This window comes from Arthrobacter sp. GMC3 (genome assembly GCF_002929305.1).
Classification (GTDB): domain Bacteria; phylum Actinomycetota; class Actinomycetes; order Actinomycetales; family Micrococcaceae; genus Specibacter.
Genome location: NZ_PJIO01000012.1, coordinates 484 through 58,154, shown reverse-complemented (window position 1 = coordinate 58,154; position 57,671 = coordinate 484). Strand labels below are relative to the sequence as shown.

Sequence of the window (57,671 nt, the reverse complement as noted above, 5' to 3'; positions counted from 1 at the left end):
CGTTGATCTCACTGCGTGGACTCCAAGCAGCCGGCGCTTCATAGATAGCGCCTGTAATAGGCTGTATGGTCAGATTCTGACGGAAGTCATTCGGGTCCCACGCCACGCTTCCGGATGGGCGCCGCTGGGATCGGTTCATCGATGGCCTGATGCTTCTGGGAGCGTTATTACTCTTGATGAAATTTGCAAAGTCAATGGAGCTGATTTTATTGATCCCAAGCAAGTGAGCCCGTCGAGAATGGACAGGCTTGCCAAACTTGGGGTGGATTTGATGCCACAGCAGGATATGCTCGGTCGCTGGGTAGAGGGATTGGCATCGAATCTAGCTATTGCCAAAGCATCGACTTCGATATGGAGTTCGTTTTACGATGACTTGCCCCGGTACTTCTCCTCCGGTGCCCCTCTTGCCGGACGGAAGATCCTTCTGGCCGGCAATGGGAAGTTGGTCCCCTGTGCTCAAAAGACGGATATCGGAAATGACGGGGGAAGACATCGGATAGATCGTGCAGTCTTCTTTTCCCCGAAGACTTTGGGGACAGACGACGACGATGCTGTCGAAGGTGACGTTGACTTTTCGCCTCCGAAGTCACTTAACCGGAGACTTATCTTCTTGCATGCAGACCTGGACTGGTACAGCGGGAGTCAAAGAACGCCTGGGCGAGCGTTCCTTCAAGATCATGGACTGGCCAAACAATTTAGGACTGCTGGATTGCTGCAGCATCTCGGCCATGTGATGTCTGGGCCGACGACGGCTCGCGAAAAGCAGGATGCGCTTGAGTTTGCCTTCCGCCTATTTTCCAGTAACCCAACAAAACACTCGAAAGAATTGATGTCAGTACGGTTGGAAGTTCCTACGGCGAGTGGGGTCTGGACTAAGGCCGATCGGGCTGTATTCTCGGCCGGCTGGGGAGTGGATGGTGCCGACCATTTCTCAACGTTGGCGGCCCTTCCTGCTGAGAGTTTCCCGGAGCTCTCCCAGCTGGAAGACGTATTACTGGCGAAACCAGAAAGGATTGATTTCACTGGAAAAAGGCTCGATCGGTGGCGGGAGTTCCTCCGCGCGATCGGAGTGGATGTAGCCCTTCCGATTATGGGCCGTCCGGATAGGCGCTCAATTGATGGCGACCGATTAACTCGCCAATGGATTGCACGACCTTCAAAGGATGTCCAGATTCCACCGGAAGTTGTGGCGCAATGGGCGGAGTCAATTGGAGACGTTGGCAGTCAAGTTTCCCCAAAGACGCCTTTTCGAACGAGTGATGACACCTATTGGTTCATGGGGCAGGCAGAAATATCCTCCGCGCCGGGGAGGGCTAGATTTGCATACGCACAGTTATTGGCAAGGACTTTACCGAAACTGCGGGCAGTCCATCACCAATCGACATGGCGTAGATACAATAATTCCAATATTTGGTTCATGATTCCAACTCCCTTGAGCGCTTTCCTGGCGCATGGCGCATGGATTCCAGTAACTGGGCCTGACTCCGCTGAAAGGGAGTTCCTATCAGCGTCTGAAGTTTGGTTCATTTACCCAGAAGACCACATGGCTGTCACATATTCCCCTGTCATGGATACTTCCATTCGAGCCATACTGCGAGAAATGCCCAGGTTTGCTACGGAACGGGTAAGAATGGGATTGAGAGTCTGGGGCGATTCATCCGATTCCTGTCTTTTGATCGATCATTTGTCCCAGTTGCTCGATAGCGGTGAGGTGCCTGATACATCTATCCAGCATTTCAGATCAACACTGGCTTCATCCTGGGCTCAAATCGGTAACCCGAAATTCGAATTTAAGCCGGACTTCACCCACGGAATAGCAGCAGATCAGTCAGGACAACTGATCTTATTGCCGATCAATGCGAGCGACCCGGGACCGTTGTTCGTTGCTGGCCTCAACGATAAGGCGACAACAACTCGCCTAATCCGGGAGCTTGCTTGGCCAGTAATTGACGTGGAAACCGACGAAATCCTTGTCTTGAACGAGATTGCGAGCGTACTTGAGGGAGTCTGGTCAGGAGAGGTTCAGGTGGCCAGCGGACTAAAGCTAGACGTCTTGGCCGATGGGTCTCCGTGGGATCAATCGGGCGATCAAACACGGCTCGTCGACGAAATACCTTGGCTGCCTCTTCTCCTAGCTTGCACAATGCGATATCCAAAAAATCCATCGCTACGAGCTGGCAAGCAGATACCCAAAACTCTTGACGAGCTATCCCGTATTCGACTGTCGTTCTGCCGTTCGATTTCATTTTCTACACCAACAGGCAGGCAGTCTCTCCCGTCTCGTCTGCGTGGAGTTCTCCCCGTGTCTGGTGCGACCCCAACTCTGCTGACCGAGAGCCGAGGTCTACCGCCAACTTGGGCCGAGCTTGAGATACTGGCAGAGGGCGCACTCGAGCTGCTTGGCCAGTCGAAGTATAGTGCGGAGCTATCGCTAAATATCAGAAAACTAGTGCGTGAGTCGATATTGACGTCGGAGAGCCCATCGCTCGATGACGTTTCTGATGCCCTTGGCGTCCCGCTTCAAAGCGTTCTTGAAACTGAAGCCCTTGTCATCGGTTCAGTAACAGGAATTGTGCTCCGGTTGAGTCAAGTTGCGGCATTTCTTTGGGATGAAAAGACCGCTTCGACAATTCGTACGGATAACCCCACCTTATTTACCATGGACGGCGTTCATAGCGCCGTAGTCACAGCCTATTCTGGAGACGATGCCGCAACCGAAAGGCTGCTGCGGTTCGCCCGTGAATCGGCGACGTCTAACGAACTACGACAGAAGCTGGGAATTGGGCTGCGGGAATTCAACCAAAACCTAATTGAGCACTTCCCCGGGAGCCCTGTTACGGACCATTCTGTGAGGTTCGAGCTTGAGTTCAGCCACCGGACGCGCACGAGGCGTCAGGAACTAGTCAACATGGCGCGACACGCGCGTCTGGAATCGTTCCAGAATTTTCTGGTCCAGGATGATTGGCATTCAATCCGTGACCTGGTTTTCTTAACTCCCAGCCCAGACTGGGGACTGACGATAGACGAGCTAACGGAGGATCTCGCAGATCAGCGCATAAATGCACTCATGTCAGAAACTCTTGGGGATGCGATTTGCTCCGTGAGTCTGCCTGATTGGGAACAGATTCGCGAGATGAACGGCAAGCCGTTGCAAGAAAAACTGTGTGCCACCAGCAAAACTATCAAGGCATGGTGCGACCTGAACCATGCAGTGCCTGATCTTGTCTGGGTCGAAGGCGGTGTCGATACGAATGTACGCGAGCATCTGGATCTAGTGGGGGCCCTCGACTTCGAGGAACTAAACGACGCGAAGCTGACGCATTGGCTCCACAAACTTAACCTCTGGCCGCAAGGCATGCCGCTTAGCCTCGAACTCCAACAACTAGGGTTGAAGGCTGAAGATCTGACTGGCCAAGAATCTGCCGCAGCTGCAGAACGACAAGAAGGATTTCGTCGACAACGACAAATCAGCTTGGGGGGCCGGACCATCGAACTTGACGAAACTATGAGCGAGTTGGTTGCTGGAGTGGACAAGCTTTTGGTTGGTAACCCGAAGAGCCTCCAGACATCGTTCACCCGATCCGCACTTGAAGATACAACGGAGACAAAGGAAGGTAAGGGCGCACGATCCGGAACAAGTTTCGGTGGGGGAACGGCGGGCAGAATGTCCGACATTCAACGCAATGCGGTCGGCCTTGCCGGTGAAATGATCGCCTTTCACTGGTTAAAGAACCATGATCGGGGGCCCGTGGATGATTTGTGCTGGGTGTCATCAAACAGGAATTTTGTACTTGGAGGTAGTCGTGGCGATGATGGCCTGGGATACGACTTCATAGTCCCCCGCAAGGACAAACCTGTCATGTATGAAGTTAAGGCAACACAGGGTGAGGCAGGCATGATCGAACTTGGCGAAACTGAAGTTCGCTGCGCTCAAGAACATGCTCGTGGCGACCTCTGGCGGCTTTTGATAGTCGAGGAGGCCCTTTCCGACAGTCCCCGGATTTATAGGCTTCCCAACCCATTCAGCCCAGACAGTCGTTCCAAATTTCGGCTTGTGGGCAATAGTGTACGTTTGCGGTTCAAACTGGACAGGTAAGCGGTGCTCGGATCGTGGACTGCTTTCGATGTAGCGCTATTTTTTTGAGGTCAAATGGGAAGATTAACTCGCGCATCAGGGTTGGGCAGTCCAGTACGTACATTTCCAAATTCAGAGCGACAACACAACTGCCACATCTCCTGGGGGCGACGCGAGCCATTGCCCCTCGTGCGATTGACGTGTAGTTTGCTGGGCTATCCCGTTGAGACATCATCCGGGTCTTCTAAGACCCTACGAACAAGCGAGACACAGAATCCACAAGGGAGAATTCGCTATGCCTGAAACTCCGAATGACGTTCAAAATGACGCCGTGACTGAAGCTGATCAGAAGATTGTAGAGAATGAGCGAGCCGAACTGAGGAAGTTCGTTAAGGGACTGAGCCCGGACGACATCAAGTCTGGCGGGTGGTTCACGAAGCTCAGCGCTCACGCGCTGGGCTCGTACACGGACAAGGTCACTTGGCAATATTTCCAGGAGCGATATGAGGGGGTGCCCGCCGATGGCATCGTCGACCAGCGAATTAAGATGGCTGCGAGGTACGCCGCGCTCGAAGGAGGGCTCTCTGCCGCCGCCTATTCGGCAGCTATCATTACCACAATGGGGAGCCTTGGGGGTGCTTCGCCGGCAACTGTCCCGGCAGCCGTCGCCACCGTAATGGTTGACGTCGCATTCATCACCCAGCTCCAGCTCCGTCTTGCCTACGACATCGCGGTCCTGTATCGAGTCCCACTCGATCTCTATGACCCCGAAGACATGTGGAAGCTGATCAGGGTCGCCTTCACGATCAAAGGTGGGGAAGTCGTGCGCGAGGGCATGATCAAGGTGGGTCCAGCCATGATGCGGCCGTTGATCAAGCGCTTCTATTCCGGGCCGATACTGGCCGCAGCGAAGGGGCTTCCTTTTGTAGGAAAGTACCTGCTGCAACGCAGTGTCATCAAGATCGGCATCCCACTAGTCGGTGTTCCGCTCGGCGTATTGATGAACCGATATACAACGCTTATCGCGGGGCGACACGCACAAGCCGTATTTCGCAATGAAGCACGGGTGATCGAAGTTGCGGAGAGTCTGAGCGAGCGGAGTCAGTATCCTCAGCTAATGTTATGGGTCGCTTGGCTCGTCATCATGGCGGACCTGAAGATTGCTGACGACGAGGCTCTGTTGATGCGTCACCTAGTGAGGTTGGTTCGTGACCAACATCAGGTGGCAGATGAGCGGCTCGCTCGTCTCGTCGATATCGACCCCGCCGAGGTGTGGCGGCGACTAGACACAGAACAGGGGGACCTGGGCGAAATCGTTGATATGGCCAACCGGATTGCTGCCATTGATGGTGCCGTCAATGCGCTCGAGAAGGCCGTCATCGCCGAACTATCAGATCGATCCGCTCGACGCTGACAATAGCATGTGTGGACAAGTCAGTTGGATCAGTCGTCGCGACAAGCCGGATCTTGGTGCTAGGTGGCATTTGAGTTCTTGATTTAGGTATACAAGGGCTTCGTTGCGCTGCTGGTGTGAGTTCGTCTAAGCGTTCAGGCTGGGACAGGGCCGCGAACCTTGAGCGAGCTCGTAGACTTGGCGGTGGAGGCAGCCTCTTTCAGCCCAGAGTTGGAAGAGCGATTATGACCGACTCGCCATAAACTCTCCAGAATCAACGCAAACTGGAGAGTGTTTAGTAGCTGTCATTGTCCCAACGAAGCCTCTGGAACAGAGGCCAATACGGGGTAGTGGCAAGGGGTGGCAACCCGATACTTGTAAAGCGGGGCTAATGAACGTTGATAACTAATGAGGGGTTTTGAGTACTCAACATGCTCTGATCTGCGTCGATAGTATTCGTTGGTATTTACATGAGGTTGAAATTCCCGCCCTCAATCGCCGGCTGTTTCGGTTCGAATGTCCTAGGGCCTATGTCGGTTGGAATTCTTCCAAAGTGATGCACGCTGGTCCTAGTGTTTGGTTCGGAACCTACGACCATTGCCATCCAGCACCGGGGGCTCGGTGCCATTGGTTCCCCTTGGGTCTGCTTGGATTGGGGAAGGCGCCCCGGGTGCGTTGGTGATGCTTCCACGTCCTGGAGCCCGGACTGCGATTCCTCTCGGTTGTTGGAGGCCATGAAAAATAGCCCAAAGACGGCCTCGCAACCTTGTATTCAAGGGTTCATCGCACTCCTCCGGGATTGGGGTGTTGCGATGATCCCTTGAATCTAAGCCGACGAGGGCAAGCTCTATCTGTGCACGATCAAGGACGTCCACTCCAACCGGATCGTCGGCTACTCGATCGACTCACGCATGAAGGCGTCACTGGCCGTGGTCGCCCTGCGCAACGCGGTGTCGCTCAGGTCCCCACTGGCAACCGTGGTGCATTCGCACCGCGGCTCTCAATTTCGCTCCAACGCCTTCGTCAGGACATTGAAGGCCAACGGGCTGACAGGATCGATAGGCCAGGTGGGCGCGTGCGCCGATAATGCCGCAATGGAGTCATTTTTTGCGCTACTGCAAAAGAATGTGCTCGACCGACAACGCTGGGCACACGCCAAGAACTACGGCTGGCAATCGTGACCTGGATCGAGAAAACCTACCACCGCAAACGTCGACAACGACGACTTGGCCGGCTAACCCCGATCGAGTTTGGGACAATGAATACCGACCTCAGAGCGGCCTAGAAACACTAGACCCTGAGAGTCAACGAAACCCGGGGCAGTCCCATTCCCCATCTAATGATTTGCTGTCTGGTAATTCTAGAACGTCACGTACCCATGAATATGCTTGAAGCGGGTTTATGAACCTGTCCAAATTCTGTACTTTAGACGTGGCGGCCCCCAGATCCCTGGCTGAGTCCAGACGTCGCCTTACAGAGGGCAGGCATCTGGTTTCTCTACACATTCACGAGTGGAAATCCTCGACCGAGAGTGAGCTCAGGCGCTCTGCGCTGAATATTGCTTCAAGAGCCAGCGTGAGGGCACCGGCCGCTCCTGACCAGTCTCCATGCACTGCGGTACTGACCGTTAGCCGGCTGGTAGCGATAGGTAGAGCTCGTTCGTAGATAGCACCGCGAAGGCCTGACAAGATTCCGGGGTTCCAATGTGTCACTGTGCCGCTGAGAACAATCCGGCTCGGATTGGTGAAATTAACTAATCCTGCGAGTACCTCTCCAAGTCCCCTGACGGCTTCACGAAGTATTCGTGTGGCTGCCGGATCTCCGGCTCCGACTAGTCGCTCAAAATCGCCTAGGTCGAGATTCTCGTCGCGTAGTTCAGAAAGCTGTGAGACGAGGGCATCTGTGGAAGCGATAGTCTGCAGGCAGCCTGTGTTGCCACACGCGCACAGCTTGTCTCCCGCTGCACGACTGGCAATGTGCCCGACATCTCCAGCGAATCCCTCAACTCCTCGGTACAAGTCGCCATTGGCCAAGACAATGCCCGCCTCTATGGCTGAAGCCACCTTGACGAGAATCAGAGGAAGGTCGGTGGGCACCGATGTGCGGGCTTCACCTAACGCGCGCAGGTTGACGTCTTTGTCGACAATGACGGGGCATCCTAGGGCAGCCACGAATGCGTTCTCGAGGGAGTAGGTGCCCCAGCCTTTCAGTAACGGTGGACGATTGACGCCGCTGCGGCGGGCATCTACTGGACCTGGAACTGCAATCATGCAGATTTCGACCGTTCCATAAGTCTCGTCGAGCGATGAGATGAGCGACTGAAGATGTTCCAACAAGGCGGGCACGGCGATCTCAGGCCCCCGGGCGAGGTCCACGAAGACCAGGCGACTCCCCAAGCAGGTCTGATCAGGTGTAAACAAACTCACGGTCGATGAGGTGACTCCCAAATCAGCCACAGCGATCAGGCCGATCGGTGCCGCGAAATGGAGGCGATCGGATGGTCGCCCTCGCCCATCTGGTGTGTGGGTGGTTGAACGTTCCAGCAAGCCGCGTTCGGTAAGGAAGTCCACACCAGTGGCGACCGTAGTCCGCGACAAGTTGCTGGCGCGGGCAAGGTCCGCGCGATTGTCGATGCCGTTTGCGATATGTAAAGCCAGGCAGGAAGCGATCGCTGCCGGGGTGAGGCGAGCGGTTAGAGGGTACGTCGGGACGGTAAGTGGCTGAAGAACCATGGAGGCGGGCTTGCTGGGTGCTAAGGGCATGTCGCACAACCTTCTATATATGCATTCAAAGAACATTATTTAGCTCTTGTAAATCGATATTGGAGACTCTAGCATTGAGGATAGTGAACGAATAGTACATATTAATGTACTATTACGACACTAATCAATGTAAATGGAACAGTATGGCATTTCGCCGAGTAGAGGGACATCTAATGAGCAGCGAATTTCTCCAAACCGCACGAACCTGGGCTGTGTGCTGGACGCCGATGAACGCAGACCTGTCAATCGACTGGAATGGTGTTGATCGGATGACCGATTGGTACATCGACCGGGGCATCACCGGACTTTTTACCTGCTCAAGATCAAGTGAGGTTGAATTTCTTACACCTTCGGAGCGTCTCGCATTGACTGAAAGAGTGGCAACACGTGCTGCTGGTCGTGCCAGTGTCATTGCCACTGCCACCTTTGGCCAGGGCGCTTCGGCTGCTCAGGAAGCGGCATCGATCAAGGCAACCCGAGACGCCGGGGCAGACGCCGCCATCATTATCACCAACCACCTCGGAGAGCGCGGTCTGAATGAAAGTGAGTGGTTCGATCACCTTAAGGAAATTGTCGACCTGACGGACGACATTCCCCTTGGCTTCTACGAGTGCCCGACGCCGTGGATTCGCTTGGTCCCTTCGGAGATCCTCGGTTGGGCTGCCAAGACAGGTAGGTTTGTCTACCACAAGGACGTTAGCCACGATCTCAACGAATACGCAAAGAAGATCAAGGCTTGCGAAGGAACACCTCTGCGTTTCTACAACGCACAGATTAGCAGCATGATTGAGTCACGTCAGATGGGTGGCGACGGATTCTCTGGATGCTGTGCTGGGATGTTCGCCGAACTGACAGTGTGGCTGGTGGAGAACGGTGACAGGGATACTCCCGAGACGCGTGAGGCTCAGCGACTGCTTACTATTGCTGAAGCTGTCGGCGGAACTAAGTTCCCCTCGGCCGCGAAGCAGTTGCTTGGGTACACCAGCCCTGGACTCGATATCGCCCCTTGGAGCAGAATGAACGGCGCTGGCCCCCTGAGCGAACATGAGATGCGTCCCCTTCGAGCCCTCAGCGATCAAATCAAGGCACTCGATCTTCTCGCACTCCGTTAACCGATTTATCACACCGAAGAGACAAAGGAGCCCCTTCATGAAAGTTATTCTGAGCCGTAGGACGCTCGTCGGACTAATACCGGTAATGGCTATTGGAGGTGGGATCGGGCTGTCGGGATGCGGCAGCCCGGCCCCGGGGCCCGGCAAGTCCTCAACATTGACTTTAGCTTCTGAGAACGACACCACCTCATTCGATCCTGCTGCTCTAGAAAACGGACACCGGGTGAGCTATTGGACGCCGTTGTATGACACGCTTTTGATTCTGAAACCGGATGCAACGATTGTTCCCGGCATGGCCGAGTCATTTGCCTACAACGATGAAAAAACTGAGTTGACGTTGGCTCTCCGAGATGACCTGCGGTTCTCCGACGGCTCACCTGTGACTTCGGCTGACGTCGTTGCCAACATGGAACACCACAAGCAAGGAACCGGACAGAATAACTTTATGCTTCGTGGGGCCACCGCAAGTGCGCCTGACGCTCACACGGTGATACTTCGCGTGGCTGAGCCGGATCCGGCCATCCTCACCTACCTGACGATGGTTGCTGGCGTGGTAGCCAAACCTGAAGGACTCGGCACGGCCAAAGGCAGGGACGCGCCTATCACGGCAGGTCCGTATCAGCTTGACTCGAGCCGAACGGCTCGCGGGTCGCACTACACATATGTTCGAAATCCGCACTATTGGGATGCTCAGTCTTTCCCGTTTGATGAAGTCATTGTTAAGCCAATCCCGGAAGTAACGGCCCGCCTCAACGCATTGCGCTCGGGCCAAGTGCTAGGGATGGCAGGATCGCCCCAGACAACTGCAGAAGCGCAGTCAGCTGGCATGACTATCAAGAGCAAACCCGGTGATCGAGTGGGGCTGCACCTGGCTGACCGCAATGGAACGCTCGTTCCAGAGCTGTCTGACAAGCGCGTTCGCCAGGCAATCAACTACGCCATCGATTCTGCTGGACTACTGAAAGCTGTTCAGCTTGGTAAGGGTGTTCACTCCGCAGAAATGTTCAGTGTCAGTAGTGTGGCTCATCGCGACGACCTTGCCAACGCCTACCCTTATAACCCGGATAAGGCACGTTCCCTTTTGGCCGAAGCTGGCTATCCCAACGGTTTCTCCGTCGTAATGCCCCAGAACGAGACCGACATGACAGCGACACTGGTGAGTCAACAACTCGGCGACGTCGGTATCAACGTCACCTATCGGCAGGAGACCGTCGGCAATTACATCACCGAGATCCAGTCCGGCCGCTACGCTCTCTTCTCCAATCGTGTCGGCACGGGGGATCCCTGGTGGGACGTGCAAAAGCACATTCCAACCTCGGCACCCTGGAATGTCTTTAAGGTAACAAACCCTGCATTGGATGCACACTATGCGGCCACGCGCGGCAGCCGTACCCCGGAGGCGTACGCCTCCGCGCTACAAAATATGAATGAGTGGCTTGTAGGGGAAGCCTGGTTTGCCCCTTTTTACCAGGCGGAGCGCCTCTACTACACCTCGAAGACCATCGACTTCGATATTCACCCACAGAACGTTGTACCCTACCTTCGCAACTACCGCCCTACCTCAGCTAGCTGATGAGGGTGTTGTGGAGATTTGTAGCCCGCCGAGTAGCGAGCGGCATCGTTTTGTTGATCGCTGTCACGGCAGTCGCTTACGCCTTGATCTACAGCGGAGGCACAAACGTGGCACAGAACATCCTTGGCGAATTTGCCACGGAAGAGCAGATCAACGAGAAAGCCGCCGAATTAGGCACGGATCGACCCCTGGTGGTCCAGTACGTGGAATGGCTCACTCGCGCTGTGCAAGGTGACTTCGGAGACTCATGGTTCACGTCCCAGCCTGTGCTCGCAACCGTATTAACACGCCTGTCCGTTACAGGTTCCCTAGTTGTGGTCGCTTTGACCGTTGCTGTGGTGGTCAGTCTTGTTTTGGGGGTGGCGGCCGCGCGCCGTCGTGGCAGTGCGGGGGACCGGGCGTTACAATTTGTCGCTGTTACGGGTGAAGCCATTCCGAACTTCTGGCTGGCACTGGCCTTGGTCTCTGCGTTCGCGATCTCGATTCCGCTTTTCCCGGCCACAGGCTATGTTTCGCCGGGAGTGTCGGTCACTGGGTGGCTGTTTTCCCTCGTCCTTCCGGTCATCGCAATCGTGGTTGGCAGTGTCGCCGGTGCGGCTCAACAAATTCGTGGTGCTGTGATTGAGGTTCTTCAAAAGGACTACGTCCGAACGCTACGGGCACGTGGATTATCTGAACGGAGTGTCGTTCTCAAGCATGCATTGCGCAATGCCGCCTCACCCGCACTGACAGTGTTCTCACTTCAGTTCATTGGGATGATGAGCGGCGCAGTCTTAATCGAGCGAGTCTTCGCCCTGCCAGGAATGGGCAATCTCGCCGTTGACGCGACACTGCAAGGCGACATTCCCATCGTGATGGGCGTCCTGATAACTATGGCGATCGTGGTCGTGGTCGTCAACTTGCTTGTAGATATAGCTGCAGGTTGGGTCAACCCGAAAGTGAGGCTCCAATGAGCGTCAGCACCACGACTGATCCGATCGATGCGCGCGCATTGCGCGGATGGGCAACTCTTCGTCGAAACCCCTTGTTCTGGATATCAACGATTCTACTTTCCGTCATCGTCATTGCCGGCGTCATTGCTCCGTGGATTAGCCCAAACAACCCCGAAACGGCTCGGTTGGACATGATCAATCAGCCCCCTTCGTCCGAGTATTGGTTGGGCGGCGATGGTACGGGGAGGGATGTTTTTAGCCGTTTGGTCTTCGCGATCCGGACTACCCTGTTAGGCGTCGCTATCACTGTCGCCGTCTCGGCCGTGATCGGACTTGCAACCGGATTGGTGGCCGGTTATCGCGGTGGTGTTATCGACGATGTGCTCAGCTGGGCGGCCAACTTGATTATTGTGCTTCCAAGCATGATGGTCCTGATCGCCATGTTCGCGGCTATTGGGCCCTCGGTCGGGGTGACTATGGTCGTGCTGGGTGTCATTCTCTCACCCAACTTTTTCCGGTTGGTGAGGAATCAGACTGTGGCCGTGCGCAACGAACTGTACGTCGACGCGGCTCGAGTTAGCGGAGTGCGGCCCATACGGATCGTGTTCAGACACATCCTGCGCGTTATCCTCGCCCCGATCGTGATCATGTCAGCGTCAATCGGAAGCCTCGCAATCGTCATGCAAGCTGGCCTTTCCTTCCTCGGCCTTGGAGATGCCAGCACTCCCACGTGGGGCACAATGCTGCTCGACGCATTCAAAAACCTCTACACTGCACCCTTTCTTTTACTCTGGCCTGGGCTGATGATTGCCTTCACCGCAGGCGCCTTCTTGCTCCTAGCAAATGCTATCGGCGACACCGTCGCAGGCGGACGGCCCCCGGTACGGGCACCCAAACTCGCCTTAGCCCCGCTTACCCCTAGCCCTCGTGGGTCAAGGGGAACCGCACTGTTGGAGATCGATGGGATGAGCGTTGCATTTGCACAAGCCGACTCAACGGAATTGGTTGTAGTCCATGACACGACTTTGTCGGTGGAAAGAGGCGAGATTGTAGGAATTGTGGGTGAATCGGGGTCAGGCAAGAGCCAAACCATCTTGGCAACGCTCGGATTGCTCGCTGATGGCGGCTACCAACGGGCAGGTTCCGTTGCAGTAGCCGGTACCCGGCTAGCTAGCTTGTCGCCACGTCATCGACGTCGGCTGCTGGGGCAAACAGTTGGTTACATTCCTCAAGAACCAATGAGCAACCTTGACCCCAGCTTCACTATCGGGTCACAGCTCACCGAGCCACTCCGAGAGATTGCCGGGCACTCACGCAGCTCTGCACGTAAGAAAGCGTTGGAGCTTCTTGGCCGAGTAGGAATCACTGACCCGCAGCGAGTCTATGACAGCTATCCACACCAGATCAGTGGTGGAATGGCTCAGCGCGTCCTTATCGCAGGTGCGGTGGCCTGCGAGCCAAAGCTCCTCATCGCCGACGAGCCAACCACGGCGCTTGATGTGACTGTGCAGGCCGAGATTCTCGATTTGCTCCGCAGCTTGCAAAAAGAAAGAGGGCTTGGTGTGCTCCTAGTGACGCACAACCTCGGTGTTGTCGCGGACCTGTGCGACAGGGTCATCGTTATGCAAGACGGCCAGATCCGCGAAACAGGCGACGTACGCCAAGTACTGCGTGACCCGCATCACCCATACACCCAGTCGCTACTGGCATCGACTCTAGTCAACGCACCCAATCGGGGGGCCTGGGTAGTGCCCGACTCTTCGGCAAAACTGGCTACCGATTCAGCGAATCAAGGTATTGAGGGGATGGCTGTCCGATGAATATTATTAAAGTTGAGCGCGCAGGAGAACCTGCCGCCAATCCCAGCGACAGCCAGCTCCTCACCATCGACGGCCTCGAGGTCGACTACCCGATACCTGGCCGTAGGAAACCCTTCCGTGCTGTGGATCGAATCAGCCTCCACGTGGGCATCGGCGAGACACTCGGTGTCGTCGGGGAGTCTGGATCCGGGAAAACATCAGTCGGCCGAGCGGTACTGGGACTGGCCCCCGTAAGTGGTGGTCGGGTAACTTTCGATGGCCGCGATATTTCGCACCTATCACGCCGCGCCCGCCGGGGCCTGAGTAAAGACATCCAGGTCATCTTTCAAGACCCTTACACTTCACTAAATCCCTTGATGGCAGTCGGTGACATTCTCACCGAGCCCTTGGCGGCCGTTGGAGGAATGAACGCTTCTAAGGCTCGGACACGAGTAGCAGATTTACTCGAAATGGTTGGCCTGCCGCGCGGAGCCGATCGTCGCTTCCCCCGAGACTTCTCAGGCGGGCAACGTCAACGAATCGCGATTGCTAGGGCCCTTGCTCTTGACCCGCGACTGATCGTGTGTGACGAGCCAGTCAGTGCTCTTGACCTGACTACGCAAGAGCGCATACTTGCACTGCTGATCGAACTTCAGGAGCGCACCCGGGTCGCATATCTGTTTGTTTCACATGATCTCGATGTAGTCCGTGTCATCAGTCACCGAACCGTCGTGATGTCTGAGGGGCGAATCATCGAAGCAGGTGCTACAGACAGCCTCATGCAAGACCCCCAGCACCCGAGCACTCAAAAACTCATCATGTCCAATCCCGTGCTTGACCCTGATGAACAGCGGGAACGAAGGCGTCGCCGTGCGCTACTCAGCTCGCCCGCAACCACCTGAATAATAGGAGAAGAATAATGAGATCAATCCCGCTTGGCGCTTCTGGCCAGCTAGCCCCGAATGTCGTGCTCGGCCTCATGCGCATCGCGGACAAAAGCGATGAGGCAATTCGTGAACTGGTCCGAGTGGCCCGTGACTCGGGCATTGACTTTTTCGACCACGCCGACATTTATGGCGGGGACGTTCACGAGTGCGAGAAGCGTTTCGCCGATGCACTCCGGCTGACCCCATCTGAACGCGAAAAAGTCACAATCCAAACAAAAGCGGGCATCGTGAAGGAAGGCCCTTACTTCGACTTCTCCTACGAGCACATTGTGGAGTCGGTGGAGGGGTCATTGCGAGCACTCCGAACCGACTACTTGGACCTGTTCCTCTTGCATCGCCCAGACGCTCTCGTTGAACCAGAAGAAGTAGCACGCGCCTTCGACCACCTCGAAGAATCAGGAAAGGTTCGTTCCTTCGGGGTCTCCAACCACACCCCGCGCCAGATCGATCTACTCAAGACTGCTGTCCGACAGCCAATCGTGGCAAATCAACTACAACTGTCAATAATGCATGCACCAATCATCGCCCAAGGCATCGCGGCAAACATGCTCAACACAGAACAAGCAGTTAACGTCGACGGCGGCGGCGTGCTCGAGTATTGTCGCATAAACGCGATCACGGTCCAGACATGGTCGCCATTCCAGAGCGGACGTGGCGATGGAGTATTTTTGGGGTCACCGGCTCACCCTGAACTAAATGCTGCCATAGACGGGCTAGCCGCCAAATACGCTGTCCCGTCGATCGCAATCGCTACGGCATGGATAACTCGTCACCCGGCGAACATGCAGGTAGTAGTGGGATCGACCACCCCCGAACGGGTATCCGGAGCGGCTCAGGGTTCTGAACTTCCATTGACCCGCGCCGAGTGGTACGAGTTGTTCCGCCTCGGCGGCCACAAATTGCCGTAGTGAAGAAGGCCACTAGACACATCCGCGATATCGGCAGGATTGAAATTTGTCGCTCGGACCGCTTCACCGTTACTGATCAGGCATCCGCCACGAGCAATCGGCCGAGTCCGGACACCTTTTGGTGGCCGGGAAAATCCGGCGCCTCACCGGGGCTAGGACATCACTGGCACAGTGTGCGTTGACTCCGCGATTCCCACACAGAGCAGAGAATCACAACGAGGCTGCGTCAGCCACTAGACACTGGCGCAGCCTCGTTGCATTGACATCGGCATCGATGCAGCTCCTAACGGCTCACTGGCACGTCGCCAGATATCGGTAGCTACAACTGAGCTCGTCATCTGGAACTTGAGCTGGAAAACAGGATTAACAGCACCAGCTCAACCCGCTCCACGGCCGTCCAGGTGACGTAACAGCGGTACGTTCCGGGAGGTGACCCGGGCGCGCAAATTCCACTCGCCCGCAGCACAAATCCAACTCATTAGTGTCGGCGCGTGATTTCTCGCGCCCCAAAAGGACCCCATGACTGACAACCGAACCATTGACACGGCTTCTTGGAGAAACGCCTCCGCCCTGCTTTTCGACCTTGACGGCGTCCTTACCCCCACCGCAGCCCTCCATGAGCGGGCCTGGCAGACACTATTCGCCGGTTTCCTCGTCAGCTCCGGCAAGGGCGAAGAATACCGAAAGCGGGACTACTTTGACCATATCGATGGCAAGCCACGTTTCGATGGTGTGCGAGACTTCCTAACTTCACGTGACATCAACCTGCCAGAAGGGCAAGAAGACGATGACCCGAGCTATTCCACCGTCCGGGGCCTAGGCAACCGAAAAAACTTGATCTTCAACGCGACCATTGAGACTCACGGTGTAGTGCCTTACGCCGGGTCCGTGCATTTCATTCATGCCGCCATCGCCCAGGGCCTCAAGCTCGCCGTAGTTTCATCGTCCCGCAACGCTCCTGCGGTACTCAAAGCGGCCGGTCTGGATAGCTATTTCCCCGTGGTGGTGGACGGTGCGTTGGCCGCCATCAACGGGATCCCCGGCAAGCCTGATCCGGCCACCTTTGACTACGCGGCCAGGCTACTGGGTGTTCCGTCAAAAGATTGCATCATCATCGAGGACGCGGTCTCAGGAGTGCAAGCGGGCAGGGTCGGCAATTTTCGTGCGGTGATCGGGGTGGACCGCGGCGCTGGCCGGCAGACCCTGCTCGAGGCCGGAGCAACAACAGTCGTCAACGATCTCTCCGAACTTCTTTGACCAAACATCCCTAAGGAACCAAACAATCAATGGCACTTATCAACTCCGACCGGCTGCGTTTTCCTTGCGATCCCTGGAAGCTTGTTGAGATCATCCACGCTCCCGGTGTGGAAGGAACGCTGGAAACCCTCTTTGCACTGGGCAATGGCCATCTCGGCATACGTGGCGCTCACTGGGCGCCTTCCGATGCCCACCTTCCGGGTACGTTTATCAACGGTTTCCATGAAGTCTGGGACATAAAACACGCCGAAAATGCCTTCGGCTTTGCCCGCACAGGACAGGGCATCGTCTATGTTCCAGACGCCAACAACTTCACGCTCACTATCGATGGCGAGCAACTTTCTCTAACGGAATCGATGGTGCTGGAGTTCCAGCGCAGCATTAACTTCGCAACTGGTATCTACGAATGCGTGATCAAATGGGCCTGTCACTCCGGCGCAACTGTGACGACTGTGGAGCGGCGAGCCGTTGGCTTCAAGGCTCGCGGAGCCATAGGGATCGAACTGCTGGTGACGTCCGACCAGCGCGTGGCCGTCGACATCACCTCCACCGTTATTAACCGGCAGGACCAGCTGACCAGCGACTCCCTAGATCATGACCCGCGACGCTCTGGTCGCCATACGGGGCGAGTTCTGAAACAGCTGTACGCGGACGGTGCAGATGGGGCATTGAACCTGGTTTGGAAGACCGCCGCGTCAAGACAGCTCGTAGCACTTGCGGTGGACCACCGGACTTCCACAGGCATGCAGCCATTCGAGACGATAGTTGCACAGGACGAGTCCAGTGTGCGCTTTGTCTTGGCCATCGACGCCGACGAAACCTTCCGAATGGAAAAGAGCGTCAGCTATGCCGTCTCCTCCCAAGGTGGCGATCCCGTCGGCAACATCACTACCCATGGAACCGAGCCTGAAGACGATGGCGTCAGTGCAGCGAAGGATCTGGCCGCGACCGCCGAGGCCGCCCTGATTCCGGTAGCCACAGTCCTGGCAGATAGCGCCGCCCACTACGAGCAATACTGGCGAAGAGCTGACATTGAAGTTGACGCACAGCCGGAGATACAGCAGGCAGTGCGCTGGAATCTCTTCCAGCTCGCCCAGGCCACCGCGCGAGCGGGTGTGTCCGGAATCCCAGCCAAAGGTGTGAGCGGATCCGGTTATGAGGGGCACTACTTCTGGGACCAGGAAATCTATCTGCTGCCCTACCTGACATACACCAATCCGACAGGAGCCCGGCAGGTTCTCCAATCTCGGCACGCCATGCTGCCCGATGCCCGGGTCCGGGCAAAAGAGCTCAGCGTAGATGGGGCCTTGTTTCCCTGGCGAACCATCAACGGCCTTGAGGCCAGCGCCTACTATGCTGCAGGGACGGCACAATTCCACATAGCTGCCGCCATTGCCTTCGCCACCCACCGCTATCAATGGGCCAGCGGTGACGCCAGCTTCGGGCAGGAAATGGGGGCAGAAATACTGGTCGAGACTGCCCGGATGTGGATGTCACTGGGCTTCTTTGGCAAAGACGGCCAATTTCACATTCACGGCGTCACCGGCCCGGACGAATACACGGCGGTGGTCAATGACAATCTGTACACCAATGTCATGGCCCGATTCAATTTACGCGCTGCGGCAGCTGTGGAGTACCCCGGTGTCAGCGCCCAGGATCGCCAACTGTGGCACCAAGCCGCAGACCGGATGGCCCTGCCCTTTGACACACACCTGCAGGTCCACAGCCAGGACCAGGACTTCATGACCCTAGAACCGTGGGACTGGTCGACGCCTCGAGCTAAGTATCCGCTGCTACTGCATTTTCACCCACTGGTGATCTACCGGCACCAGATCCTGAAGCAGGCCGACACCGTGCTTGCAATGTTCCTTCAGTGGCAGAATTTCACAGCCGAGGAGAAACAACGGGCTTTCGACTTCTACGACCCAATCACCACTGGAGACTCCACCTTGTCCGCATGCGTACAAGGCATCATGGCTGCCGAAATCGGTTACGGAGACATAGCGCTGCGGCACTTCACCGATGCCCTATTCATCGACCTCGATGATTCGCACGGAAACACCGCCGACGGTGTCCACATTGCCTCCACCGGCGGGGTGTGGAGCTCTCTCGTCTGTGGCTTCGCAGGAATGCGGGACCAGGCCGATGTGCTGCATTTCGACCCGAGGCTGCCGGACGACTGGGACAGCTTGGCTTTCCGGCTCGCTTTCCGGGGTAGGATCCTGGCAGTGGAACTCACTCCCGAAGCCATTAAACTCTCCCTTGTTCCTGTAACAGGGGCCAGCAGCGAACCCCTCATGGTCAATATACGTGGCAGCCTTGTCGCGGTGACGCTCGCCGGCGTTACAACTCCGGTACGAGCAACGTCAAGGCCGCAGCTGTCAGTGTTCCCGAGCGCTCTATCTCACGACAGTCATCATCAACACTTGCAGACGGTTCACTCTCCATTTCCGACGAGGTAGACGACGAATAGGGGCCTTTTGGGAAGCTACTCGACGCCATTTCACGATTTCTTCTCGTTAATATATGCAGCGGACTTTGACGGATGAAACCGCCTCGTGATCGGTATGTATGTCTGTTGGTGAGGAAGCAAGTGAATACGCCCAAGAATTTCTCGAGATCTTGTAGCAGGCGTTGATTCATTTGCGAGCGCACTCGGACCTCGCAGTCGCCAATCTGCCGGACCATCAACGAAATGCGTGCTGATAGATGGTGCGGCCGAGCCGACTTGCGTGGTCCAGCGAGGGCAGGGCGTGCAGGTAGACGCGCAAATCTAGCTGGTTTGGAGGGATCGCCTTCCCCTGCAAACCAGGGAAACCGCCCCTTCGCTAAAGCCTTCCGAACTTTAGAGAATGGCTTTCGGAATTGAGAGTTTGGTTGCGTTTCAAATCTGCCGGAATCCAACAATAATCTAACGACGTAGCTTGTGAGATTGCTGGATCCTATGGAGAAGCCAAGGAGATGTTCAAGCTTGCCATTGATGGTCTCCGTTGTGCAGTTCGATGTTCCTCGCTGGTCGAAGTAGGCCAGCGCGTCCTTCGCTCCGGGGTTGAGGGCCGTCCGATTTTTTGAGTTTCTTGAGCGTGGAAGACAGGCCGATGTCGAGAGAATCAACTAGTGGCGAGCATCAGCTTCTTTCCCCAGACGCGGTAAGGCTCCTAGAGACCGTGATCGCAGCTCGTATGGGTGAGCCTGGTGAGAATAGCGCTCGACATTTAGGCGTTGCAGGAGCAATGCTAGCGGGGCCCATAGATGGCGAGTATTTCTGGTGACTGCGTGTGCTTGCAGGAGTACGTCGGGATTAGCGAGTGGAAGGAGGGTGATTCCGTCTCGGGCAGGGCGGTCAGTTGGGAGTAAACCTACTCCCATGCCAGCAAGGACGAGGTCTTCGACGAGGTCGAGGCTGTCGGATCGATGTTTGATGGTTGGTTGAAAATCGGCTAAGGACGCGATGGTCCGCAGGACGTCTTCATCGGCGGTGTTTCTGGAGTTGCCGATCCAGTTATGGTGGCGAAAAGCTGCGAAGGTCCGCGAGGAATTGCCGCTCAGGGTTTGCTTGTCGAGAATGTGTACACTGCTTGATTGAACGCCTAGGCTCCACGGCGTGGACCAGATGAGGGAAGTCGTGAGCTCGGGTGCGAATTCTGAGGGCGCAAGGCTGTAGTCATAGGTGATGGCTAGATCGATCTCGCCCTTGTCTAGTAGGGCCAGGGCCTCGACTGGTTCGTGTTCAGACACGACGATTTCCAGTTGTGGATGGGTAGCTGAGAGATCGGTAATTATTGGTATTAGTGTTCTTCGAATGGCTGTGCTGAAACCGGCCACCCGTAAGATCCCTGCTGGGGCCGCGTCGGGGTTTAGATCGGCTTGGGCGGCCGCGACGGCTGCCAGGATAATGCTGGCGTGAGCGGCCAACCGTCGTCCGTCCGGTGTTAATCGAACGCCGCGTCCGTCTGCTTCTAGGAGCACGGCACCGTTCTCCCTCGCCAGTATTGCTAATTGCTGAGAGACCGTGGAGGTCGTCGTTTCTAATAGGTTGGCAACCGCGCGCATCGATCCAAGCCTGGAGAGCTCCAGCAAGATTTGTAGCCTTCGAGTTTCCACGACTTCCATTGTCCATGAATGTTGAACGAATTGTTAGGAATTATCGCGTGGACGCCGATGAACTTTTCTGTGTCTACTGGGGGTATGAAGACACCTCTGGGGTCAAGAAGTCCCCGTGCCGGAACGTTTATGGCTCTTGGATCAATGGTCTGTGTGCAACTCGGACTTGCTGCCTCTGTTGGGCTGTCGGAGCAATTGAGTCCGCAGGGCGTTGCATGGCTCCGTCTTGTTTGGGCCGGCGTCATCCTTCTTGCGGTTGTTCGTCCTTGGCGTATGCCGCTTCGGCGTTCAACAATATGGACGTGCGTCCTTCTTGGTGTTGTGACTGCGGGCATGACGATGATGTTTATGGGAGCCGTGGTGCGAATACCGTTGGGAACGGCCAGCGCCTTGGAGTTTCTGGGGCCATTGGGTGTTTCGATAGCTCAGGGGAGAGGCGTCCAAAGAATGTGGGCCCTCGCTGCCATGGGAGGAGTGCTGGCCCTGACGGAACCGTGGCACGGGATGTCTGATCCGTGGGGGGTGCTTCTGGCTATCGGCGCCGCAGTTTGCTGGGCGGCGTATATTTTGCTGACGCAACGGGCCGGGGACCAGGCTGCAGGATTACAGGCATTGGCTATTTCGATCCCGGTTGCGGGTATCGTTGCCACTGTTGTTGTCGGGCCGTCGGTTCTCGGTCACATCACCTGGCAGCTTGTTGTTATCGGGTTGGGTCTGGCTCTCTTAATGCCAGTGATCCCTTTTAGTCTTGAACTTTTTGCCCTTCGACGGTTAAGCGTCGCTGCGTTTGGAACACTTATGAGCCTGGAACCGGCTATTGCTGTGGCCGTTGGGCTGACGTTTCTAGGACAGATACCCAGCGTTGGTGCGATTGTGGGAATACTACTCGTCGTCGCCGCGGGCATTGGCGCAGCCCGGACGGGGCAACGAAGCATCGCGCCAGCGGCGAATGTTTCCACGAGCTAAGATTCCATCACGAATCAATTAACTGATCTCCCCATACTGGCCCGGTACTCCTAAAGGTGTCGTCAGGGGCAATCTAGGGGTTTGGGCGTATGTATTGGTAGATGGTTTGGCGACTGACTCCGAATTCTCGGGCGAGGGCGGCTTTCGCTTCGCCAGCGGCAGCGCGCCGAATGAGTGCGGCCGCCTGCTCGGCATTGAGCATTTTTCCTCTGCCTTTGTAGACGCCAGCCTTTTGGCAAAGGTGAAGCCCCCGCGTCATGGCTTCCCTACGTAACATCGCCATCACGATTCTGCGACTCCAAGGAGAAGCCAACCTCGCTAAAGCCACTCGCGCAGCCCGCAACGACCCAGACCGGGCACTCAAACTAGCCGGCATCACTATCAACTAAACGACTTCGCAGCCGCCCTGCTCAAACGCCGTCTACCTAACACCGAACCGAGCAATGGCCACCATGATTCTGGCCGACCGTCAGAGGCAGTGGATGAAAATACCTGAATTTATATGCCTTTATCCGGCTATTCGTGATTAGGCATGGTTGACCGGTTGGTTCCGATACGGACGTTGTCCGCCGGCGCTGAGCAGATCGCGCAATCGATAGTTCGCAAAGTTCCTGAACCCGCGCGCTATCCGCAACGTCGTCTCAATGAATCCGCTACTGTCTTCGGTGGGACCGTTCGAGGCGTCTTGGGTTATAAAGTAAGCGAGATTTTCTTGGCACCACGATTTCAATGTTCGTCCAAGCCTGGCTTTTTCAGGGGTCAGGCTGAACTGCGATGTGCCCGTTGAGGTTAGGTGTTACGTCGTCGTGTGCGGAGAATCGTGATTGCGGCGCCCCCGAGTAAAGCGAGCACTGCTACGAACAGGACCAAACCTACATCGCTACCGGTAATGGGCAGTTCTCCATGAGGTGGTGCTGTTTGAGTGCCTCTCGGCGGTGTGCTCTCGGAAGGATCTTTGACTGGGAGGATGCTCCAGGTCGCGGTATAGGTTGGGACTGCCCCGGCTTTGCTTGACTCCTGACTTGTGAGGATATGTTCCTTGCAGCAAGGATATTGATATGCCTAAGCCTTTCCCCGCCGAGTTCCGCCGCGATGTTGTTGCCGTGGCCCGCAAGCATGAAGCGCCGATCGCCCAGATCGCCAGGGAATTCGGAATCTCTGAAGCGACGTTGCATAACTGGCTCAAGAAAGCCGATATCGAGGACGGCACCCGCCCGGGCGTGAGCGCTGCCGAGGCGGCCGAGCTGCGAGATGCCAAGAAACGCATCCGGCTACTGGAGCAAGAAAATGAGATTCTGCGCCGGGCCGCAGCCTTCTTCGCCCGGGAGCTGCCCCCAAAATGAAGTTCCCGCTGGTCCTTGACCTCGCCGAGGACGGAGTCCCCGTCGCGGTGGCCTGCCGGGTACTCGGCTTCTCCAAACAGGCGTTCTACGCATGGAAGGCGGCTCCGTTGACGGACCGGGATTGGGCTGATGCGCACCTGATCAACGCCGCGCTAGATGTCCATCGCGACGACCCGGCATTTGGCTACAGGTTTATTGCCGACGAGTTGAAGGACCAGGGCCTGGCCGCGGGTGAGAATCGGGTCCAGCGCCTGTGTAGCAGCCAGCGGATCTGGTCCGTGTTCGCGAAGAAACGCGGCTTGACGCGCAAAGCAGGTCCGCCCGTCCATGACGATCTGGTCAAGCGGGACTTCACCGCGACAGCACCTAACCGGCTCTGGCTGACGGATATCACCGAGCACCGCACCGACGAGGGCAAGCTGTATCTGTGCGCGATCAAGGACGTTCATTCGATCCGGATCGTCGGCTGCTCGATTGATTCACGGATGAAGGCGTCCCTGGCCGTGGCCGCGCTCCGCAACGCTGTATCCCTCAGATCCCCAAAGGGAACGGTGGTGCATTCGGACCGTGGCTCTCAATTCCGTTCCAACGCCTTCGTTCGGACTCTGAAGAGCAACGGGCTGACCGGGTCGATGGGCCGGGTGGGTGCGTGCGCTGACAATGCCGCGATGGAGTCGTTCTTCGCGCTGCTGCAGAAGAACGTCCTGGATCGGCAGCGCTGGGCTACACGGCAGGAGCTGCGGCTGGCGATCGTGACCTGGATCGAGAAAACCTACCACCGAAAACGCCGACACCGACGACTTGGCCGGCTAACCCCGATCGAGTTTGAGACAATGAATACCGGCTTCAAAACCGCCTAGAAACACTAAACCCCGAGAGTCAATGAAACCCGGGGCAGTCCCGGCGAATGTGGCCGTCTAAATGTGCACTGGCTCCTAGCGGCCAATCCTCCTGATGCATCGATTAGACCAGGCCAGGGGGGAAATAACGGCATCGTTGAGTCTGTTGCTTTTTAGGTGGCGAAGACACCTAAAAAGCAACGGACTTGGTGAAAACCGGCGGGCTATTGCTTGGTCCATGGCGGAAACGGCCCGCATTCACCCTTTCTCAGTCAAGTAACCCTAGGAACTATGGGGTGGATTCGGCTGCTTGTGTTGACTGATTATGGCAGTTTGAGCAGGCACTGATTAAAGAGGTTTAACAACACCGGTTCCTTACATATACCTTCCCGCCGCGCTCACCAGACCCAGTCCATCAAGGAATCCCGGACCGTTCCGACTTTGTCACGGCTGCTCCCACCTCGCCCATCAATCCATGGGCTCAGCTACCGTCAGCTTCTTCGAGCACCTACGAGTGCCAGCAGACGAAGATGTCTCACACCTCCATTCGAACAACAAGCGCCTCGTGGCGCACGTCTCAAATCACCATTCGGGCGCAGTGCCCCAGTCACTTGGAAGTGAGACATTCTCCGCCGCCAATCCGGTCGGTGATTCAGGAAGTAGATAGCAGAAGTTACGGCATGAAATCTGAACTCGGCTTCAGCTTGAGTGCTCAAACCAGGGTGTGATCGGCGCCATTGAGCAAACGAAAGTGGTGCCGCCGATTACCAAGCTGGCGTGGACGCCACGCGCCGCACGCATTGAAGAATGCTAACGGTTGTAGGGCCTAGGGTTTCAGCGCCCCGGGCCTTGGCCTGACACCAACTGCCGTCTCTCATGCACGTGCGCCTTGGCAGCTCCCGATCAACGGAATTTCTGCGGTGGGATGTTGGGTCGGGAAGATCGATGGCGGAGGCACCGGTACCGTCTCAAGCCGCACCGTGACAGTGTGTGCGCCGACGGTGACGTTGTGACCACGGACGCGGACACACAGCGAAGATTCGCTGTGCCCGGCTGCCAGCACTAGGGAGAGTGCTATGGAACCCTGTGAGAGTCCTATAGACAGCAGACGGCCCTGGACTTTGAGTCGGAACGTCAGTCCCTCCCAATTGGCAGGTAGGCGCGGATCGAAGTGTAGAACCTCACCTTGGTCCCGCATGCCAGCGAAGCCGCAGACTAGCGAACTCCAGATCCCGCCTGTGGACGCGATGTGCACCCCATCGATCGTGTTGCCGTGGGAGTTGTCCAGGTCGATGAACAAGGCCTCTGTGAAATGCTTCAGAGCAACTTCACCATACCCGACCTCGGCTGCCAGAATGCCTTGGACGCACGCGGACAGCGTCGAGTCGCCGGTTGTGATGGGGTCGTAGAAATCGAAGGCACGCTGCTTTTCTGTGGCTGTGAAGTCCTGCCATTGGAGGAACATCGCCAACACGGTATCGGCCTGTTTGAGCACCTGGTGTCGGTAAATCACCAAGGGGTGGAAGTTCAACAGCAGCGGGTACTTCGATTTCGGGGTGTTCCAGTCCCACGGCTCCAAGGTCATGAAGTCCTGGTCCTGGCTGTGCACCTCCAAGTGAGGATCATAGGGCAGGGACATGCGCTCGGCAGCCTGCCGCCACATCATGCGCTCAGTCTCGGCGATGGATTCGTGCTCCAAAGCTGCGGCTGCACGCAGGTTAAAACGGGCCATGACGTTGGTGTATAGATTGTCATTGACCACAGCCGTATACTCATCTGGGCCTGTGACACCGTGGATGTGGAACAGGCCGTCTTTGCCAAAGAAGCCCAGAGAGGCCCACATGCGCGCAGTCTCGATCAGCAATTCGGCGCCGATCTCGCTACGGAAGTTTGCGTCTGCGCTGGCCCACGAATACCTGTTGGCAGCGAAGGCGATTGCCGCGACAATGTGAAACTGGGCTGTGCCTGCCGCGTAGTATGCACTTGCTTCTAGGCCATTGATGGTCCGCCAGGGGAACAATGCGCCTTCAACATTGAGCTCTTTGGCGCGGACGCGGGCCTCCGGCAGCATTCTGTGCCGGGATTCCAGCACTTTCCGGGCTCCACCGGGGTTGGTGTAGGTCAAGTAGGGCAAGAGGTAGACTTCCTGGTCCCAGAAATAGTGGCCCTCATATCCGGAACCGCTCACGCCCTTTGCCGGGATACCCGCCACGTCAACTCGGGCCGTAGCCTGAGCTAGTTGGAAGAGACTCCAACGCACGGCCTGTTGTATTTCGGGTTGCCCCACGAGGACGATGTCGGCTGTCATCCAGTATTGGTCGTAATGCGCCTGGCTCTGTGCAAACACCGTCTGAACCGGTACGAGAGCAGCGGCTGCCTCGTTGACGAGTGCCTCGGCAGCGGCTTCGGCTTCATTCAAGACGGCCAAGGCCGGAAGAACATCCCTCCCAATCGGCGCCCCAGAAGCAGCGGTTACATAACTGACGGCCTTCTCGAGGACTAGAGCCTTTCCCATTTGCAAGGGAAGGACGTAGCGGACGGATGACTCATCCTCTCCCACCAAAGTCTCGAACGGTTGGCCTTCGACCGAGATCCTATGGTCCACAGCCATGGCGATGCGCTGGCGCGACTCGGAGGTTTCCCATGCCAGGCGCAACGAACCATCAGTGCCCTGGAGATGCAGCGGCAAGAGGACACGGCTCGCGTGGCGACCGGAGCGTCGTGGGTCGTGGGCCGTGTGATCCTCCGCAGCCTGGTCCTGGCGGTTGACGACGCCCGAGGTGATGTCCGCGGATACGTCGCGATCAGCGCTCACGGTGAGTTCCAAGCCCAGGCATCCGCGGGAATCGAACCCCACTGCGCGACGTTCCGCCGTGGTGACGGTGGCCCCCGACCGGCACGCCCATGTGGTGGTTTCCTCGTAGATCCCTGAGGAGAAGTCAACGCTGCGCTGGTAATCCAGCACAGTGGACTCGGCAAGGCTGAGGGCCTCGCCGTCAATGGAGACCGTGAAGTTGTTGGCGTCCGGGACATACACTATCCGCTGCCCCGTTCGCGCGAAACCGAAGGCATTCTCGGCGTGCTTGATGTCCCAGATCTCGTGGAACCCGTTGATGAAGGTGCCCGGGTGTTCGCTGTCGCCGCGTGTAGAGTGCGCGCCACGAATGCCGAGGTGGCCGTTTCCAAGTGCGAACAGCGTCTCGAGGGTACCCTCGTCGCCGGGGAGGTGGATGTCTTCCACGAGTTTCCAAGGCTCGCAAGGGAAGCGCCGCCGGTCAGAGCTGATGAGTGCCATAGGCTTTTGAAGTCCTTTTAAAGAGTTGAGTCAGAGAAGTTCGTTGAGGTCGTCAACTACTTGAGTGGCGCCCGCGTCGAACAGGCTCTGATGGCCTGCGCCGCGGTCCACGCCGATCACAGCATGGAAGTGGCCTCTGCTCCCAGCCTGGACGCCTGCCACAGCGTCCTCCACCACGATGCATTCTTCGGTGGGGACGCCTAACAGCGAGGCTGCATAGGCGAACGTTGCAGGGTCCGGCTTGCCTGGAAGCCCGGCGGCAGCAGCCACCTGCCCATCAACCACCACCTCGAAATGGTGGGCAAGGCCCGAGGCAATCAGTACTGCGGGTGCATTGCGAGAGGAGGATACGACCGCTACCTGCAGTCCCTGCTCCAGCGCGGCGTTGATGAACTTGAGCGAGCCCGGGTATGGTTCCACACCACGGGTGTCCACAATCTTGTTGAAGATGACATTCTTGCGGTTGCCCAAGCCCTGGACTGTCTCGTTCGTTGGCGAATCGTCAGTGGGGCCCTCCGGCAGCTTGATGCCGCGCGATGCCAGGAAATCCCGGACGCCGTCGAATCGGGGCTTGCCGTCAATATGATCGAAGTAGTCACTTTGCTGGTAGCCATGCGAATGGCCGGTTTCGATGAGGTAGTCCTCGAAGAGCTCTTGCCAAGCCTGTTCGTGGACAACTGCGGTGGGCGTCAGCACACCGTCTAGGTCGAAAAGCAGCGCCGAAGCGCCGGTCCAGGCATTACGAAGTTCAGTCATTAGGGTCCTTCTGTGGGTGTGTTGAATCGCTGAGTGCCGTTTGAGCTGCAGTGGTGAGCAGAGGTGGATGAGGTTATGGTTCGCCGCTGCTTGCCATACCGTGCAGGACGAGTCAGGAGGGATCCTCGCGTGATCAGTTCTTGCACGACCAGCGGTTGCTGGCCAAAATTCCCGTTGTCGGTCCTTGAATTGCAGGCGATGACTAAGCCGGTGATAGCGCGCAATAGCTTGCGCGGGCTGGTGATTCTGGGTCCGACTCACGGGGCGATCATGGTGTGACCACGCAAGGACGCCGGAGACAGGTGTCATTCAACCTCGATAGGTGATACCAGCGCACCATTAACGCGGAACCCGGTTACGCTCAGCGAACCCAGTTCGCAGCGGTCGGAGGTCAGCAGCTTGCCATCCGCGCGCGACGGCTGGACGTTCAGAGCGGAGGCCACTACGGCGATGGCCGACGCCGCCGACCACGCCTGAGGGCGGCAGGAGGCCGGGTACGGTGCGGGCACCTTCCCGGCATTGCGGGCATCGCCCGAGTGTAGCTCGGGCATCCGGTAGTCGAAGGCTTCCGCGGCTGCGAGTAGTCCGCGGCTCAATTCCGCCGCCTCCGCATGGAATCCGGCACGCGAGAGCCCGGTGATGGCGATGGCCGTGTCGTGAGTCCAGACGGAGCCGCCGTGGTAGCTCAAGGGCCAGTATCCGGCCGAGTCGGTGGACATGGTACGCAAGCCGAAGCCCGAATTCATCTCCGGCGAAACCAGGCGAGCCGCAACAAGTGCCTCCTCCTCGGCGTTGAGCAGACCGGTGCCCAGCAGGTGGCCAATGTTGCTGGTCACCGTGTCCACGCGGAGCTTGTTGGCGTCAAGTGCCATGGTGGGGTAGGCGCCGTCGGCGTCTGCAACCCAGAACTGTGCTCGGAAGCGGATGGCGAGATCCGCAGCCCACTGGCGCCATTCCTCTGCCCCTTCGAGTCCAAAGTGGTCCAGGAGCTCAGCCGCACCTGCGGCCGCTTCGAAAGCATAGGCCTGAACCTCACACAGGGCGATGGGGCCTTCAGCAAGTCGTCCGTCGCGCCACTGTACTGAGTCACCAGAGTCCTTCCAGCCCTGGTTGGCCAGTCCATGCCCGGTAAGGTCGACGTATTCGAGAAAGCCGTCGCCATCGCTATCGCCGTCTGTACGCATCCACTCAAGGGCCGCGATCATGTTTGGTAGGAGCTCTTTGACTTCCTCCTCAGACATTCCCCAGCGCCAAGCATCAACGAGCAGGCACACCCACAGAGCCGTGGCGTCGACGGTACCGTAGTACAGCGGTGGCAAGGAGACACCTTCGCCGGGGATCAGTAGCTCCTTGGCGCGCAGCTCGTGCATGATCTTGCCAGGCTGTTCAGCCGTCGCATTGTCAGTCTTGGTGCCTTGGAACCCGGCCAGTACACGCAGCGTAGAGCCAGCAAGGGCGGTGCCCAGGGGTAGCAACATCCGTGCTGAAATCAGCGAATCGCGGCCAAAGAGAGTGAAGAACCAGGGAGCGCCGGCAGCCAGGAAAGTTTCATCGGGGTGCGCCGAGGTGGTCATGCGCAGGGCTCTCAGATCCTCCAAAGCCCGATCAACCCAGCGACTGACGCGGCTGTCTCCCGATGTCACGGAGAGGCCCAGCCACTCTGGTTCATCGGATGCGCCGTTGACGACGGCGGCTGAGTCGGTCACTTCCACGGTCCAAGACACCGTGACCTCGGACTTGGCCGGAATGTTGACGTTCCAGATGAGGTTAATGCTGCCGCCGTCGGTGGTACAACCAATGGTGGCGCCGGGTGCCGTTAAGGCAGCCTCGATCGAATTTTGAATCAAGACGAGGGTCTCGGGGCCCTGTGCAGCCGAGATGGCGGCAGATTCAGTGCTCCCTGCCAGTCCTACTTTGACGGTCTGCATGTCGGTGAAGTCGGCAGCTAGATCTAGTCGAAGAGAGGTGGTGATCGGTTCTTTCAGAGTAGATCGGATGGTGATGGTTTCCGTCATCCACCCCGCGGAAACCTCGCGCAGGGTTTCGACGCGGACCCGCGGATCGGCACTGGCGTCGTCGATGTTCCGGGCCAAGGCAGCAAAGCGCACGGAAGAGGCCGAGACGCTATCTTTGGCGAGAGGTTCCGGTGAGATTTCGCCTACAGACAATCGGTAGGTGGAAAAGACCCGGGTGTCTGAGTGGTAGAGACCATGGATGCCGCCGGTCATGCGCCCATCGGGGGCAGACCAGACCTGAGTGGGTGCGGATAGCACCACGGTTGCGTCATGGAGAAGTGGCTGCAAAGGCTTGGACATGGGGAGGTGCTCCTCATAGGTGGTGGGTGGCGGGCCTCCCGGACAATCCGTGGGACCGCTGTTAGTACTGGAAGAAACGTGAGACGGGGCAGTGCTTGCCCGACACATGGCCAGCAAGATGCTGGCGGGGCTATTCCTTGATAGCTCCATCACTGGAGTTCATAATGCGTTTTTGGAACAAGAAGAACACCACTGCCACAGGGATGGTCATGAGGGCTGCTGCGGCGAGCTTGAGTGGGTATTGGGTACCCTGGCTGAGTTGGCCGGAGGCCAGCGAGGCAACCCCCTTGGTCAGAACGGTCAGGTCCGGTGACTGGGTAGAAATAATGAAGTGCGAGAGTTCGTTCCAAGAGCCTTGAAAGGACAAAATCACGATGGTGATCAGGGCAGGCCGCGCCATGGGGAGCACGATTGACCAGAAGGTTCGGAACGTCCCGGCGCCATCGATACGGGCCTGTTCCTCCACGCTGGAGGGGATTGATTCGAAGAAGTTCTTCATGATGAACACGCCGGCGGCGTCCATTAGGAGCGGAATGATCATGCCGGCATAAGTGTCGTAGATGCCCAGTTGGTTGATGACCAGGAATTTCGGGATGAGCAGCACGACGCCAGGAACGGCCATGACGGCTATGAGTCCGGCGAATACGATATTCCGTCCACGGAAATCAAGCCTGGCCAGCGCGTATCCGGCCAGCGAGTTCAGGAACACCCGTCCAGCCGTCACGAACACCGTCACGATGACCGAGTTGGTGAACCAGGTGGGGAAATCCGAGTTCAGGAACAGTTTGGTGTACGCCGCCGTCGACCATGTCTGGGGAATCAACGACAAAGGGTCGGTTGCGGCGTTAGCGTCGGTTTTAAACGAGGTGGCAATGCTGATCAGGAACGGGCCGATGTAGATGACCGCGATGACTGCGAGGATAGCGTACAACAGTGAGGTACCGGTGAGGAATGCGCGGCTTCGCTGCGGCAGTTTCTCCTCGGTGGTCTTGGTCGGCACCGCTCCGTGTAGGCGTTCATCTGAGGTGGGGGTGGTGCTCATTTGCCGGCTCCTTTGGCGGGTCCACCGTAGATGCGGCGGTGGCGTCGTGACAAGGGACGTTCGCGCAGCACCAGGCGCTGGAGAAGTGTGAAAAAGACGATGATGGCGAACAGGACAAATGCGATCGCGGCGCCACGGCCCCACTCCTGGCTTTGAAACGCCGAGGTGTAGGAGAGGTAGGCGGGGGTCAGGGTGGTCTTGCCGGGACCGCCCTGGGTGCCGGTGTAGATCTGGTCGAAGACCTGCCAGGTACCGATCACGCCAAGAGTCACCACGGTGAAGACAGTCGGGCGCAGCTGGGGCAGTGTGACATACCAAAAACTCTGCCAGCCATTGGCCCCGTCAATCACGGCAGCCTCTTGGACCTCGCCGCTGAGGTTTTGCAGCGCGGCGATAAACAACAGCATGAACGTGCCGCTGGTGGTGAAGATGGCCATGATGATGAACGCGCTCATAGCCACCGACGGCCCGGCCAACCAATCCCATAGGGGCAGGCCAAGCATGTTGGTGTCAGTCAGGAAAGTAGGGCCCTGGGTAATGCCGAAAGCGCCCAGTATGTTATGCACGACACCAGACGGGTCCTGGAACCAGTTGGGTCCGTGGATACCAAGGAACCCCAGCACCTTATTGACGGCACCCGTGGCACCGAAAAGGAACAGCCACAGTACAGTGATGGCAACCGAGCTCGTGACAGAGGGAAAATAGAACGCGGTGCGGAAGAAGCCCCGTCCCTTAAGTACCTTCCTGTTCACCAGCACGGCCAGGAAGATGGCCACGATTGTTTGGATGGGCACTACCAGCACCACGTACCATGCGTTATTGCGCAGGGACGTGCCAAAGTCGCGTTCGGCCAGCCCTCCGCCAGCCACGAGATCCTTGTAGTTATTCATACCTACGAACGCCACGTTTGAGGAGAAAGGGCTGCCACGGCCGGTCCAGTCCGAGAAACTCACCCAGAGGGCCATGCCGACAGGCACCACCAGGAACAGTCCGAGGATCACGAGCATGGGTGCTGTAAACAGCCAGCCGGCGATGGTGTCCCGAGGGCGGTGCTTCTTCTTGGCCGCGGGGGCCGGGGTCGGCGGCATTGTCGTTACTGCTGTCATGGGGTCCTCAGTTCAACAAAAGTCTGTGTCGTGTTTCCTAGGGTGGCGGGCAGGTCAATCCACTCGTCACCTGAGGCGAGCTCTCCCTACCGGCTGTCGGAAAGGTGAGCCCGCCTCATGGTTTGCTACATCGCGAGTGAGGTCCCTACTTCAGAAGGGCTTCGATGTTCTTTTGCGTGTCGTCAAGGATGACTTTGGGGTCGGCAGTGGCCAATGACTCCAGCTTGCCGTTGAAGTCAGTCACCACGTCACCGAAGCCCTTGACGGTCGGAACGCTCATGGCGTAGTCGACGGCGGAAAAGAATGGGACAAGGCCAGGATTCTCTGACTTCCACTCATCGCCGGCCGATTTGATCGACGGCATCGGTCCGAACGCCGTACCAAAGGCGAGCTGGTCGCTCTTGCTGGTCAGCTTCTCGACGAGCTTGAGCGCAGCGGCCTGGTTAGGGCTGTCGGCAGCGATGCCCCAGCAGTTGCTGAACTGCATGGTGCCCTTGCCGGCAGGTCCGGCTGGCAGCTCCACAACCTGGTACTTGATGTTCGGGTAGTCAGCCTTCATCGCGCCGGTGATCCAGTTACCCTCGATGGTCATCGCAGCTAGGCCCTTCCCAAACGCCTCTCCGCCCCAGCCCGCGCCAAGGTCCTTGGCGAATTTAAGCTGTCCGCCGTCGAGCATCTGCTTAGTGAAGTCGAGCGCCTTGACGTTGCCGTCGCTGTTCGCGGTCGCCTTCGTACTGTCCTCGTTCATCAGGTTGCCGCCGGCTTGCGCCATGAAAGCGCCAATCCGGAAGTATTCACCCCCCATACCGAGCCCGACGTGACCGTTCCCGGTGAGCTTCTTGGAGACGGCCTCCAGCTGATCCCAGGTCTTCGGGAAGTCGCTGTCGGTCAGTCCCGCCGCACTCCACATGTCCGTGTTGATAATGAGCTGCAGCGTCGCAAAGTCCTTTGGCGCGCAGTAGAACTTGCCATGGTAGGTGAATGCCTTGACCAGGCTGGGATAGAAATCATCCTTGTTGCTCAGCTGATCACCGTAGGCGAGCAGCGACCCGTTGGATGCGTAACCCGCCAGCGCGTCCGTAGAAAGGTAGAACACGTCTGCCGGCTTTTTGGCGGCGAAGCCCTGCGAGAGCTGTTGGTTTAGGTCTGAGGCGACGATGACACTGGCCTTCGTGCCACTTGAGGCGGACCAGCCGGCTACGGCCTCATTGACTGCCGCCGTCTCGGCGTCCCCAGAGGAACCGATCATGACGGTGAGCGCTTTGTCCGATGAAGTTAGCGCGTCCGTGTCGCTGGTACCGCTGAAACCGGAACTGCAAGCGGTCAGGGCGAGCGTGGCGGCGACGGCACCGCTTGTGAGCCAGCGCGAGGTAAATCTACGCATTATTTCTCTCCTTGGTGTGAGTGCGAGCGACCAGTCGGTCCTATGCGGTGGGGATCACAGGAACCGTGGAACGTTCGCGACGGGCGCAGATCTATGGGGATTCTGTGCCCAGAAGAGGGGATGGTTCGCAGCTCTGCGTGCATCCACCCTCCGTGGTCATAGTCTGTTAAGTATTATTTGATCGATCGAATTGGATGGTTGTTTCGACAAAATTTTAAGCTTCCAACGATCGGTGTAAACGTAGCCCCACCTTCAAGGGCATGTCAAGCCCGATGTTCAGATTCGCATTCCGGGTAACGCAGGAACCATTGTCCTCAGGAGACCTTCTGGCCCGCATAGTCATCGGCACGTTCAGGGGCAACGCCTTTAACCACCAGCAGCCTCCGCTGCGCGAGGCGACGCGCCTAGGAGCTATCCGCCCTGAATTCCTGTATTGTATGCTTAAAATCATCGATCTTTCAGATACTAAGGAGTACCAAATGTCTATCGAACCAGCTGTCCCAACCGAGGAATACGCGTTCCCCATCCGGGACATTCCATTTAGCACCAATGGCTCGTGGCTCGACGTGTCTCCGGTCGTTGGCCTGAACGATATCCGCGAAACAGTTCATGTTGTGTCGCATAAGACCACGATGACCTCTGTTGTAGGGCTCCAGCCTCTGGCGGAAGGCGCGGGGACCTGGCTGGGGCGCCCGAACGTCCTTACCTGGACGCACGAGTCGGATGTCATCGAGATCGTATTTCAGGACAACGAGACGATCCGTATCCAAGGGCGCGGAGCGGGCCTCAGGCTTGAAGCGGGTGTGAGTGAGTTGTATGTCGATCAGGTCGACGACAGCTATGTCCTATCGGTCCATGGGACCGGCCGACGTTACCGCCTGACGCTCCTCTCTGGGCTGCCGCTGGAGGCGTACAAGGTGTACGACCGGTCTGTTGTTGGGTTCCCATGGGTGGCATCGCCCGCTGGGCAGGACAAGTGGGAGATCGCTATCGAAGAGATGGATGCCGGAGCCGTTCCGCATTCTTATGAATCGACGTTTGAGGAGTTGAAAGAAGGCCAGCTGGACTCGTTCAACACTTACCTGAACCAGGTCGCCCCTTGGCGTTCCGAACGTACACCGGCAGTCGTTGCTGCCGTGTACGTCGACTGGGCTACGACGGTTGCGCCGGATGGGTTCATCACCCGACCGGCCATGCTGATGTCGATGCAATGGATGGACAGGGTCTGGAGTTGGGACCACTGCTTCAACGCGCTTGCCATTGCACGCAACGCTAAGGCCTCCTGGGATCAGTACGTGATCATGTTCGACCACCAGACCGAATCCGGTGGGATCCCCGACGCGGTCTCTCATTCCGAGGTGATCTACAACTACCCGAAGCCACCAATTCACGGTTGGGCGCTGACGAACCTGTTGCCGCGCCTCACTGAACGCCCAAGCGAAGAGGAACTGCGCGCTGCGCTCGATGCCCTTGTGAAGTGGACGAACTGGTGGCGCACCACGATGACGGCACCGAAGAGCAAATTTGCTCACTACCATTTCGGGAACGACAGCGGGTGGGACAACGCGACACTCTTCGGCAGAGAAGCGCCGCTCCAGACTCCGGATCTGTCGGCTTTCATGGTGCTGCAGATGGAGGCGATCTCATCTCTTGCGGCGGAGCTTGGAGACGAAGCGAGTGCTACATACTGGGCTAGCGAGGCGCAGGAGCTGCTTACTAACCTTCTTCAGGCCTTCTGGCGGGAGACCCATTTCGTCGCGTTGCAGGCGCGCACTGGAGTCGAACGCTGGTCACAGTGCCTGCTGCTCGCAATGCCGATCGTGCTTGGCAGTCGGCTACCGGAGGATGTGATCGATGGGCTGGTGGAAACGATCGAGGGGCACCTCACAGAGTTCGGCCTGGCAACTGAGCGCACAGACTCAGCCCTATATGAATCAGACGGCTACTGGCGTGGGCCCATCTGGGCACCGTCAACGTACCTGATCGTGCACGGACTGCGAGACGCCGGCCGCAACGAGCTGGCCGACAAGATCAGCGTCCGCTTCCGAGAAATGTGCGAACGTTTCGGATTCGCTGAGAATTTCGACGCCCTTACTGGAGAAGGGCTGCGAGACCGCTCATACACATGGACCGCGAGCTGCTACTTGCTACTGGCGGAGGAGGCCGAATTGGCTCTCCAAGGCTGACCGCCTTTGGCCCGCGTGTAGCCATCAAACAACGGGCGGTCTCGACGGCCCCGCGTAAAACTATCGCCCCTGCAATGTGCATGACGGACGATGCCTTGGTTCACATCCTGGCCGCCAAATCCACCACCAACATCTTAAGTCGTAGTCTGTGGCAAGAGACGCCCCGAGCTCGCTGTACCAGTGCCTAACCGTCATCACTGGCACAGCGAGCTCGGAAGGTGACGCGCCTTGAAAACCAAGATTATCTTCAGGTGGCTGGGCCACTGCCGCTGATAGTCTAATTAGCCTGACGCTGATCGAGGCTGTGAGTCTCGGCCTCAGATTCACGACAGCGTACCGGGATCCTCGCCCCACTGCATCGGCTGATCTACACCGCAGAGCCGACCCGCTCAATCCGCCCTAGTATTCTCTATATCAGAGGGCGAGGGCCGACTGAGCCAGATGATCGACCGTGATGCACAGCCAACACACGAGGGGAAATCGTGAACGCAGGATCCCAAGCCAAAGATAAATCGATACGCCGCGCGAGTATGTCAGACGTCGCGGAGCGCGCTGGCGTGTCAGTGATGACAGTTTCCAATGTCATCAACAGACCCGACATAGTTGCAGATCAGACTCGCGACAAGGTGCTGGCATCCATGAGGGCGCTCAGCTACCGCAACAATCTTGTTGCGCGGAGCCTTCGGCTGGCACAGCCGCGCCAGATCGGCTATATCCTTCCGTCGGAGGATACTGCTGGCAACCTATATATGGACAAGTTCCTCCACGAGCTTGCCAGCGCGTGCCAAGCCGAGGGGCGAAACCTCACGCTCATAGCCGAACCGACCCATGAGGCGCAATTGAAAGCGTGTCAAGACCTGTTCTACGGACAGTCCGCTGCAGGGTTTGTGATCGCAAATATTAAACCGCAGGACCAACGCCCGGTTCTGCTGACAGAATACGGAATCCCTTTTGCCGCCTACGGTCAGACAGCTGCCGGCAATGAGGTTCCGTGGAATTGGGTTGACGCGGACAGTGCGCAGGGTGTCGAGCTCGCCGTAGAGCATCTCATTGAAATTGGCCATACGGAACTTGCGTTTGTTGGCCACCTTCCAGACACCGTAGAGGGCGATGCTCGCCTGCGTGGATACCTGGCCGCCTGCCGGCGACGTGGTTTGGAACACTCGATACAGCCGTCTCGGGTTGTTTCTGCCCCGAACGACCTTGAAGACGGGCTCAACGCCACTCTGACACTATTGAGAAGTCCTCATCCACCAACGGCCATAGTCTGTCTGTCCGATCTACTCGCGGCAGGTGCACTTCTGGCTGTTCGTGATCTAGGCATGCAGCCCGGGGCTCAAATCGGCATTACCGGGTTCGATGACACTCCGCTGACTTCATTCGGTTCAGTGCGAATCACGTCTGTGAAACAACCCTCACGGGAGATCGCACGAGAACTCGTCAGGTCGATTCTCGAACCATCTGATAGTCCCCAGCACGTTTTGCTCGAACCTGAGCTGTCCATCGGATCAAGCACGCAACGGTAAGTACCGGACTGGCCGCGGGGCTCCGCCGCATGGCCGTCGACGCACCTATCGTCACAAGAATTAGCTTCTGGCACCGAAGACCAGTCCAATGCGAACAGGATGGTTCTAATACCAGAGATGGAGCCGATGACGGCCTGTAGCCTTCACTCATATTGACGACAATTCGTCAGTGAGTTTGATGCCATGGCGGGCGACGGCGACCCTGCCATCGTTTCTTTTGTAGTCCTTAATCAACACCAACCTCCCCTGCCAGTAATGTCGAGGGGAGGAGATATGGGGAAGCTTTCTCAAGGACAAGGTTCGTGGATGTTCGCTCAACGCTGGGGTGTATGGGAACGTAGTGGGAACTAGATTCAGATCGAACTTACTTAGGCCAGTATCGGTTTCCCACTGCTTGGAGGCTGCTACCCCTACTTGGTGATCTTGAAGTGGACGGCTGCCTGGAGGGCGCCGCCGACGATGCCGGCGTTGTTGGCCAGTTCTGCCGGGATGATCTTGGTGCGCAGGTCCAGCTGGGGCAGGTAGTCTTCGCTGCGCTTGGAGATGCCGCCGCCGATGATGAACAGTTCGGGGGAGAACAGGAATTCCACGTGGGAGAAGTAGCGCTGCAGGCGCACGGCGTATTCGTCCCAGCTGATGTCGTCACGTTCGCGGGCGCTGGCGGAGGCCTTGGTTTCGGCGTCGTGGCCGTCGAGTTCCAGGTGGCCCAGTTCCACGTTGGGGATGAGCTTGCCGTTGAAGATGAACGCTGAGCCGATGCCGGTGCCCAGGGTGATGACCAGGACGGTGCCCTTGATGTCCTTGCCGGCGCCGTAGCGGGCCTCGGCGAGGCCGGCGGCGTCGGCGTCGTTCATGACCTGGACGTCGCGGCCCAGTTCCTTGGAGAAGATGTGATCGACGTCGGCGTTGATCCAGGACTGGTCCACGTTGGCCGCGGAGAGGGAGACGCCGTGGGCGATGATGGCCGGGAAGGTGATGCCCACGGGGGCGTCCTTTGACGGGGCTTGGTCGCGGCCGGAGAGCTCGTCCACGATTTCCTTGACAACCTTGGCCACGTTTTGCGGCGTGGAGGGGGTGGGTGTCGGGATCCGGAAGCGTTCGCCCACGACCTGGCCGGTTTCCAAATCGACGATGCCGCCCTTGATGCCGGTGCCGCCAATGTCGATGCCGATGACGGTTGTCTTGGGTGAGTGCTTCTTGGACATGTGGGTCTCCCAAACAAGTAGTTCATATGTTGCAAGGCTGGCGGCTGCTGTTGCATCCGAAAGAACATTGGCATCATCTGTTTTAACGTTCAAATTCCAGGATAAGACATATGACTAAATCGTTCCAAATTTTGTTGGCCAGCCGCGCAGTGCCATGCTCGGACACGGGACCATGGGTGCATGCCGGTCCACGTCTCCCATGCCCCAGGGAAGTGGGGGCAGTCTTAGGTGGGAGGCCTTCAAGGAACTACGCCTCATTGGATGCGCTGCGCCGGAACCCTCGCAGCAAGAAGCTCCCACTTACAGGATGCGGCGGTTCCATTCTTGTGGTGGAGCTAATACCGTCGCAACCGAATCACCGAGGCTCACTGCGATAGGCAGGTCCTCGGGGGGGCTGAGGCGGCGGTGGCCACTTCGACCGTATCCGGCCGCTTGAAGAGCTTCGGCACCAACCTTCTAGCGGGTTCATCCAGGCCCGGTGTCGGCGGTCTCCGCGTGAGGGCTTACATTTCACCAGGCCCACACCTTGGAAACCGGAGCCGGCCGCTGCACTCGAGGTGCATCTTCATGGGTGTTTTCGCAAACATGGTTGACACCTCCTGATTGTCGTGACTATCGTGATACGCGGTTGATTGGATCGTTAAAATTTTCTTTGATAGCCGCTATGCCCGATCGCTCGTGGAAGATGCACTGCGGACGTTTCGTCAGGGAAGGCGCTGCCTTCTGGCCCTTGTGTACCATCTTGACCCCAGAATAAGGATTGATTAAGTAATGAATACATTGGATGTTGGATCAGGCTTCTTGGTGGAGCCTCTCGGCGGAACGCGGGTCGAATTTGAGCGTGATGAAAATTCCCCGCTCCTTCGCATTCACGCTGACGCGGACACGGCTGAGGTTGCTGTGAGACTGCGATTCCCCTTGCACGAAGCAATCGGCTATTGGACTCCAGACTCACGGGAGATGCGCACTCTCCTGCCGGGCGGAGTCCATCGATACCAAACAAGCCTGATCCACTCCGTCCCGCTCGGCATTGTCTACGACCGAAATGGTCGTGTGGCAGGGGGATGGGCTCTAGATAACATCGTCCGAACCACGCGAATCGAAGCAGGTGTCAGCGAAGAAGAGAAGGTTTTCGTCGTCACCCTGCGTTTCGCCCCGTCACCCTCAGGAGCGCCGCACCAATTGTTTCTCCGTCGACCGGGAGCTTCTCTCGAGGATTGTGCGCAAGATCTAGCGACCTGCCTTGCCGCTTCGGTGACGGAGCCACCCGCCCAGGTATCCTCTTTCGCGCGAGAGCCGGTCTATTCGACTTGGTACGCCTTCAATCAGGATCTTGACGCCCGCTCAATAATCCCCGAAGCGCGCCTCGCAGCAACTCTAGGTTTTGGCTCCATCTTTCTCGATGATGGATGGCAGATGCATGCCTCGGGCCGCGGATATGACGGTTGCGGTGACTGGACGCCGGACCCGGAGAAGATTCCTGACCTTTCGGTGCTTGTAGCTGAGCTGCGAGGCCTTGGTCTCAAGACGGTTGTCTGGGTTGCACCGCTGCTCCTTGGACCTGAGTCGGAGACCTATCAGCGCTTCTCACATTTGGCCCCAACGGTGCGACCAGGGTCGACGTCTGTGATTGACCCAAGGCTTCCCGAGTCCCGGCGATATCTCACCGACCTCTGCCTCAACATTCTCCGTGATTACGGTGTCGATGGGCTCAAGCTCGACTTCCTCGACGACGCCATGATCTATGACGGCACGCCCACTCAGGGGGACATCCACGATGTCGGCGAGGCGGTGGAGGCATGGATGTCCGAGCTGAATCGGCGTATCGTCGACGAAGGACTGCCAGGGACGATCGAGTTCCGGCAACCCTACGTCAGCCCTGCGCTTGCCCCGTTCGCCAGTATTATCCGAGCTGTGGATTGTCCGGGGGATGCAGTGACCAATCGAGTCTCCATTCTCGACGCTCGTCTCGCGATGACCTCGGGCGTCGTCCACTCAGACATGGTCATGTGGGGCGAAGACGACAGCCCTGACGCGGCCGCCTGGCAGCTCCTCAACACTCTCGGCAGCGTTCCGCAACTCTCGATGCGCCTCACTGCACTGAGCGACGCCCATCACAAGCGAATTGCCGGGATGATCGGTCTGTGGCGTGACCATCGCGACGTCCTGCTCGATGGGCGTTTCGTCGACGCCCAACCAGCTGAGCGCTACCCCCTTGCACGGTTTGAAGGCGACCAACGATCCGTGATCGTTCTACATCGCCCCGAAGTCGTTCGCTTCAACGAGAGAATGGTGCAGACAACCGTTGTCAACGGATCACCCGTTGACGACATCATCATAGAGCTCACATCTCCGGCGACAGCGGTGCAAGTCTACGATCCGTCCGGCAGTATCGTGTCGGAGACCGGTCCGCTGCCAAAAGGCATACACAGTGTCCCTGTCGCCAGCCTCAGCTGGGTTACGATCCACACACCTTAGTTTCTCCTTCACCGCACAGAGTCAACAAGCACCCGCACCCCTGACGAGGTGGCGGTTGGTTCTTGTTGACTCTGTGCGGTGCAAAGGGCGAGGTAGAGGCCAGCTGCGGTCGGATGGAAAGAGGCGCGAACTGCTTTTTGATAGGACCAGCGAGTTGCGCAACCCCAGCAGCCGCAGCAAAGCTAGGGAAATGATTTTGGCACTAACTAGAAGCCCAACTTTGGCGGCCACGGCGTTAACACCACCACGCTTCCGGCTAGGACTTGGAAATGGAACTCAACCCCAAGGATGTTCCCGCGAATTCTGACGACTTCGATGCGTCGATTGACGACTGGGGAAACTGGCGTCGACGAGACTTTCTCGGGCATTCCCACTCGAGGCACGTCTTCACACGCATGGCGCGCTGAGTCGAGTTGACGGCCCGTGGACTGTTCACCGCCTCGGCCGATATGCCGCTAGTGGCAAGAGAAGCGCTGTCTCCGCAATGTCATAGGCTTCACCGTCGTGTCGAGGTGGATGAGAATCGGGTTATTATCTGATGCCCCATTTATGTGGGTTTCATAGCCGAAAACGTCCATCTCGTGGCTTGCTTGCTTGCCCCGCACTACGGTCATTCGCCCGACTGATCACTGGCGCCCTGGCTTCCATGCGCAGCGGCGATATCAGTATGCATTTAGAGGCCCAAACCATCGAAATTTCACGAGGAGATTTGGAATGAACAATTACGAACGAATGCTAAACGGCCAAGTCTACGATCCCAGCGAAGGCCTGATCATGGCTGAACAGGCCGAAGCCCTCGAGCTGCTGCATGACTTTAACGCCACCCGCCCGTCCCAGCTGGACGAGCGGTCAAGGTTGTTGCGCCAAATGTTTGGAACGCTGGGCGATGGCTGCTACTTCGAACCCCCGCTGCGAGCGAACTGGGGAGGCCGGCACGTCCATGTCGGAAACAACGTCTATGCCAACTTCAACCTCACCCTCGTCGACGACGGGGACATCTACATCGGAAACAACACTATGTTCGGGCCCAACGTCGTCGTTACGACGGCCGGTCACCCGATACTCCCCGAGCTACGGGTCCGAGGACTGCAATTCAACCTTGCTGTGCACATCGGATCCAACGTTTGGATCGGAAGTGGCGCCCAAATCATGCCCGGGGTCACTATCGGTGACAACACCGTCATCGGCGCCGGAAGTGTCGTTACCCGTGACGTTCCCTCAGGCGTTGTCGCCGTTGGGGTTCCTTGTCGTGTCGTACGAGAAATCAGTGACCATGACCGGGAGTTTTACTGGCGGGACCGCCGCCTCGACCTCTAGGCTCAGACGACAGCGGCGACGGCCTCGTTCTTGGACAACCCCATCACCGTCTCTGCCGCGGCTTGTCGTACGCGGCGCCCACAGATCCGGTGGAAGGTTGCATGCCTGCCAACTCCAAGGTGTCGGTGTATCGGATCGAGGTGTGCTGGCTTTCCGCATCGCTATGATGAATGAGGCCTTCCGGGACGGGTCGGCCGGTGTGCTGGCGGCGCCATAGCGCCATGCGCAAGCAGCGCGCTACGAAGGCGGTGTCCCTGATCGTGTAGGTCGCCCACCCCACAATCGTCCGGCCGAATTGTTGGCGGCGCCGCCGGATAACGAGCCGATCTTACGAGCATAGTATTTTTACTCGTACTCCTCCGGAGTTTGGTGACCCGCAGCTGCGCCAGTACTTTCCCAAGGGCACGGATTTGTCCGTGCATTCACCGGGTCGTCGGTTCGAATCCGACAGGGGCCCTCAAGTTTTGGAGGGCCAAAAAGCCCGGATTTACGGGGTTTCTCGTAGTGGCGGGGTGGTCTTTCACCCCGTCATTTCGCGTTTAAGGGCCTTGGGTTTCGAATACAACGGTCCTCGGTTCGAAGGGGCGGTTTGGGGTGACGTGGTGGCCCCTGACCTGCGACTTTGCTGTGGGGGAGCTGCCTCATGACGTGCCGTTCCCACCGAACTCATTAAAAACTCATTAAATTGATCCCTGTCCATGGTGCGTGGTGTCCTTCGGTGCAGGGCACGTCACTGGATGGTGAGCTGGCGACGGAGTGCCACCGCCTGTTGCGATCAAACCGGCTGATCAGCCGGTCCACGGCGGGTTCACATTTGAATCGTTGTTCTGCAAGCAGTCTCTACAGAGTCACCCGAGGTAGTATGCCGGTGGCGTTAGTGGCACCGGAATGGTTGCATCGGAACAGCGGCTAGTTTCGATGGGTCCTGTGCATCCACATGACGATGTCCAATGTTCGCAGCAGGCTGAGTTTCTCAGCTTCGGGGATGCGTTCTCGCAGCTCACGGGCAAAGTCTGCCACGACTGGTTTGCCGTTTTCATGTAGGTGCATGGCGTGCCACCACATTTCCCAATAGTCCGCGTCAGAGGCGTCCAGTTCGGAGACGACTATACGGTCCTGGATAGGAACCAGGTGCGGACGTTTGCGGGCCATGACCTTGCTGATCTTCGTCGCACCCATGTCCCATAGGTTTTCGTTTTCGTCTCTCCGCAGAAGGTTCCAAAGACCTTGTAGCGCAGAGTCATCGAGATACATGTCCAGGGTGCATCCAGGGTGTTCAATGGACACCTTGTTGGGGATTTGCGCCAGCTTCTTAGCGATTGCAGTGCTTCGGGAGGTGAGAATTGCCCAAGCAGCCCTGGGAGGGACATTCACAGAGAGGAATGAAACTGACAACAGGTCCTCGGCCGTGATGATGTTGGGGTCGATGTCGGTTGTTGCCAGATGCTCGAAGCGCCTTCCGATAGCGGGCCAGTCCCCACTCACCACGGGGTCGACGCCGGTTAGATAAGTCCTCAAGTACCCGACGGCGAGGTCGGACGGGGTTGCGGAGCTTGTACCCAGTTCGGATTGGAGGTAGCTCCAGACTTTGCGGCCGGGATCTCGCGGGACTAGCTGCGCCATTGAATTCTCCAGAGGGTTGCGAAAGCCGGGCCAGTCAACCCTACCGGACGAAACTGCTCGCCTCCGAGCAGGAACTCACCGAGGCCAGCAGCGGTATCGCCGATCGACTTCGAGGCACGTATGTTCACAAGGACTCAAGGATGCAGCTCCGTCTCGTATAGGAAGAAGTGTTCACTCGGAAATAGCCAAGGAGAATCAATCACTGACTTCTTGAATTCACAGCAAATGACTGAATCGATATGCGAGTATGGAACGCTGGCGAGGTGACCGCCCTCTAGCGTGACGTGGAGCATTGGTCGGGTCCGCCCTCGATCAATCGCACAAGGCAGGCCTATTGCCTGATGCCGATCGGCGCCTATTGCACACGGGAAGGACGCCATTCTGAGATACTTCAACCAGATGTCCTCAATGGGAGGCAGGCCGAGGAAGGAACTATCGTATGCCTGATTTTGGCCCCTTTTCAGTCGCTCCCCAACAGATTGCCACATTGGGTGGTGCGAGATTTGGGGCGTTCGTAACTAAGCTCCTCAGCACTGAAGCTGCGGCTTATCGGATGCAGGGCACAGTGCTCGAAGCTACTTACCAAGAGAACGTCGGTGACGGCGGGGTTGACGCGGGTCTGCGAAATGCCTGTGAAACTACATGGATTCCTGCTGGAGACAGCGCATGGCAGTTCAAGGCAGGAGATCTGAACCCGGCCAAGTGTAAGAAGGAACTGGGCGGCGCAACCAGGGCACTTGAGACACTCCGTGGCGGAGGTGCTTATCGCTTAGTCTTGGGGGCAAGCCTCCCCCCGGTGAAAATTGAGAGGCGTCGCGATGCATTGATTACGACCGCTACAGAGCTGGGAATTGCCAATGCTAACCAACTAATCGAGGTCATCAGCGCCGACGGGCTTGCAAGGTGGGCCGAGCAATATCCAGCAATCGCAGTCAGCCCCATATTGGGGGGCAATGACCCGATGGGTCAGACATTCGACGAGTGGGCTGACTCGCATCGACACGCCACGGAGTGGGTATCCTCCGAGGAACGAGACGCAAATATCGAGACCATTCGTCGATTCGTTTTAGACGAAAGTCAACTTGACATCCACATAGACGGTGTAAGCGGTTTAGGAAAGACTCGTCTAGCTCTCGAAGCCCTCCGAGGACAACCTTTCGAGTCAGCTGTGCTCTATGCTCCGGCAGCCGATTCCTTCAGTGTCAATGTTCTTAGCCAGCTTCAGTCGCAGGGGCGGACTGGAATTGTAGTAATTGATGAGTGCGAAAGGAAGAGACATGAAAGTTACGCATCAGTTCTTCCTGGTGATTCACGCCTACTGTTGATGACGATTGGGGAGCCTTGGGGGAAGCAGCCCCGAACTGCGATGGTCACTCTAGAACGATTCGATGACCAGGCAATGACGACTCTTCTCCGCAAAAGTGAACCCCGACTCTGGCCGGAAGCGGCAAGGGTAGTGGTTGAGGTCGCTGCTGGAAACATCGATTATGCCCTTAAAGCAGCCCGTGCTGTAGTCCGCGGAGGTCCTAGCTCAGCCGGTCAGCTAGTGACAAGTGACGATGTTCGTGCTTTTGTCACAGGGGACCTCCCCGAGGGCACAATATTCCTAGCTTGTTGCGTACTTGCACTATTCAGCAGGTTTGGATACGACGGAAAAGTCAAGGACGAACTCACCACAATCTCCCTCGGACTAGGACTCGAATCTGCAGAGCTCCGAGCAGCTGCTTTTGAGCTCCAACGGCGAGGCCTCATGTCGAAACAAGGTAGGTTCCGAAGCGTTGCACCATATCCAATCGCGGTCTACCTAGCTTCTCAGGCGTGGACTGAATTTGGAGATCGCATCGTCTCAGACTTGATCCCGCATCTCGACCAAGACCTAACCGAACGTCTCTTTCGACGAGCAGCCGACCTCGGTGCATCTGAAACGACGAGCAGTGCAGTGGACGCTCTACTCTCCGATGCCGGGCCTTTAGCCTCTTTGGCTGCTCTTGCCGAGCATGGAAACTCACGCCTTCTTAGTCACCTTGCCGTGATCGCTCCCGATGCAATCTGTGATCGATTGGCACAACTTATTGGGGAGGCTTCTGATGACGAGTTGCGCGCAAGTAGGGGCATTAGAAGAGACCTCATGTGGACACTGGAGAAGCTCGCGTGGCACTCTCGCACGTTCGAAGTCGCAGCCGATACAGTTCTGCGACTAGCCACAGTGGAGACCGAGACGTTCAGCAACAACGCCTCGGGAACTTGGGTTGAGCTATTCGGAGTCCTGCTCCCGGCGACGGCAGCGTCGCCAAATCAGCGGATTTCATATCTGCAAAAGGTTGTAGGATCACCTGAGCCTACAGTGCGCGTGCTGACAGCGACGGCGCTTGGGCATGCCCTGAAACAAAACGGATCGATTATTGTGTCGGGAGAACTACAACGTGGGCAAGTCGTTGAACGCCGCGGCCAGCCTAAGACTTACGCTGATATATGGGATTATCAAAACGCTGTAATCGATGAGTTGGTGATACTTGCCACCGACGAAGATCTAGAAGTCGCAACCGCAGCAGCCAAACAAATAACGGACTCGATTCAGGGACTAATAGACTTTCCGGCAGTGCGTGATCATCTGGGCCAGGCCCTTATGATATTGCCTCAATTCGTTATCTCTCGGTTGCGGATCGAAATTGACAACCTCAGATCACTGCATGGCCGGGTCGACGGCGACATCACCTTTATCGAAGGCCTAGAGATCTTTGAAACCTTCCTCCCGCCACAGCCAGCATCAGACTGTCTGCAAGTAGTGGTGCACAGAGACTTCTACGATCGGCCAACCAATGAAGTCACGGATGAAATTTTAGACGCTGCTCGCGCACTGAATTCAACCGACCCGGGAAAGATGCTCCTAGACGTCCTTCAATCCGCGAGGATCCCTACCGCCTACTTCGTTGGCCTTTCGCTCGCCGATGCCGGATTCGACCTTCAAGGACTAGCAGGAGCAATTGATGCCCTCCTTGATGGGCCAAATTCTGAAGCAGTCTTCGGGTATCTTAACCACTTGGTCGAGGCAGGGGATGAAAGTGCCTACGATTCATACATCGACGAGCAAATAACCGACCCGTACCAGAAGTTGGGGCTTACGGTTCGTGGTCCGCGAAGCGGGAGGGCAGTCGAACGTGTCGAGCACCTAGTTCATGAAGTCGATGTCAGCAAAGCAGCTCAAGTTCTAATTGGATGGATGCAAGAAGAACCTGAAAGACGTATGGCTGAATACCTATGTCGCTGGCTTGAGCGAATCTCGACGCAGGATGACTACAACGCTGTAGTTCGTCTCGTATCCTTGCGTGTACGAGCCACAGAAGAATATCTCGAGCAACTTGAGCCACTGATAGTCGTCCTCGTTGGCAGGCGGACGATGTTTCCCGAGACTGGACACGAGAGCTGGGCCTGGACGCAACTGACCAAACGTCAACTCAAGTACGATGCCGCGGGGGTTGCACATCTACTGGCCAATTTGATCGAGTCTGGAGCCATTAGCGCACATCGCAGATCGGAGGAACGGAAACTGCTAGAACAGGCCGTCCACCAATCCGGAGAGCCAGCTTGGCTTGACCTTATGGGACGCCTAGAACTGAAATCATGGAAGCTCACGGTCGCGGCGAAAGAATGGCTGGCAGACGCAGTTGAACTGCCAATAGCTGCACGGTGGGTTGGAAGCAGTGCGGTGCGGGCGCGCATTCTGGCCCAAGTGTCGCTTGTAGGAGACACGGAGCTTTCTCCGGTCGCACGTTACCTGCTAACGGAATTTGGCACAGATGACGGGGTAACGTCAGCCTTGGAGGATCAGTTCACAAACATTTCAGGGTCTGGAAAAATGTCGGATCGAATCCGCGATCAAATCACCCAAGTCTCCAAATGGATATCAGACCCTTCGCTGCCAAAACCTGCCGGAGACTGGATGCGCAAGCTAGCACAGTCACTCAAACATGAGCAATCACAGGCGCTCGAGCGGGAAGCTGAAGAATACTGGTAAGCCGGCAGACACGCATTACACCTACGGGCAGATTGTTAAGTGGCGGTAGTTGGAACTGTTGGTCCACGTAAGCGGTACCGCTGCTCCGCCGACCGGGTACCGGTCATCAATGATGGCTGATGACCGGCGCCCTTTGGGGTCCTGCGCTGTATCGTTGGTGAGGGGCCTTTTGGTTAGTTCCAGTGGTCCTCGGTTTGGCGCATTCTTATGTTTTCTTCACGCCGCATGTCAACCGTTCCAAGTTTGATTTGTCGTGAATTATTCGCCAACCGGTTCACGATCGAGTCTGCCGCGACTCGGTCGTGAATCATTTGAACCCAGTACTCCGGCCCGGTTTGAGACAGCACCATCGTGGGCAGTCGCCGGTCCCGGTCGGCGAGAACCGTGAAGAGATCATTGGCTGCCCGCGGGTCGATTCCGATCGTTAAGAAATCATCCAAATTGATCACCTTCAATGATGTCAGGTGGCCTCATTTTCAATTGGCGATTGTGGCCTCATTTTCGGTTGGCGTTGACATCGTGGTGAATTCTGGTTTCATGTCCTTGAACAAAGGTGGCTCGTAGCCCTGTTGTGATGGATGTTCTGACGCATTCATCTTTGACAGGACTGCGAGCGTTGAACGAGCTTACTTTGGTGCACCCTGATGCTGCCACCACGATCTTCAATCTTCACGATTACCGCGTTCTGGGAGCCGAGACGTTGAGTTCTGGCCAACGCCGAATCCATATTGAAAGCACCGTCGATTCCGGGTGCCCAGGATGCGGTGTTATCGGCACTCGTCGCCATTCTGGCCGGCAGCAACGCGTCCGCGATATCCCGGTGGCTGGTCCGGTGGAAGTCGGGTGGGCAAAGCGGCGATTGTTCTGCGACGAATCATCATGATCCCGCAGAACCTTCTTTGAAGCCACGCTCGAGGTCCCGGCCAGGTCACGCACCACGAGCCGGCTCCGCAGGGCTCTCGTGCGCGCTGTCATTGACTCTGGCCGTGCCGCGACGGAAACCGCCACCGCGCACGGTGTCTCGTGGTGGTTGGTGCAAAAGCCTTGAACATGGCTGCAACGAAACTGCCCAACATTGATCTCTTACGGCCACGCGTGCTCGGGATCGATGAACACCGCTTCCGCTCCGTCCGCTTCTTCAAAAACACCGAGACCATTGCTTGGCAGCGGATCGAGCCGTGGATGACGACGATCGTTGACCTGGATACCGGACAGATCCTAGGTGTTGTTGACGGGCGAGACCACACCGGGGTCGGTGGATGGCTGATCAGACGGCCATTGGAGTGACGGCTCGGCGAACAAGGTGTCGCCATCGATCCCTCGGCAGCATTTAGGAAAGCATTGCGGATGTGGCTGCCCCGCACCGCTGTCTCGGTGGATCATTTCCATCTGGTCCAGCTAGCGAATCAGGCACTGACAGAAGTCAGGCAGCAACTTTCTCATCAGGTGCGGGGTCGCCGTGGCCGGGCCGTGGATCCAGCTTGGGCGCACCGGATGCTGCTCCTGCGAGCAAGCGACACACTCTCAGATCGAGCACGGGCGAAGCTAGAGACAGTCTTCGCGACCGATGACCCGACGAGGAAACTCAAGGCTGCCTGGGGCGTGAAAGAACAAGTGCGAACATTGCTGCGCACCGGCTCCTTGAAGGATGCCGAGCTGGCCAAAGAAGAACTCGAGCGGCTGGTGAAGGAATCCAATCAGCCCGAGACGACCAGGCTCTGGCGGACCATTTGCCGATGGTGGAAAGAGATCGAAGTCCTCATCGTCACCGGTGCCACTACAGGAAAAGTGGAAGCCAACAACACCAGCATCAAACAGATCAAGAGGACCGGGCCTGGCTTCGTCAAAAGCACCAACTACACAACACGTATTATGCTCAGGAGCGCCGCCCGAACAGCGGTGAATCATCCATGACAACAATGGATTTCACCACGAACCACGGAGAACCGGTTAATTGAACATGCTATTCATCTCCACATTTAAGCACTGTTTTAAAAAATCCGTCGCTAGATGTCGATAGAGATTATGGTTTCAATGGGCAGGAGCTTTAGATGCATTGAGTATCAAAATGACAAACACTAAAGCGAGTACGAGGCCTCCGCCGAAACTGAGTGCGAAGTACCACGTGCCAATGAGTAGGACTCCTAGGCCAGCGACGAGTAGACCCGCGATGACAAGTACCCAGGATCCGATTTTTACCACTCGGTCGAAATCGCGTAGTCTAAATAATCCGAGAATTAGAGAAGCTATCGCAAAGGTCATGCCGATGCACGAAAGGACACCTCCCAGCGTGGCGTCCTCGAGCGCGGCAAGGCAGACCTCTTCTGCTGCTTTATTAAGGCCAGTTGGGTCATGGGGAAAAAATTCTCCCAACAATTGACCAGTATCTTTCAGACAATTGCTTGCCCATTTTTCATCCATAAATTTATTATCACACGTACTTGTACGGTAAGCGCGTTATGAAATGCGTCCAGTAGCGTCTTTTCTCTAAGGTTCCATCCATTCAGCGGCTTCAGTGACCTGGGTCGCGCTAGAATGTCATCTGGGTGCGGAATGCGAAAGGTGCGACCATTGCGAATGTGAATCCGACCTTCGACCGACCCAGGGTCCCTCCCCAGCAGGTTCGCCTGATCCGTCGGGAGATTGGGCGGATATACCGGTTCTTTCCGTAGTCTCCGTCAACCTGACCTCCGAATTGCTTCCGGACTTGGCGAATGACGGTGTTCAGCTTCTCGACATCGTAAAACGATCCCCAAGACTTACAATGAACCGCAAGAACTAGATCCTCCTCGTTCGTGTCAGGCAAGGCAGACCCTGGAATTAGAGAGGCCTCAACACCAGATGTCGATCTAAAGTCCATCTTCTCGAACCCGTAGAAGTATGAGCAGCCGCGCTGGGGTGCTATCGATTGACGGGGTTCGAATCCCAAGGACTTCAAGAACGCAGACAGATTCCTCTTCGTGGTTCCTTCCACGCGGAGCATGAGATCTAGGCCCATATCAGGTTCTTCTTTCGTAGGCTGCGTTCATAATCGACGCCTCCATTCTCCCTCACAGTGGCATGTGCCCCTCGACCGCAAGATGCGTGGAAGATCCGAGGGGGCGGCGGGATTCTGGCCCGGTGGCCTTGGCGGTGGCCGGGGGCAGGGAGCATGTCTCTGATCTGGATATGCTGCCCTGGTCAAAACAAACTGCGGCCGCCGGTCGGTTCTAAGTTGCAGTTGACAACCAAAATCACCAGACCGCCGATTGCGCCGCATCGAGACTCTGCAGCCCGTGTATAAACGCGGCTTCCGGGCACGCATTGGTCAGTGCATGTACCCCACTCCAAGCGACTCTAGGACCGAGCCTCCCCGTACATTCCAGCACAGGAATGGCTCTGGCCAGGCCATTTCTCCCTAAGTCGCTAGGCTCACATTGATAGTCGTCAGCCACGGACTATCAATCGGGAATCGTGTGTTGTCACGTCTGCCAAGATGCAGCTTTCTGTAGATTCATCCAAACAGTCGAAAGTGGTCTATGTTGTTTAGGTGCAGGGGATCACAGTAGTTTCAACGGGCGAGTCTGTCGCCGTCGTCGTTCATGAACTTTCCGATGAGCTCAGAGCGCTCGTCCGTGATCGACTAGCCGAGATCTGTTATGGCAGCGCAGAAATTCTTGAAGATCCAGAGTACTACTCCTTCGAAAATACAGTCGAAGAATTTTTCAAACGCTACGATAAGAAACCTCTCACGACGAAACTTGGGATGGCTGGAGAGCTCATTGTTCACTCGTTGATGCCGGAGCACCACGCCGATTTGTTGAACACTTCGATATTCTTCAACAAAGAAGAACGAAGCATCAAGAAGGGTTTTGATCTTACCTTCACCACTCTGTCCATGGATGAGTTGTGGTATGGCGAGGTGAAGTCAGGTGCTCTATCCACGCAGCGGCGGGACCGGGGCGTGCAAAGCGCGAGCTCGAAACTTGGACAATTGGTGGCAACTGCTGCCGGGGACATCCATGGAAAGCTAACCAAGCAGCGCAACCGGTCCTGGTGGGATTCGGCCATGACTGATGCAGCCAAAGTCCTCCAGACCGATGACGCGAAGTCTATCAAGAAGCTCTTGCGCGCCCACGCCGGCGTCGAGGCTGCCGGAGATGCCGGATTCAATGTGCTCCTCGGAGCAGTCGTGATGCATGAATCGTTGCTAGACAAGATCACATTGGAGGCCTCAATCCAAGCTGCCGAGAAAGTAACAGCCTCTCAGAAATTCCATCGAGTTAAGCTGCTCATCGTACAGCAGGAGACCGCTGAGCTTTTGATCGACTTCATAAGAACCAGTTTGGGGAAGTAGGAATGGAAGTAACCCTAAAGCGGATAAGAAACGCGTCTAATCTGATCGATTCCAACTTTCTTGACTTATATACAGCGCTGTTAAAGGGCGAACAGTTGGATGCGCCGCAGCAACGCGACACCCTGATGTTTGCCGTCCTCTTTCTGAGAGCAGACGACCCTTTGATTCAGCGCTTAGGCTACCGCGTCGTGCTTCACTATTCACTATTGACCGGTGACTATGTTCCGCTCCGGGACATCTCTATCATGAAAGATTTCCATCCGATTGTTGAAGTGATCGAGACGATAGCGCCGTTGCTTCGCGACGAGGGATCCTTCGGGCAAACCCTTCTTGAGGCGGACCGAGAAAATTTTCGCACCGATGATGGGGAAGGAAACATCATTACCCGAACCCGGGGGCAGATGGAACTCCGGGAATTTAACGAGCGCATGATTGAGTCCGCGATTGTTGCTCCCACTTCATACGGGAAATCGGAGATGATGCTTGACAAAGTTGCGAACGCTGCATTTTCTCGAACATGTATCGTAGTCCCAACGAAGGCATTAATCGCACAGACGCGTCTTTCCTTAGTGAGAGATTCTCGGATGAGGGCCCGCAAGTTGCCCATAATTACGCATCACGATGGGTACACAGGGCAGCCCTCGTTCGTTGCCGTAGTCACCCAAGAACGCCTTCACCGACTCTTGTCGGTTAATCCTCAGCTTGATTTTGATTGCCTACTTATTGATGAGGCCCAGGGCCTGCTGGGCGACGATGATCGATCAATTGACCTTTCTCGTGCCATCCTCCGCGTTCGGTATCGGAACCCGGAACTCTCAATCGCGTACTACACTCCTTTTATCTCAGACGCACGAAAATTAAGGCATGTCCTAGATTTCGATAACGATGTCAAGGCGGCGAATGTTGACGAGCACATGAAATCAGAGCGTTTGATCGTCGGAATGCTCGGCGATGGTGCAACAATATATGACCAGTTTCTGGGGAGGGCCATAAAGCTCACTGGCTCGCTACCTAAAGATCTTGTCCAGGCGATCGAACAGATATCGCGACAAAACACGCTGGTCTACGTCAACAAGCCGAAACACGCCCAGGAGCTTGCATTGCGGTTGTCTGCAAACCGACCGTTCATACAAGATATCGAACTTATCGAACGTGCCATTGAATCTATTTCTGAGCTTGTGGATCCGCGTTACGCCCTGGTCGAATCAATGAGAACGGGAGTGCTATTCCACCATGGAAAGCTTCCTGATTCCCTGCGTAGCTACGTCGAGCACGTCTTCCGTCAATTGGAAAGTCCGACGATTCTGGTGACGACATCCACGCTCCTGGAGGGCGTTAACACACCCTGTGACCGACTCATAGTCCTCTCTCCAAAACGTGGACGAGCGAACCTTAGGCAAAGCCAATTCCGGAACCTTATAGGGCGCGTTGCTCGGTTCAGTCAGATATTCAAACCCGGTGCGCCGAGACTGGACCTACTCACTCCTGAGATCCATCTCATCCCCGGCACGGAGTATGCGCCGCGCAATTGGAGTGTTGTGAACTTCTTGGGGAAAGTGGCAGATCTTAGCAAGGAACTGGTGGACGATGTTAGTAATCCACTTCTGGAAGCTGCCGATGACGCCGAGCAGATGGAGCGCGAGCTTGAGATCCTCGGGAACATTGAGCCGGGGATCGTCACTGTCGACGAGGATCGACTTGCACAAACCGTCATCGGGCAAGCTTGCTTCCAGCATGGAGTTCATGACTTCGACATCGTGTCTTTTGAGGTCGTTCTCCAGGAGCGGTTGGACGAGCGAAACGGAATGCCGGCGCTTGATGTAGTCGACGGAGTCATGGAGCTCATATTTCAGCTCTTCCTCAAAGGGGCCCCTCTGGACGACGATTCCGAACTGAAAAGACTTCAAGATAATGAAATCGCTCGAAAGTTCTATTCAATGATCCTTTCCTGGCGTGCCGGTAACGAGTCGCTCAAACGAATGATAGCCGGGTTCTTAGACTATTGGTCGCAGCACGAAGATTCCCCCATTTATGTCGGTACAGCATGGGGCGAGGAAACGAATGGCGAAGGCTGGAAGAAAGCCTGGGTTCAGATGGGTCCAAAGTCGGCCACTGAGCGAGTCAACCTGGCTGTGGTCAAAGTCAAGGAAGAGCAAGATTTTCTTGACAATAATCTCATGAAGTACGTAGATATGCTGTTTGAACTTGGCCTAATTTCGGATCGGCTTCAGCTCAAAATCAAATACGGAACCACTAACCCGTCAGTGATCTGCTTGCTCCGGAACGGGGTCTCTCCTGATCTCGCCCACTTGGTGATGGATGAATATGTTTCTCATATTTCCCTCAACCTTCAAAAAGGTGAAGTGAAGGTTCGGGAGAGTTTGGTTGCAGCGATGAGAGCGGATGAGAAGAATGACGTCCTGATCTACGAAGCGTCGACATTAGTCAACAGCTCCTAGAGTGCATACACATTTATACGTGGATTTGAGCCTGGTCTACGTTCCTCCTAGGACGGCTGGCTATGTTGGTCCCAGTTCCCCGCGGTGGATGTAACCGACTCATTAGAAACGCATTAATTTGGGTGACAACTGCCGCCTCTTCAGTACCATTCATTGTTATGCGTTCCCCGGACTGCTAAAGGGGCTCTCCGTGTTTCGTGGTGAAATCCACTATTGTCATGGATGATTCACCGCTGTTCTGGCGGCACTCCTGAGCATAATCCTTGTTGTGTAGTTGGTGCTGTTGACGAAGCCGCGCCCGGTCCTCTTGATGTGTTTGATACTGGTGTTGTTGGCTTCTACTTTTCCTGTGGTGGCGCCAGTGACGATGAGGACTTCAATTTCTTTCCACCACCGACAAATGGTCCGCCACAGCCTGGTTGTCTCGGGCTGATTCGATTCCTTGACGAGGCGTTCGAGGTCTTCCTTGGCTAGTCCGGCATCTTCCAGCGAGCCGGTGCGCAGCAGTGTTCGTACTTGTTCTTTCACGTCCCAGGCTGCCTTGAGTTTCCTGGTCGGATCGTCCGTGGCGAAGACTTTCTCCAACCGGGCCTTGGCCGGTTCCGAAAGGGAATCAGCGGCCCGCAGGAGCAACATCCGATGCGCCCATGCAGGATCCACTGCCCGGCCACGACGACCCCGCACTTGGTGGGAGAGATGCTGGCGCACTTCTGTCAGTGCCTGATTTGCGAGTTGGATCAGGTGGAAATGGTCAACGGATACGGCGGTGCGGGGCAGCCACATCCGCAAGGCTTTGCGGAATGCTGCTGAGGGATCAATTGCGACGACTTGAACGCCGAGCCGCCACTCCAGCGGCCGTTTGATCAGCCATGCTCCGACTCCGGTGTGGTCCCTGCCGTCAACAACGCCAAGGATCTGCCCGGTATCCAAATCAACAATGGTCGTCATCCAAGGCTCGATCCGTTGCCACGTATTGGTCTGCGTGTTTTTGAAGAAGCGGACAGAGCGGAAACGATGTTCATCAATGCCGAGCATTCTCGGTCGGAGAAGATCAACGTTGGGTAGTTTCGTTGCTGCCGTCGTCAACGCCTTCTGCACTAACCACCACGAGACGCCATGGGCGACGGCTGCTTCTGTCGCTGCCCGCCCGGAAGAGACCACCGCATCAACGAGTGCGCCATGGAGCCGGCGGGTGGAGCGAGCCCTGGCTGGAACCTGAAGTGTGGCTTCAGAAAAGGTCTTCCGTTCACACAGCGACTCGTCGCAAAAGTAGCGGCGCTTGCACCAGAGAACTTGTACCGAGCCAGCGACGGGAATGTCCCGGACTCGCTGCCAGCGTCGGGAATGGCGGCGATTACCGATCACCCCGCACCCGGGGCAGCCTGCCTCGACGATACTTTCAACATGAATTCGGCGTTGCCCATATTCCAGAATCTGAGTCTCAAGAACACGGTAATCCTCAAGGTTGAAGATCGTGGTGGCAGCATCAGGGTGTACCAAAGTACGCTCGGTCAAGGCTCGTAGTCCTGTCATCGATGAATGCGTCAAGAACATCCATCACAACAGGGCTACGAGCCACCTTCGTTCAGTGACACGAAACCAGATTTCACCACGAACCACGGAGAGCCGCTAAAGGCCATCAACGGCTTTTGACTAGTCGATCTAGCCGATCGAGACGACAGCGGGGCTAATGAACGTTGATAACTAATGAGGGGTTTTGAGTACTCAACATGCTCTGATCTGCGTCGATAGTATTCGTTGGTATTTACATGAGGTTGAAATTCCCGCCCTCAATCGCCGGCTGTTTCGGTTCGAATGTCCTAGGGCCTATGTCGGTTGGAATTCTTCCAAAGTGATGCACGCTGGTCCTAGTGTTTGGTTCGGAACCTACGACCATTGCCATCCAGCACCGGGGGCTCGGTGCCATTGGTTCCCCTTGGGTCTGCTTGGATTGGGGAAGGCGCCCCGGGTGCGTTGGTGATGCTTCCACGTCCTGGAGCCCGGACTGCGATTCCTCTCGGTTGTTGGAGGCCATGAAAAATAGCCCAAAGACGGCCTCGCAACCTTGTATTCAAGGGTTCATCGCACTCCTCCGGGATTGGGGTGTTGCGATGATCCCTTGAATCTAAGCCGACGAGGGCAAGCTCTATCTGTGCACGATCAAGGACGTCCACTCCAACCGGATCGTCGGCTACTCGATCGACTCACGCATGAAGGCGTCACTGGCCGTGGTCGCCCTGCGCAACGCGGTGTCGCTCAGGTCCCCACTGGCAACCGTGGTGCATTCGCACCGCGGCTCTCAATTTCGCTCCAACGCCTTCGTCAGGACATTGAAGGCCAACGGGCTGACAGGATCGATAGGCCAGGTGGGCGCGTGCGCCGATAATGCCGCAATGGAGTCATTTTTTGCGCTACTGCAAAAGAATGTGCTCGACCGACAACGCTGGGCACACGCCAAGAACTACGGCTGGCAATCGTGACCTGGATCGAGAAAACCTACCACCGCAAACGTCGACAACGACGACTTGGCCGGCTAACCCCGATCGAGTTTGGGACAATGAATACCGACCTCAGAGCGGCCTAGAAACACTAGACCCTGAGAGTCAACGAAACCCGGG

General features: G+C 56.9%; 39 protein-coding genes and 4 pseudogenes (1 of these 43 running past the window's edge). 25 read left to right on the top strand and 18 right to left on the bottom strand.

Annotated features, from left to right (window positions below; all coding sequences use genetic code 11):
* The 3 genes and pseudogenes from CXQ94_RS17100 to CXQ94_RS17090 form a co-directional block, all read left to right on the top strand.
* A protein-coding gene (locus CXQ94_RS17100) for a DUF3883 domain-containing protein (protein ID WP_104091794.1) crosses the window boundary here: on the top strand, positions 1-4,096 show its 3' portion. Its footprint begins 1,223 nt before the window's first position; only the last 4,096 of its 5,319 coding nucleotides appear in the window; its start codon lies beyond the left edge, outside the window; the stop codon is at positions 4,094-4,096.
* A 274-nt stretch (positions 4,097-4,370) separates the two neighbouring features.
* Complete coding sequence (locus CXQ94_RS17095; RefSeq protein ID WP_104091793.1) at positions 4,371-5,489, top strand: hypothetical protein; 1,119 nt, start codon at positions 4,371-4,373, stop codon at positions 5,487-5,489.
* Positions 5,490-6,301: 812 nt separating this feature from the next.
* Positions 6,302-6,753: pseudogene (locus CXQ94_RS17090) on the top strand (transposase); the annotation flags it as partial.
* Between the two features lie 220 nt (positions 6,754-6,973).
* Here CXQ94_RS17090 and CXQ94_RS17085 read toward each other — a convergent pair.
* Positions 6,974-8,230: an ROK family protein gene (locus CXQ94_RS17085; RefSeq protein WP_181034274.1), complete on the bottom strand. Its 1,257-nt coding sequence runs from the start codon at positions 8,228-8,230 to the stop codon at positions 6,974-6,976.
* A 173-nt stretch (positions 8,231-8,403) separates the two neighbouring features.
* Here CXQ94_RS17085 and CXQ94_RS17080 point away from each other — a divergent pair, with 173 nt between their 5' ends.
* From CXQ94_RS17080 to CXQ94_RS17045, 8 genes are all read left to right on the top strand, one after another.
* Entirely contained in the window at positions 8,404-9,342 is a 939-nt protein-coding gene (locus tag CXQ94_RS17080; RefSeq protein WP_181034273.1) for a dihydrodipicolinate synthase family protein, read from the top strand.
* Between the two features lie 37 nt (positions 9,343-9,379).
* The gene (locus CXQ94_RS17075) at positions 9,380-10,915 is read left to right on the top strand and encodes an ABC transporter substrate-binding protein (protein WP_181034272.1); all 1,536 of its coding nucleotides are present in this window, start codon (positions 9,380-9,382) and stop codon (positions 10,913-10,915) included.
* A complete protein-coding gene (locus CXQ94_RS17070; protein ID WP_306418914.1) occupies positions 10,915-11,868 on the top strand; it encodes an ABC transporter permease in 954 nt (317 codons plus the stop codon). The genes CXQ94_RS17075 and CXQ94_RS17070 overlap by 1 nt, the downstream gene beginning before the upstream one ends.
* Positions 11,865-13,667 (top strand): dipeptide/oligopeptide/nickel ABC transporter permease/ATP-binding protein, encoded by a 1,803-nt coding sequence (locus CXQ94_RS17065; RefSeq protein ID WP_104091789.1) that lies wholly within the window; start codon positions 11,865-11,867, stop codon positions 13,665-13,667. The genes CXQ94_RS17070 and CXQ94_RS17065 overlap by 4 nt, the downstream gene beginning before the upstream one ends.
* Entirely contained in the window at positions 13,664-14,548 is an 885-nt protein-coding gene (locus CXQ94_RS17060) for an ABC transporter ATP-binding protein (protein ID WP_104091788.1), read from the top strand. The genes CXQ94_RS17065 and CXQ94_RS17060 overlap by 4 nt, the downstream gene beginning before the upstream one ends.
* A 17-nt stretch (positions 14,549-14,565) precedes the next feature.
* Entirely contained in the window at positions 14,566-15,501 is a 936-nt protein-coding gene (locus tag CXQ94_RS17055; RefSeq protein WP_104091787.1) for an aldo/keto reductase family oxidoreductase, read from the top strand.
* Positions 15,502-16,020: 519 nt separating this feature from the next.
* Positions 16,021-16,758 carry an HAD family phosphatase gene (locus tag CXQ94_RS17050; protein ID WP_104091786.1) on the top strand — a complete coding sequence of 246 codons (738 nt, stop codon included), beginning with the start codon at positions 16,021-16,023 and terminating at the stop codon, positions 16,756-16,758.
* Between the two features lie 29 nt (positions 16,759-16,787).
* Positions 16,788-19,220: a glycoside hydrolase family 65 protein gene (locus CXQ94_RS17045; RefSeq protein WP_104091785.1), complete on the top strand. Its 2,433-nt coding sequence runs from the start codon at positions 16,788-16,790 to the stop codon at positions 19,218-19,220.
* Positions 19,221-19,644: 424 nt separating this feature from the next.
* Here CXQ94_RS17045 and CXQ94_RS23140 read toward each other — a convergent pair.
* Both CXQ94_RS23140 and CXQ94_RS17040 read right to left on the bottom strand, forming a co-directional pair.
* Positions 19,645-19,800: pseudogene (locus CXQ94_RS23140) on the bottom strand (ISL3 family transposase); the annotation flags it as partial.
* 72 nt (positions 19,801-19,872) lie between these two features.
* Complete coding sequence (locus CXQ94_RS17040; RefSeq protein WP_219817080.1) at positions 19,873-20,871, bottom strand: LysR family transcriptional regulator; 999 nt, start codon at positions 20,869-20,871, stop codon at positions 19,873-19,875.
* 324 nt (positions 20,872-21,195) lie between these two features.
* On the opposite strand from CXQ94_RS17040, the gene CXQ94_RS17035 reads away from it, so the two are divergent.
* Positions 21,196-21,828, top strand: a complete 633-nt coding sequence (locus tag CXQ94_RS17035) for a DMT family transporter (RefSeq protein ID WP_258067161.1) — start codon at positions 21,196-21,198, stop codon at positions 21,826-21,828.
* A 73-nt stretch (positions 21,829-21,901) separates the two neighbouring features.
* On the opposite strand, the gene CXQ94_RS23135 is transcribed toward CXQ94_RS17035, so the two are convergent.
* The gene (locus tag CXQ94_RS23135) at positions 21,902-22,030 is read right to left on the bottom strand and encodes a helix-turn-helix domain-containing protein (protein WP_258067160.1); all 129 of its coding nucleotides are present in this window, start codon (positions 22,028-22,030) and stop codon (positions 21,902-21,904) included.
* Between the two features lie 55 nt (positions 22,031-22,085).
* On the opposite strand from CXQ94_RS23135, the gene CXQ94_RS23130 reads away from it, so the two are divergent.
* Positions 22,086-22,217, top strand: coding sequence for a hypothetical protein (locus tag CXQ94_RS23130; protein ID WP_258067159.1), 132 nt, complete (start codon positions 22,086-22,088; stop codon positions 22,215-22,217).
* Positions 22,218-22,354: 137 nt separating this feature from the next.
* On the opposite strand, the gene CXQ94_RS17025 is transcribed toward CXQ94_RS23130, so the two are convergent.
* Complete coding sequence (locus CXQ94_RS17025) at positions 22,355-22,591, bottom strand: transposase (protein ID WP_104091782.1); 237 nt, start codon at positions 22,589-22,591, stop codon at positions 22,355-22,357.
* A gap of 26 nt (positions 22,592-22,617) precedes the next feature.
* Positions 22,618-22,719 (bottom strand): LPXTG cell wall anchor domain-containing protein, encoded by a 102-nt coding sequence (locus CXQ94_RS23345; protein ID WP_368665583.1) that lies wholly within the window; start codon positions 22,717-22,719, stop codon positions 22,618-22,620.
* 167 nt (positions 22,720-22,886) lie between these two features.
* Here CXQ94_RS23345 and CXQ94_RS17020 point away from each other — a divergent pair.
* Positions 22,887-24,031, top strand: a protein-coding gene (locus CXQ94_RS17020; protein ID WP_104091781.1) for an IS3 family transposase whose coding sequence is annotated in 2 segments (ribosomal slippage) — positions 22,887-23,154 and positions 23,154-24,031 — 1,146 coding nt in all. Because the reading frame shifts where the segments join, the coding sequence is not laid out codon by codon here.
* Between the two features lie 853 nt (positions 24,032-24,884).
* Here the strand turns inward: CXQ94_RS17020 and CXQ94_RS17015 are convergent.
* The 6 genes from CXQ94_RS17015 to CXQ94_RS16990 form a co-directional block, all read right to left on the bottom strand.
* Positions 24,885-27,305, bottom strand: a complete 2,421-nt coding sequence (locus CXQ94_RS17015) for a glycoside hydrolase family 65 protein (protein WP_104091780.1) — start codon at positions 27,303-27,305, stop codon at positions 24,885-24,887.
* 30 nt (positions 27,306-27,335) lie between these two features.
* On the bottom strand, positions 27,336-28,061 hold the full coding sequence (locus CXQ94_RS17010; protein ID WP_104091779.1) for an HAD family phosphatase: 726 nt from the start codon (positions 28,059-28,061) through the stop codon (positions 27,336-27,338).
* Positions 28,062-28,366: 305 nt separating this feature from the next.
* Positions 28,367-30,376: a glycogen debranching N-terminal domain-containing protein gene (locus CXQ94_RS17005; RefSeq protein WP_104091778.1), complete on the bottom strand. Its 2,010-nt coding sequence runs from the start codon at positions 30,374-30,376 to the stop codon at positions 28,367-28,369.
* Between the two features lie 130 nt (positions 30,377-30,506).
* Positions 30,507-31,418, bottom strand: a complete 912-nt coding sequence (locus CXQ94_RS17000; protein WP_104091777.1) for a carbohydrate ABC transporter permease — start codon at positions 31,416-31,418, stop codon at positions 30,507-30,509.
* Positions 31,415-32,506 carry a carbohydrate ABC transporter permease gene (locus tag CXQ94_RS16995; RefSeq protein WP_181034279.1) on the bottom strand — a complete coding sequence of 364 codons (1,092 nt, stop codon included), beginning with the start codon at positions 32,504-32,506 and terminating at the stop codon, positions 31,415-31,417. The genes CXQ94_RS17000 and CXQ94_RS16995 overlap by 4 nt, the downstream gene beginning before the upstream one ends.
* Positions 32,507-32,669: 163 nt before the next feature.
* Positions 32,670-33,908 (bottom strand): extracellular solute-binding protein, encoded by a 1,239-nt coding sequence (locus CXQ94_RS16990; RefSeq protein ID WP_104091775.1) that lies wholly within the window; start codon positions 33,906-33,908, stop codon positions 32,670-32,672.
* Positions 33,909-34,387: 479 nt separating this feature from the next.
* On the opposite strand from CXQ94_RS16990, the gene CXQ94_RS16985 reads away from it, so the two are divergent.
* Both CXQ94_RS16985 and CXQ94_RS16980 read left to right on the top strand, forming a co-directional pair.
* The gene (locus CXQ94_RS16985; RefSeq protein ID WP_104091840.1) at positions 34,388-36,094 is read left to right on the top strand and encodes an amylo-alpha-1,6-glucosidase; all 1,707 of its coding nucleotides are present in this window, start codon (positions 34,388-34,390) and stop codon (positions 36,092-36,094) included.
* Positions 36,095-36,624: 530 nt separating this feature from the next.
* Entirely contained in the window at positions 36,625-37,620 is a 996-nt protein-coding gene (locus CXQ94_RS16980) for a LacI family DNA-binding transcriptional regulator (protein ID WP_104091774.1), read from the top strand.
* 410 nt (positions 37,621-38,030) lie between these two features.
* Here CXQ94_RS16980 and ppgK read toward each other — a convergent pair whose 3' ends face one another.
* Positions 38,031-38,825, bottom strand: a complete 795-nt coding sequence (gene ppgK, locus CXQ94_RS16975) for a polyphosphate--glucose phosphotransferase (RefSeq protein WP_104091839.1) — start codon at positions 38,823-38,825, stop codon at positions 38,031-38,033.
* 771 nt (positions 38,826-39,596) lie between these two features.
* Here ppgK and CXQ94_RS16970 point away from each other — a divergent pair.
* Positions 39,597-41,303, top strand: a complete 1,707-nt coding sequence (locus CXQ94_RS16970) for a glycoside hydrolase family 36 protein (RefSeq protein ID WP_104091773.1) — start codon at positions 39,597-39,599, stop codon at positions 41,301-41,303.
* Between the two features lie 714 nt (positions 41,304-42,017).
* Positions 42,018-42,620: a sugar O-acetyltransferase gene (locus CXQ94_RS16965; RefSeq protein ID WP_104091772.1), complete on the top strand. Its 603-nt coding sequence runs from the start codon at positions 42,018-42,020 to the stop codon at positions 42,618-42,620.
* 11 nt (positions 42,621-42,631) lie between these two features.
* Here CXQ94_RS16965 and CXQ94_RS23125 read toward each other — a convergent pair.
* Together CXQ94_RS23125 and CXQ94_RS16960 are read right to left on the bottom strand one after the other, a co-directional pair.
* A pseudogene (locus CXQ94_RS23125) lies at positions 42,632-42,816 on the bottom strand (IS3 family transposase); the annotation flags it as partial.
* A gap of 713 nt (positions 42,817-43,529) precedes the next feature.
* On the bottom strand, positions 43,530-44,243 hold the full coding sequence (locus CXQ94_RS16960) for a DUF6308 family protein (protein WP_104091771.1): 714 nt from the start codon (positions 44,241-44,243) through the stop codon (positions 43,530-43,532).
* A 439-nt stretch (positions 44,244-44,682) separates the two neighbouring features.
* Here CXQ94_RS16960 and CXQ94_RS16955 point away from each other — a divergent pair, with 439 nt between their 5' ends.
* The gene (locus tag CXQ94_RS16955; RefSeq protein ID WP_104091770.1) at positions 44,683-48,258 is read left to right on the top strand and encodes a hypothetical protein; all 3,576 of its coding nucleotides are present in this window, start codon (positions 44,683-44,685) and stop codon (positions 48,256-48,258) included.
* Positions 48,259-48,431: 173 nt separating this feature from the next.
* Here CXQ94_RS16955 and CXQ94_RS16950 read toward each other — a convergent pair whose 3' ends face one another.
* Positions 48,432-48,707, bottom strand: a complete 276-nt coding sequence (locus CXQ94_RS16950) for an ATP-binding protein (RefSeq protein WP_258067169.1) — start codon at positions 48,705-48,707, stop codon at positions 48,432-48,434.
* A gap of 125 nt (positions 48,708-48,832) precedes the next feature.
* On the opposite strand from CXQ94_RS16950, the gene CXQ94_RS23120 reads away from it, so the two are divergent.
* The 3 genes from CXQ94_RS23120 to CXQ94_RS23105 all read left to right on the top strand — a co-directional run bounded on the left by CXQ94_RS23120 (position 48,833) and on the right by CXQ94_RS23105 (position 50,172).
* Positions 48,833-49,141 (top strand): transposase family protein, encoded by a 309-nt coding sequence (locus tag CXQ94_RS23120; RefSeq protein ID WP_258067158.1) that lies wholly within the window; start codon positions 48,833-48,835, stop codon positions 49,139-49,141.
* 167 nt (positions 49,142-49,308) lie between these two features.
* On the top strand, positions 49,309-49,545 hold the full coding sequence (locus tag CXQ94_RS23110; RefSeq protein ID WP_258067157.1) for a hypothetical protein: 237 nt from the start codon (positions 49,309-49,311) through the stop codon (positions 49,543-49,545).
* A 60-nt stretch (positions 49,546-49,605) separates the two neighbouring features.
* Positions 49,606-50,172, top strand: coding sequence for a transposase (locus CXQ94_RS23105; protein ID WP_258067156.1), 567 nt, complete (start codon positions 49,606-49,608; stop codon positions 50,170-50,172).
* Positions 50,173-50,289: 117 nt separating this feature from the next.
* Here the strand turns inward: CXQ94_RS23105 and CXQ94_RS16940 are convergent, their stop codons facing one another.
* On the bottom strand, positions 50,290-50,679 hold the full coding sequence (locus CXQ94_RS16940; RefSeq protein WP_104091768.1) for a hypothetical protein: 390 nt from the start codon (positions 50,677-50,679) through the stop codon (positions 50,290-50,292).
* 1,108 nt (positions 50,680-51,787) lie between these two features.
* Here CXQ94_RS16940 and CXQ94_RS16930 point away from each other — a divergent pair.
* Both CXQ94_RS16930 and CXQ94_RS16925 read left to right on the top strand, forming a co-directional pair.
* Positions 51,788-52,594 carry a hypothetical protein gene (locus CXQ94_RS16930; protein ID WP_104091766.1) on the top strand — a complete coding sequence of 269 codons (807 nt, stop codon included), beginning with the start codon at positions 51,788-51,790 and terminating at the stop codon, positions 52,592-52,594.
* Between the two features lie 2 nt (positions 52,595-52,596).
* Positions 52,597-55,053 carry a helicase-related protein gene (locus CXQ94_RS16925; RefSeq protein ID WP_104091765.1) on the top strand — a complete coding sequence of 819 codons (2,457 nt, stop codon included), beginning with the start codon at positions 52,597-52,599 and terminating at the stop codon, positions 55,051-55,053.
* A gap of 216 nt (positions 55,054-55,269) precedes the next feature.
* Here the strand turns inward: CXQ94_RS16925 and CXQ94_RS16920 are convergent, their stop codons facing one another.
* Positions 55,270-56,601, bottom strand: a complete 1,332-nt coding sequence (locus CXQ94_RS16920; RefSeq protein ID WP_258067154.1) for an ISL3 family transposase — start codon at positions 56,599-56,601, stop codon at positions 55,270-55,272.
* A gap of 584 nt (positions 56,602-57,185) precedes the next feature.
* On the opposite strand from CXQ94_RS16920, the pseudogene CXQ94_RS16915 reads away from it, so the two are divergent.
* A pseudogene (locus CXQ94_RS16915) lies at positions 57,186-57,637 on the top strand (transposase); the annotation flags it as partial.
* Positions 57,638-57,671 lie beyond the last annotated feature (34 nt).

Bases quoted from the DNA above. Each gene is read 5' to 3' on its own strand.
- CXQ94_RS17050 (WP_104091786.1), top strand. From the start codon at position 16,021: ATGACTGACAACCGAACCATTGACACGGCTTCTTGGAGAAACGCCTCC.
- CXQ94_RS16985 (WP_104091840.1), top strand. From the start codon at position 34,388: ATGTCTATCGAACCAGCTGTCCCAACCGAGGAATACGCGTTCCCCATC.
- CXQ94_RS17080 (WP_181034273.1), top strand. From the start codon at position 8,404: ATGAGCAGCGAATTTCTCCAAACCGCACGAACCTGGGCTGTGTGCTGG.
- CXQ94_RS16965 (WP_104091772.1), top strand. From the start codon at position 42,018: ATGAACAATTACGAACGAATGCTAAACGGCCAAGTCTACGATCCCAGC.
- CXQ94_RS23110 (WP_258067157.1), top strand. From the start codon at position 49,309: ATGGCTGCAACGAAACTGCCCAACATTGATCTCTTACGGCCACGCGTG.
- CXQ94_RS17095 (WP_104091793.1), top strand. From the start codon at position 4,371: ATGCCTGAAACTCCGAATGACGTTCAAAATGACGCCGTGACTGAAGCT.
- CXQ94_RS17065 (WP_104091789.1), top strand. From the start codon at position 11,865: ATGAGCGTCAGCACCACGACTGATCCGATCGATGCGCGCGCATTGCGC.
- CXQ94_RS16980 (WP_104091774.1), top strand. From the start codon at position 36,625: ATGTCAGACGTCGCGGAGCGCGCTGGCGTGTCAGTGATGACAGTTTCC.
- CXQ94_RS17005 (WP_104091778.1), bottom strand. From the start codon at position 30,376: ATGTCCAAGCCTTTGCAGCCACTTCTCCATGACGCAACCGTGGTGCTA.
- CXQ94_RS17015 (WP_104091780.1), bottom strand. From the start codon at position 27,305: ATGGCACTCATCAGCTCTGACCGGCGGCGCTTCCCTTGCGAGCCTTGG.
- CXQ94_RS17075 (WP_181034272.1), top strand. From the start codon at position 9,380: ATGAAAGTTATTCTGAGCCGTAGGACGCTCGTCGGACTAATACCGGTA.
- CXQ94_RS23135 (WP_258067160.1), bottom strand. From the start codon at position 22,030: ATGCTCAATGCCGAGCAGGCGGCCGCACTCATTCGGCGCGCTGCCGCT.
- CXQ94_RS17010 (WP_104091779.1), bottom strand. From the start codon at position 28,061: ATGACTGAACTTCGTAATGCCTGGACCGGCGCTTCGGCGCTGCTTTTC.
- CXQ94_RS17045 (WP_104091785.1), top strand. From the start codon at position 16,788: ATGGCACTTATCAACTCCGACCGGCTGCGTTTTCCTTGCGATCCCTGG.
- CXQ94_RS23105 (WP_258067156.1), top strand. From the start codon at position 49,606: ATGTGGCTGCCCCGCACCGCTGTCTCGGTGGATCATTTCCATCTGGTC.
- CXQ94_RS16940 (WP_104091768.1), bottom strand. From the start codon at position 50,679: ATGGATGAAAAATGGGCAAGCAATTGTCTGAAAGATACTGGTCAATTG.
- CXQ94_RS17035 (WP_258067161.1), top strand. From the start codon at position 21,196: ATGACGATGATGTTTATGGGAGCCGTGGTGCGAATACCGTTGGGAACG.
- CXQ94_RS17055 (WP_104091787.1), top strand. From the start codon at position 14,566: ATGAGATCAATCCCGCTTGGCGCTTCTGGCCAGCTAGCCCCGAATGTC.
- CXQ94_RS16925 (WP_104091765.1), top strand. From the start codon at position 52,597: ATGGAAGTAACCCTAAAGCGGATAAGAAACGCGTCTAATCTGATCGAT.
- CXQ94_RS23130 (WP_258067159.1), top strand. From the start codon at position 22,086: ATGGCTTCCCTACGTAACATCGCCATCACGATTCTGCGACTCCAAGGA.
- CXQ94_RS16970 (WP_104091773.1), top strand. From the start codon at position 39,597: ATGAATACATTGGATGTTGGATCAGGCTTCTTGGTGGAGCCTCTCGGC.
- CXQ94_RS17040 (WP_219817080.1), bottom strand. From the start codon at position 20,871: ATGGAAGTCGTGGAAACTCGAAGGCTACAAATCTTGCTGGAGCTCTCC.
- CXQ94_RS17070 (WP_306418914.1), top strand. From the start codon at position 10,915: ATGAGGGTGTTGTGGAGATTTGTAGCCCGCCGAGTAGCGAGCGGCATC.
- CXQ94_RS16990 (WP_104091775.1), bottom strand. From the start codon at position 33,908: ATGCGTAGATTTACCTCGCGCTGGCTCACAAGCGGTGCCGTCGCCGCC.
- CXQ94_RS17000 (WP_104091777.1), bottom strand. From the start codon at position 31,418: ATGAGCACCACCCCCACCTCAGATGAACGCCTACACGGAGCGGTGCCG.
- CXQ94_RS16960 (WP_104091771.1), bottom strand. From the start codon at position 44,243: ATGGCGCAGCTAGTCCCGCGAGATCCCGGCCGCAAAGTCTGGAGCTAC.
- ppgK (WP_104091839.1), bottom strand. From the start codon at position 38,825: ATGTCCAAGAAGCACTCACCCAAGACAACCGTCATCGGCATCGACATT.
- CXQ94_RS17060 (WP_104091788.1), top strand. From the start codon at position 13,664: ATGAATATTATTAAAGTTGAGCGCGCAGGAGAACCTGCCGCCAATCCC.
- CXQ94_RS17085 (WP_181034274.1), bottom strand. From the start codon at position 8,230: ATGCCCTTAGCACCCAGCAAGCCCGCCTCCATGGTTCTTCAGCCACTT.
- CXQ94_RS23120 (WP_258067158.1), top strand. From the start codon at position 48,833: ATGGATGTTCTGACGCATTCATCTTTGACAGGACTGCGAGCGTTGAAC.
- CXQ94_RS16995 (WP_181034279.1), bottom strand. From the start codon at position 32,506: ATGCCGCCGACCCCGGCCCCCGCGGCCAAGAAGAAGCACCGCCCTCGG.
- CXQ94_RS16955 (WP_104091770.1), top strand. From the start codon at position 44,683: ATGCCTGATTTTGGCCCCTTTTCAGTCGCTCCCCAACAGATTGCCACA.